General features: G+C 67.5%; 45 protein-coding genes and 3 pseudogenes (1 of these 48 running past the window's edge). 22 read left to right on the top strand and 26 right to left on the bottom strand.

Annotation, left to right across the window (positions count from 1 at the left end):
- Positions 1-223, bottom strand: a pseudogene (locus G528_RS0112800) (IS256 family transposase); the annotation flags it as partial.
- A gap of 98 nt (positions 224-321) precedes the next feature.
- Between G528_RS0112800 and G528_RS0112795 the strand changes: the two are divergent.
- The 3 genes and pseudogenes from G528_RS0112795 to G528_RS0112785 form a co-directional block, all read left to right on the top strand.
- Positions 322-1719 (top strand): annotated as a pseudogene (locus G528_RS0112795) (HsdM family class I SAM-dependent methyltransferase); the annotation flags it as partial.
- Between the two features lie 113 nt (positions 1720-1832).
- Entirely contained in the window at positions 1833-3008 is a 1176-nt protein-coding gene (locus G528_RS17470; protein WP_156890440.1) for a restriction endonuclease subunit S, read from the top strand.
- 2 nt (positions 3009-3010) lie between these two features.
- Positions 3011-6127: a type I restriction endonuclease subunit R gene (locus G528_RS0112785; protein ID WP_026919318.1), complete on the top strand. Its 3117-nt coding sequence runs from the start codon at positions 3011-3013 to the stop codon at positions 6125-6127.
- A gap of 226 nt (positions 6128-6353) precedes the next feature.
- Here the strand turns inward: G528_RS0112785 and G528_RS18475 are convergent, their stop codons facing one another.
- Together G528_RS18475 and G528_RS18910 are read right to left on the bottom strand one after the other, a co-directional pair.
- A complete protein-coding gene (locus G528_RS18475; RefSeq protein ID WP_156890439.1) occupies positions 6354-7346 on the bottom strand; it encodes a hypothetical protein in 993 nt (330 codons plus the stop codon).
- 382 nt (positions 7347-7728) lie between these two features.
- Positions 7729-8670 carry a macro domain-containing protein gene (locus G528_RS18910; protein WP_084638204.1) on the bottom strand — a complete coding sequence of 314 codons (942 nt, stop codon included), beginning with the start codon at positions 8668-8670 and terminating at the stop codon, positions 7729-7731.
- Between the two features lie 258 nt (positions 8671-8928).
- Between G528_RS18910 and G528_RS17460 the strand changes: the two genes are divergently transcribed.
- The 4 genes from G528_RS17460 to G528_RS0112760 all read left to right on the top strand — a co-directional run bounded on the left by G528_RS17460 (position 8929) and on the right by G528_RS0112760 (position 12412).
- On the top strand, positions 8929-9714 hold the full coding sequence (locus tag G528_RS17460) for an IclR family transcriptional regulator (protein ID WP_051198799.1): 786 nt from the start codon (positions 8929-8931) through the stop codon (positions 9712-9714).
- A 79-nt stretch (positions 9715-9793) separates the two neighbouring features.
- Positions 9794-10855: a cupin domain-containing protein gene (locus tag G528_RS0112770; RefSeq protein ID WP_026919317.1), complete on the top strand. Its 1062-nt coding sequence runs from the start codon at positions 9794-9796 to the stop codon at positions 10853-10855.
- A 1-nt stretch (position 10856) separates the two neighbouring features.
- Positions 10857-11675, top strand: a complete 819-nt coding sequence (locus G528_RS0112765) for a fumarylacetoacetate hydrolase family protein (RefSeq protein ID WP_026919316.1) — start codon at positions 10857-10859, stop codon at positions 11673-11675.
- Positions 11672-12412 (top strand): maleylpyruvate isomerase family mycothiol-dependent enzyme, encoded by a 741-nt coding sequence (locus tag G528_RS0112760; protein WP_026919315.1) that lies wholly within the window; start codon positions 11672-11674, stop codon positions 12410-12412. Before G528_RS0112765 ends, G528_RS0112760 begins: the two co-directional genes overlap by 4 nt.
- 6 nt (positions 12413-12418) lie before the next feature.
- On the opposite strand, the gene G528_RS0112755 is transcribed toward G528_RS0112760, so the two are convergent.
- The 8 genes from G528_RS0112755 to G528_RS0112715 all read right to left on the bottom strand — a co-directional run bounded on the left by G528_RS0112755 (position 12419) and on the right by G528_RS0112715 (position 20419).
- Positions 12419-13129, bottom strand: coding sequence for a Crp/Fnr family transcriptional regulator (locus G528_RS0112755; protein ID WP_026919314.1), 711 nt, complete (start codon positions 13127-13129; stop codon positions 12419-12421).
- Between the two features lie 81 nt (positions 13130-13210).
- On the bottom strand, positions 13211-14626 hold the full coding sequence (locus G528_RS0112750) for a M24 family metallopeptidase (RefSeq protein WP_026919313.1): 1416 nt from the start codon (positions 14624-14626) through the stop codon (positions 13211-13213).
- Between the two features lie 14 nt (positions 14627-14640).
- Positions 14641-15813, bottom strand: a complete 1173-nt coding sequence (locus G528_RS0112745; protein ID WP_026919312.1) for a 3-hydroxybenzoate 6-monooxygenase — start codon at positions 15811-15813, stop codon at positions 14641-14643.
- A 27-nt stretch (positions 15814-15840) separates the two neighbouring features.
- On the bottom strand, positions 15841-16542 hold the full coding sequence (locus G528_RS0112740) for a DUF6081 family protein (protein ID WP_169515273.1): 702 nt from the start codon (positions 16540-16542) through the stop codon (positions 15841-15843).
- A gap of 47 nt (positions 16543-16589) precedes the next feature.
- The gene (locus tag G528_RS0112735; protein ID WP_026919310.1) at positions 16590-17654 is read right to left on the bottom strand and encodes a hypothetical protein; all 1065 of its coding nucleotides are present in this window, start codon (positions 17652-17654) and stop codon (positions 16590-16592) included.
- A gap of 31 nt (positions 17655-17685) precedes the next feature.
- Positions 17686-18642, bottom strand: a complete 957-nt coding sequence (locus G528_RS0112730; protein WP_084638203.1) for an alpha/beta hydrolase — start codon at positions 18640-18642, stop codon at positions 17686-17688.
- Positions 18643-18655: 13 nt separating this feature from the next.
- Complete coding sequence (locus G528_RS0112725) at positions 18656-19282, bottom strand: FMN-dependent NADH-azoreductase (RefSeq protein WP_026919308.1); 627 nt, start codon at positions 19280-19282, stop codon at positions 18656-18658.
- A gap of 210 nt (positions 19283-19492) precedes the next feature.
- Positions 19493-20419 (bottom strand): helix-turn-helix transcriptional regulator, encoded by a 927-nt coding sequence (locus G528_RS0112715; protein WP_026919307.1) that lies wholly within the window; start codon positions 20417-20419, stop codon positions 19493-19495.
- A 155-nt stretch (positions 20420-20574) separates the two neighbouring features.
- Here G528_RS0112715 and G528_RS0112710 point away from each other — a divergent pair, with 155 nt between their 5' ends.
- From G528_RS0112710 to G528_RS0112700, 3 genes are all read left to right on the top strand, one after another.
- Complete coding sequence (locus G528_RS0112710) at positions 20575-21567, top strand: phosphotriesterase family protein (RefSeq protein ID WP_026919306.1); 993 nt, start codon at positions 20575-20577, stop codon at positions 21565-21567.
- A complete protein-coding gene (locus tag G528_RS0112705) occupies positions 21564-23099 on the top strand; it encodes a class I adenylate-forming enzyme family protein (protein ID WP_026919305.1) in 1536 nt (511 codons plus the stop codon). Before G528_RS0112710 ends, G528_RS0112705 begins: the two co-directional genes overlap by 4 nt.
- A gap of 134 nt (positions 23100-23233) precedes the next feature.
- On the top strand, positions 23234-24310 hold the full coding sequence (locus G528_RS0112700; RefSeq protein WP_026919304.1) for an SHOCT domain-containing protein: 1077 nt from the start codon (positions 23234-23236) through the stop codon (positions 24308-24310).
- Here the strand turns inward: G528_RS0112700 and G528_RS0112695 are convergent.
- Together G528_RS0112695 and lplAB are read right to left on the bottom strand one after the other, a co-directional pair.
- Positions 24294-25505, bottom strand: coding sequence for an RNase H family protein (locus G528_RS0112695; protein WP_169515271.1), 1212 nt, complete (start codon positions 25503-25505; stop codon positions 24294-24296). The two genes, G528_RS0112700 and G528_RS0112695, sit on opposite strands and share 17 nt — an antisense overlap.
- A 164-nt stretch (positions 25506-25669) precedes the next feature.
- Positions 25670-26719: a lipoate-protein ligase LplAB gene (gene lplAB, locus G528_RS0112690; RefSeq protein ID WP_026919302.1), complete on the bottom strand. Its 1050-nt coding sequence runs from the start codon at positions 26717-26719 to the stop codon at positions 25670-25672.
- A gap of 43 nt (positions 26720-26762) precedes the next feature.
- Here lplAB and G528_RS0112685 point away from each other — a divergent pair, with 43 nt between their 5' ends.
- From G528_RS0112685 to G528_RS0112675, 3 genes are all read left to right on the top strand, one after another.
- Positions 26763-27386: a TM7S3/TM198-like domain-containing protein gene (locus G528_RS0112685; protein WP_026919301.1), complete on the top strand. Its 624-nt coding sequence runs from the start codon at positions 26763-26765 to the stop codon at positions 27384-27386.
- A gap of 104 nt (positions 27387-27490) precedes the next feature.
- A complete protein-coding gene (gene poxB, locus G528_RS0112680; protein ID WP_026919300.1) occupies positions 27491-29224 on the top strand; it encodes a ubiquinone-dependent pyruvate dehydrogenase in 1734 nt (577 codons plus the stop codon).
- A 123-nt stretch (positions 29225-29347) separates the two neighbouring features.
- Entirely contained in the window at positions 29348-30064 is a 717-nt protein-coding gene (locus tag G528_RS0112675) for a DUF6319 family protein (protein ID WP_026919299.1), read from the top strand.
- Positions 30065-30154: 90 nt separating this feature from the next.
- Here G528_RS0112675 and G528_RS0112670 read toward each other — a convergent pair whose 3' ends face one another.
- Positions 30155-31768: a class I adenylate-forming enzyme family protein gene (locus tag G528_RS0112670; protein ID WP_245569762.1), complete on the bottom strand. Its 1614-nt coding sequence runs from the start codon at positions 31766-31768 to the stop codon at positions 30155-30157.
- A gap of 134 nt (positions 31769-31902) precedes the next feature.
- Here G528_RS0112670 and G528_RS0112665 point away from each other — a divergent pair, with 134 nt between their 5' ends.
- Complete coding sequence (locus G528_RS0112665) at positions 31903-35313, top strand: DEAD/DEAH box helicase (protein WP_026919297.1); 3411 nt, start codon at positions 31903-31905, stop codon at positions 35311-35313.
- Positions 35310-36467: an MFS transporter gene (locus G528_RS0112660; RefSeq protein ID WP_026919296.1), complete on the top strand. Its 1158-nt coding sequence runs from the start codon at positions 35310-35312 to the stop codon at positions 36465-36467. The genes G528_RS0112665 and G528_RS0112660 overlap by 4 nt, the downstream gene beginning before the upstream one ends.
- On the opposite strand, the pseudogene G528_RS18730 reads toward G528_RS0112660, so the two are convergent.
- The 3 genes and pseudogenes from G528_RS18730 to G528_RS0112640 all read right to left on the bottom strand — a co-directional run.
- Positions 36466-36585: pseudogene (locus tag G528_RS18730) on the bottom strand (transposase); the annotation flags it as partial. The gene G528_RS0112660 and the pseudogene G528_RS18730 overlap by 2 nt on opposite strands.
- Positions 36586-38061: 1476 nt before the next feature.
- Positions 38062-39351 carry a deoxyguanosinetriphosphate triphosphohydrolase gene (locus G528_RS0112645; RefSeq protein ID WP_026919293.1) on the bottom strand — a complete coding sequence of 430 codons (1290 nt, stop codon included), beginning with the start codon at positions 39349-39351 and terminating at the stop codon, positions 38062-38064.
- A 10-nt stretch (positions 39352-39361) separates the two neighbouring features.
- A complete protein-coding gene (locus G528_RS0112640) occupies positions 39362-39862 on the bottom strand; it encodes a cold-shock protein (RefSeq protein WP_026919292.1) in 501 nt (166 codons plus the stop codon).
- A 176-nt stretch (positions 39863-40038) separates the two neighbouring features.
- On the opposite strand from G528_RS0112640, the gene G528_RS18070 reads away from it, so the two are divergent.
- On the top strand, positions 40039-41685 hold the full coding sequence (locus G528_RS18070) for a vWA domain-containing protein (protein ID WP_051198796.1): 1647 nt from the start codon (positions 40039-40041) through the stop codon (positions 41683-41685).
- A 94-nt stretch (positions 41686-41779) separates the two neighbouring features.
- The gene (locus G528_RS18065; protein WP_051198794.1) at positions 41780-42172 is read left to right on the top strand and encodes a hypothetical protein; all 393 of its coding nucleotides are present in this window, start codon (positions 41780-41782) and stop codon (positions 42170-42172) included.
- A gap of 4 nt (positions 42173-42176) precedes the next feature.
- Here the strand turns inward: G528_RS18065 and G528_RS0112625 are convergent, their stop codons facing one another.
- The 4 genes from G528_RS0112625 to G528_RS0112610 all read right to left on the bottom strand — a co-directional run bounded on the left by G528_RS0112625 (position 42177) and on the right by G528_RS0112610 (position 44155).
- Positions 42177-42461 carry a hypothetical protein gene (locus G528_RS0112625; protein ID WP_026919291.1) on the bottom strand — a complete coding sequence of 95 codons (285 nt, stop codon included), beginning with the start codon at positions 42459-42461 and terminating at the stop codon, positions 42177-42179.
- A 109-nt stretch (positions 42462-42570) separates the two neighbouring features.
- Entirely contained in the window at positions 42571-42759 is a 189-nt protein-coding gene (locus G528_RS0112620) for a hypothetical protein (RefSeq protein ID WP_026919290.1), read from the bottom strand.
- A 150-nt stretch (positions 42760-42909) separates the two neighbouring features.
- Complete coding sequence (locus G528_RS0112615) at positions 42910-43713, bottom strand: hypothetical protein (RefSeq protein ID WP_245569761.1); 804 nt, start codon at positions 43711-43713, stop codon at positions 42910-42912.
- Positions 43714-43849: 136 nt separating this feature from the next.
- Positions 43850-44155, bottom strand: a complete 306-nt coding sequence (locus G528_RS0112610) for a GlsB/YeaQ/YmgE family stress response membrane protein (protein ID WP_026919288.1) — start codon at positions 44153-44155, stop codon at positions 43850-43852.
- A 190-nt stretch (positions 44156-44345) separates the two neighbouring features.
- Here G528_RS0112610 and G528_RS0112605 point away from each other — a divergent pair, with 190 nt between their 5' ends.
- Entirely contained in the window at positions 44346-45263 is a 918-nt protein-coding gene (locus tag G528_RS0112605; RefSeq protein WP_035719975.1) for an alpha/beta fold hydrolase, read from the top strand.
- Here G528_RS0112605 and G528_RS0112600 read toward each other — a convergent pair.
- Positions 45254-46675 carry a WS/DGAT/MGAT family O-acyltransferase gene (locus G528_RS0112600; RefSeq protein ID WP_026919286.1) on the bottom strand — a complete coding sequence of 474 codons (1422 nt, stop codon included), beginning with the start codon at positions 46673-46675 and terminating at the stop codon, positions 45254-45256. The two genes, G528_RS0112605 and G528_RS0112600, sit on opposite strands and share 10 nt — an antisense overlap.
- A 62-nt stretch (positions 46676-46737) precedes the next feature.
- Entirely contained in the window at positions 46738-46983 is a 246-nt protein-coding gene (locus G528_RS0112595) for a hypothetical protein (RefSeq protein WP_026919285.1), read from the bottom strand.
- Between the two features lie 16 nt (positions 46984-46999).
- On the opposite strand from G528_RS0112595, the gene G528_RS0112590 reads away from it, so the two are divergent.
- Positions 47000-47542: a CG0192-related protein gene (locus tag G528_RS0112590; RefSeq protein ID WP_026919284.1), complete on the top strand. Its 543-nt coding sequence runs from the start codon at positions 47000-47002 to the stop codon at positions 47540-47542.
- 23 nt (positions 47543-47565) lie between these two features.
- On the opposite strand, the gene G528_RS0112585 is transcribed toward G528_RS0112590, so the two are convergent.
- Positions 47566-48957: a glycine--tRNA ligase gene (locus G528_RS0112585; RefSeq protein ID WP_026919283.1), complete on the bottom strand. Its 1392-nt coding sequence runs from the start codon at positions 48955-48957 to the stop codon at positions 47566-47568.
- Positions 48958-49190: 233 nt separating this feature from the next.
- On the opposite strand from G528_RS0112585, the gene G528_RS0112580 reads away from it, so the two are divergent.
- Together G528_RS0112580 and G528_RS0112575 are read left to right on the top strand one after the other, a co-directional pair.
- Positions 49191-49529 (top strand): ArsR/SmtB family transcription factor, encoded by a 339-nt coding sequence (locus G528_RS0112580; RefSeq protein ID WP_026919282.1) that lies wholly within the window; start codon positions 49191-49193, stop codon positions 49527-49529.
- Positions 49529-49939, top strand: a complete 411-nt coding sequence (locus G528_RS0112575) for a Fur family transcriptional regulator (RefSeq protein WP_035719973.1) — start codon at positions 49529-49531, stop codon at positions 49937-49939. The genes G528_RS0112580 and G528_RS0112575 overlap by 1 nt, the downstream gene beginning before the upstream one ends.
- A 64-nt stretch (positions 49940-50003) precedes the next feature.
- Here the strand turns inward: G528_RS0112575 and G528_RS17450 are convergent, their stop codons facing one another.
- The gene (locus tag G528_RS17450) at positions 50004-50864 is read right to left on the bottom strand and encodes a hypothetical protein (protein WP_035719971.1); all 861 of its coding nucleotides are present in this window, start codon (positions 50862-50864) and stop codon (positions 50004-50006) included.
- Positions 50865-50926: 62 nt separating this feature from the next.
- Between G528_RS17450 and G528_RS0112565 the strand changes: the two genes are divergently transcribed.
- Complete coding sequence (locus G528_RS0112565; RefSeq protein ID WP_026919280.1) at positions 50927-51661, top strand: Clp protease N-terminal domain-containing protein; 735 nt, start codon at positions 50927-50929, stop codon at positions 51659-51661.
- Here G528_RS0112565 and G528_RS0112560 read toward each other — a convergent pair.
- Positions 51658-52055: the final stretch of an isoprenyl transferase gene (locus tag G528_RS0112560; protein WP_026919279.1), read on the bottom strand. The gene runs 400 nt beyond the window's last position; 398 of the gene's 798 nt are visible here — the last part of the coding sequence; the start codon falls outside the window, past its right edge; the stop codon is at positions 51658-51660. The genes G528_RS0112565 and G528_RS0112560 overlap by 4 nt on opposite strands.

The raw sequence follows: 52055 nt of genomic DNA, 5'->3' as shown, positions 1-52055 counted from the left end.
CGGTCATCACCTCCCGCTCGTTGTGGTAGCCGTTACGCACCACCAGCCGGCGACCGTGCTCATCGACCTGATCGGTGAACTGATCGACATAGGCAGCGACCTCGGCCTGCAGGGCTGCGGCGAGCATCTGCCGGGCCCCGTCGCGCACGATCTCATCGAGGATCGACCGGTGATCGTCGTTGGACTGGTTGGAACCATCAGGGGCGTTGACTACCGTGAGCACGAGGCGTGCCTTTCCGCCAGCGCTGCAACGCTGACTTGATCAAGTGACTACCGGGATCATTCTGCGGGAAGGCACGCCCTCCCAGATCCACAGGTCTTGATCATTCCTCCACCAAACCCGGGATCGTCCGCTCCATCTACGATCCGGCGGCCGGCACCGGCGGCATGCTGTCCGTGGCCTACGACCACCTGGTTGAGATGAACCCTCAGGCCAAGCCGGTCTTGTACGGGCAGGAGATCAACGCTCGCTCGTACGCCATGTGCAAGTCCGACATGGTCATCAAGGGCCAGGACGTCGACAACATCTACCTCGGCGACACTCTGGTCGACGACAACTTCACCGGAGAGCACTTCGATTTCTTGCTCTCCAACCCGCCCTTCGGCGTCGAATGGAAGACCCAGCAGAAGGCCGTGAACGACGAGCACCAGCAGCGTGGATTCGCCGGCCGATTCGGCCCCGGACTGCCCCGCGTGTCCGACGGATCGTTGCTGTTCCTGCTGCATCTGATCAAAAAGATGCGTCCGGTCCGCAAGCCCACCGATGAGGGCTCGCGATTGGCGATCGTGTTGAACGGGTCGCCCCTGTTCACCGGTGGCGCCGGCTCCGGTGAGTCGAACATCCGTCGCTGGATCATCGAGAACGACCTCCTCAATGCGATCATCGCCCTGCCGATCGACATGTTCTACAACACCGGCATCTCCACCTACATCTGGATTCTCGACAACGCCAAGGCGCCCGAGCGCAAGGGGAAGGTCCAGCTGATCAACGCGGTCGACATGTACGGCAAGATGCGGAAGTCGCTCGGCTCCAAGCGAAAGCAGCTCCGCGATGAAGACATCGCGACGATCTGCAAGCTCTACGACGAGTTCCGCAACGACCCCGGCGACGACGAGCCCGCCCTCTCGAAGGTCTTCGACAACGCCGACTTCGGCTACCAGACCATCACCGTCGAGCGGCCGCTCCAACTCACCTTTCACATTCATCCGGAGATGATCGAGCAGGTCCTCGCGGCGAAGGCTGTCGCGAAGCTGCCCGATGCAGATCAGTCGACCATCCGCGAGGCGCTGACGACTCTCGACGGCCGGACATGGTCCAACCGCGACAAGTTCGTCACTGATGTCAAGGCGGCGCTCAAGACCGCCGGCATTTCGAAGCCTGCAGCTCCGCTGATCAAGGCGATCTGGACGACCGTCGGCCAGCACGATCCTGACGCCGATATCGTCATGACCCGCGGCAAGACCGAGTCCGACTCGTCGCTGCGTGACACTGAGAACGTGCCGCTCTCCGAGGACATTGACGACTACTTCGCCCGCGAAGTTCTGCCGCACGTCCCCGATGCGTGGATCGACCACGACAAGACCAAGGTCGGCTACGAGATCCCGTTCACTCGGCACTTCTACCGGTACACGCCACCGCGGCCGCTGGAAGAGATCCAGGCAGATTTGCGTAAGCTCGTCGGCGAGATTCAGGTGCTTCTGTCGGAGGTGGGAGCGTGAGCTGGTCACGGCGCACGTCATTGAAAGACAGCGGCACTCAATGGCTGGGGGAGGTTCCAAGCCATTGGCTGATCCGGCCGATTGGGTCCCATTTCATTGAGCGTAAAACGACAGTGAGCGATCGAGACTACCCGCCGCTGTCCGTAACAAAAGACGGGATCTTACCTCAACTCGAGGCTGCTGCGAAGACCAATAGCCCAGACAGCAGAAAGCTCGTCCTCCGCGGCGACTTCGTGATAAACAGCAGATCAGACAGAAAGGGATCCTCCGGGGTGTCCCCGCAGGACGGGAGCGTATCAGCGATATCGACAGTCCTCGAACCGCACGGAATTGACCGATATTTCGCTCATTACCTCTTCCGAAGCGGAGCGTTTCAGGAAGAATATTACAGATTCGGAAGCGGGATAGTCGCAGATCTTTGGTCGACTAGATTTTCTGCAATGAAGCAAATATTGATGCCCGTACCGCCAGAAGAAGAGCAACTTGCAATTTCTTCCTTCCTCGACCGCGAGACCGCCAAGATCGATGCTCTGATCGCCAAGCAGGAGCAGCTCATCGCCACCCTGCGCGAAGACCGTGCCGCCACGATCACCCAGGCCGTCACGAAGGGACTCGACCCAAACGTCGAGATGATCGCGTCCCCCCTCAAATGGGCAGACAGTGTGCCGTCTACATGGGCTGTCCGAAAGCTCAGACAGGTCGCGACGATGAAAACCGGACACACGCCCAGCAGGTCACATCCCGAGTATTGGGTAGACACCACGATCCCATGGTTCACTCTCGCGGACGTGTGGCAGCTGCGAAGCGGCAGGCAGAAGTACCTGGGCGAAACTTCGAGCATGATCAGCGAGACCGGACTGAGAAACTCTGCGGCAGAGCTACTCCCAGCTGGCACCGTGATACTTTCTCGGACTGCGTCGGTTGGCTTCTCGGGCATCATGCAGCGAGAAACGGCGACAAGCCAAGATTTTTGGAACTGGGTATGCGGACCCGACCTTGAACCCGAGTACCTGCTCTATGTACTGCGTGCAATGAAACCATTCTTCGATTCGCTCATGATGGGATCAACCCATCAGACGATATACCAGGCTGACGCCGCTGCAATATCGATACCATTGCCCCCGATTACAGTTCAAACTGAGATTGTCGATCATCTGGACTCGCGAACAACGCAAATTGATATCCTCATCGACAAGTCCACCCAAATGATCACGACCCTCCGCGAGTACCGCTCAGCACTCATCACCGCTGCGGTCACGGGGAAGATCGACGTTCGAGAGGCGGTATAGCCGTGCCCCAGCACCACGAGGTAGTCCTCGAAGACGAGATCTGCGAGTATCTCGCAGCGTCCGGTTGGCTCTACTCGCCGGACGACACCGGCTACGACCGCGAACTCGCGCTCTTTCCCGAGGACGTGTTCGGGTGGCTCGCCGAGACACAGCCGGATGAGTGGAACAAGCGCGTGAAGCCCGACGTGTCAGCCGCCGCGCAAGAGAAAGCAAAGAGTGCGATTCTGCAGCGACTGGCCAGGTCGTTGTCGACCGATCTGAAGGTCGACGGCGGCACCCTCGCGGTCCTTCGTCGCGGATTCAGCGACTTCAATGCCAAGTTCTCGATGTGCCAGTTCAAGCCGAACTCGGGGCTGAACGCGACCACCGCCGCAAAGTACGGCGCCGTGCGGCTCCGGGTGATGCGCCAAGTTCACTATTCGGTGGTGAATCCGAGGAACGCCATCGATCTGGTGTTCTTCGTCAACGGCATCCCCGTCGCGACCGCCGAGCTGAAGACCGACTTCACCCAGTCGGTGCAGCACGCGATCGAACAGTACAAGAAGGACCGACTCCCCAAGGGCGAACCGCTGCTGGGGTTTGCGATCCGCGCGCTCGTTCACTTCGCAGTTTCGAACAACGAGGTCCACATGACAACGCGCCTCGCCGGCGCCAAGACACGCTTCCTTCCGTTCAACCGCGGCAACAACCACCACGCAGGCAATCCACCAAACCCAGACGGTTCGCCGTCGTCGTACCTCTGGGAGACGATCCTGCAGCGCGACACGTTCCTGGACATCCTCGATCGATTCATGCACCTCGAGGTCACCGAGACACGAGATCCCGACACCGGGAAGAAGTCGCGCCGCGAGACCCTTCTGTTCCCGCGCTATCACCAGTGGGAGGCGGTGACGCGTCTCGTCGACGCGGCCCGCACCGAGGGCCCCGGCCACAAGTATCTGATCCAGCATTCCGCCGGGTCGGGAAAAACGAACTCGATCTCGTGGCTGGCCCAGCGGCTGTCGAGCCTCTACGACGCCGCCGACCAGAAGATGTTCTCTTCGGTCATCGTGGTCACCGACCGCACGGTGCTCGACGCGCAGCTGCAGGAGGCGATCCATCAGATCAACCGTACGACCGGCGTCGTCGCTCACATCGATGGTCTGTCGGGGTCGAAGTCGTCTGAACTCGCCGACGCGCTCGAATCCGGCACACACATCATCATCGTCACCATCCAGACGTTCCCCTACGCGCTGGACGCGATCGCCGACCGGTCGAGCCTTCAGGGGAAGAGTTTCGCGATCATCGCTGACGAGGCGCACTCCTCACAGACAGGTGGTGCGTCGAACAAACTCAAGCAGGTCCTCTCTCAGAGTGAATTCGCAGACATCAGCGAAGGCGGGCAGGTCGCGGCCGAGGACATCCTTACCGCCGAGACCAAGGCGCGCGCCGACGCCGGCAATATCTCGTTCTTCGCGTTCACCGCTACTCCGAAGGCCACCACACTGGAACTATTCGGCCGGCCCGGTGACGACGGAACGCCGCGTCCGTTCCACCTCTACTCGATGCAGCAGGCCATCGACGAGGGCTTCATCCTCGACGTCCTGCGCAACTACACCCCGTACAAGACTGCATTTCGGCTCTCACACAACGGCACCACCTACGCCACCAGCGACACGACGGAAGGGACCGTCGCCGTCGGCGAGCATCGCGGTGCTGGATCCGACGAGCTGGTAGATCGTGCCGCCGCCGTGAAGTCGGTGATGAACTGGGTGAAGCTGCACCCGACGAACATCGAGCAGAAGGTGCAGATCATCATCGAGCACTTCCGCGCGAACGTCGCATGGCGCCTCGACGGCCAGGCCAAGGCCATGGTCGTCACCAATTCTCGTAAGGCCGCTGTCCGTTACAAGCTGGCATTCGACAAGTATGTCCGCGAACACGGATACACCGATGTTGCTGCGCTGGTCGCGTTCTCCGGCGAAGTGAAAGATCCCGAATCGGGATCCGATGAAGCGTTCACCGAGACAAGCATGAACCCAGGGCTCAAGGGCCGTGACCTGCGCGATGCGTTTGCCACCGACGAGTTTCAGGTCATGCTGGTGGCCAACAAGCTCCAAACCGGTTTCGACCAGCCCAAACTCGTCGCGATGTACGTCGACAAGAAGCTCGGCGGTGTCCAAGCCGTCCAGACCCTGTCCCGATTGAACCGGACGTACGCGCCGTTGAAAGACCAGACGTTCGTCCTCGATTTCGCGAACGAGCCCGCCGACATCGTCGACGCGTTCTCGCCCTACTACCAGGCGACGACACTCTCCGACGTCAGCGATCCGAACATCGTGCACGACACCGAACGCAAACTCTCCGTGATGGGCATCTACGAGGCATCCGAGGTCAACGGACTCGTCGACGACTACCTGGCGAACAAGGGCAACAGCGCTCTCACCAAGTGGATTTCGCCGGCCGCCGACCGATTCGCCGTGCGGATGCGTGAAGCCGTCGATTCGTCCCAAACCAGCGCAGTCGAAGAACTCGAACTCTTCCGCAAGGACGTCGGCACCTACATTCGCCAGTACGAGTTCCTCTCGCAGCTGTTCGACTACGAGAACCCGTGGCTCGAGAAGCTCGCCATCTACTTGAAGTTGCTGGCTCCCCAACTCGCCGGCGGCGAGAAGCAGGAGCCGATCGACCTGTCGGCAGTCACCATCGACTACCTAGGCCACCACAAGCAGGCCGAGCAGACAACGACCCTCGACGGCGGGGTCCCCCTCGATCCCGCGAACGATCGAGGCACCGGAACCGTCAACGACCCCGACATGGTCGAGTTCAACGAGGTCATCGCCAAGATCAACGACCGGTTCTCCGGGGACCATCCTGACTCGTCTATACGCGCCGTCGTCTCCCACATCGAGAAGCGTCTCCTCGAATCCGAGCTGCTGCAGCAGCAGGCTCGGAACAACTCGCTCGAGCAATTTTCTGCCAGCCCGGATATCGACATGACCTTCATCAGCGCAGTGATCGGTGCGATGTCGTCGTCGGAGGACCTCTCGAAGCAAATCATCAACAAGCAGGACTTGAAGGAGGAGCTGCTATCGGCGATCTTGCCGCGCGTTTATAGGCGGCTACTGGACGCCGCGTGAAGGCCAGGGTTCGACGCCAACGAGTCCTCAGCCAGCGCGAGCGTCAAGCAGCGGACGCTATCGCAACCACGCTCTCGGCGTAGGTAACGAGAGGCCTGTGTGGGGGCGTCCGCTTGAGTACTTCTCATTGTCGGTGGATTCCCGCTGGCCGATGCCATCGACGCCGCGCGGGCAGAGAAGTTCACTGCCGCGCATCCAGGGTGTAGGATCAGTGCGGCCGCAACGACTATCTGCGTCTGCGCTTACTCTCACCACGGGCCCGTGCGATCAGAGTCCGCGTTCGTCGCCGCACTGGGTATCTGGCAGCGATCCGGCCACTTTGTCGCACCCCGCACCACGCAGCGATTAACGCTAGCGTGGGGACTCCTGCCAGCACCAAACCGGCACGAAAAATCCGGTCTCCCACGTTGTTTCCGATAAGACATTCGTAAACGATGACGAACCACCACTCGACCAAGACCACACAGGCGAGGAGAGTGATCTTATTGTCACCGAGCGGTGATCGATGGCGATCAGCGAGACGGCGAATCGACTGCTGAACCCCTGCTGACGTGAACCAACGTTGGAAGCTTCCCTCCTCGTGGCTTGCCCACACCTCGGCGGCATCTCTCACCGCCCCAGCAATAAAGAAGACCAAGCCGAACGTGCCTAACGCAATCATTCCCGTTGCCATATGCTGAGTACCGATGTCAACGCTCAATTGCTCGCGATCGGCTGTCGGGGATGGCATGTCTGCGTTCCCTGCGGCGGGCCATAACGCGACGCCAACAGTGGTAGCTATTTGTGCGACCCAGAAGATGCCGTTGGTGGTCCGCGCTTTGACCGCCTGCTTCCATGTCCCGAACGCTTGTAGCGTGAGTACGGACCACACCGCCGCTATTGCGAGGATCGAATAAAACGGTATTATCGCCCACGTCAGGTGTCGTCCCGGGGCCTGGAAGGCCCACCATAGGCCGACAGGGGTACCAGCGACCATCAAAAGCGTCGGGAGCGCACGGATCGCCAGATAACACGAGCCCCTATTGGCGATCAAGAACGCGAGTGCTCCCATGACGAGAAACGCACCGAAACCAATCTGCTGAAGGCCGGGGACTACGAGTCCGAACACAGCAAGTGTGAGAGTTATAGCCTGCGTAATCACAACTACCAGCGCACCGACCATGAATACCCGAGCCACGCGCGGAATCCCCAGCCAGGCATTTTTGCCGTTCTGTAGCATCGCCGTCAGTTTTGAACGATCGGTCCACCTCTGTCGCAAGACGCCTCCGATGCGCGCGCCGCGGACCGTGCTCCTATCCTCACCCCTCATCACGTCAGTCTTCCCTCAATAGCCCTCTCCATAAAACTGATCTGATTCAGATATTGCTTGCAACAAACCGCTCCTAGAATCGTCGTGACAACTTGTCTACCATGAGAACTTCGTACTCCGCACTCCTGCATTGTTTGCCCCGAATCTCGGGAACCCATCCCGACTGGCGCTACTCAGACCGTGACGCGGACTGCAGAATACCAACAGGTCAACACACTCTGAGATCCGAAGAGCCGTGAAAGTCGTCGATGCCACAAGTGCGTTCGCACATGACCGAGTTCCAACTGTTCGCTCACGCCGGCGGAGCCGACACCGTCCCACCATCAGTAAGCCGCCACTCGTCCTCCGCCCAAAGTTCGTCGCCGAATGCCATCGGCAGAGCGCGCCGCTCAACGCATGTCGCCTCGAGTTCAGCGAGCCACCGCTCGTAGTCAGGGGATCCGTCGCGTCGCGCGGCCTGCGGCAACTGCGACAGGATGAGGTCGGCGACCTCGCGGATGGGCGTCGCGCCGGTCACGACACCGCCGGCGAACGCAGAACCGGCGGCACTGCTGTGGCGGACCGTCGCGGCGGCGTCACCGACCCGCGGCTGCGACCCGGTATCGCGCACGTTGTCCGCCGTCGAGATCTCGATCCGCCACGTGCCCAGCGCATACCGGTGCGGCACAAAGCGCACGTCCCCATAGCCGAGACGATGCACTTCCCGAACCCCCTGAATGATGCGCAACGGGGTGGCGACCAACTGATGACTCCGCATCGTCTCCGCCAACGCCTCGGTGAAGGCCACCAGGGTCACTTCCTCGACCGCAGTCGACGCCGCGCTGATCGTGTCGATGGCGACCGCGACGGCATCGTCGATCGGCCATCCATACACCCCGGCGCTGATCAGCGGAAAGGCCACGGTCCGCGCGCCGAGCTCGTCCGCCACCCGCAGGCTTCGCCGATAGCAGGATTCGAGCAAACTCCGATCCCGTTGGCCAGCCGCATAGTTCGGCCCTACCGTGTGGATCAGGTGGCGCGCGGGCAGGTCGCCCGCCGTCGTCCATCCGGCATCTCCGACGGCCAGTCCGTTCGGGAACCGCGCAATGCAATCGTCGAGAACGGCCGGGCCGCCGCCACGATGGATCGCGCCGTCGACGCCACCGCCACCCCGCATCCGCGTGTTCGCGGCATTCACGATCGCGTCCGCGCCGACGCGCGCGATGTCGCCGGTAATGATCCGCAAGGTCGGCATAACCCCATTGTGGCCTTCATCGGCGCCCGCTCCAACGGTGCAGACCAAGCCGAGACATACGACGAAGTACACCGCTGAGCCAACGCCGCGGACATGGAACACTCGCCTCATGGCGATCATCCCGTCCGAACGTCTGGCAGCGCATCTGAACGGTCAACGCCCCGACAGCGCTTTCAGCACGCACTTCACCACCGAGACCGACGGGTTCTCCCTCTCGGTGATTGCCTTCGGACGCCGTCGTCGGCATACGCTCCAACTGTGCAGAAGAAGCCCGGGAAGATGATCCGGCGTCCCGACTACACCCCGACGTCGGTCGACAATGCTCTGCGCCTGCTGCAGATTCTGCGCGATACCGGGACTCTGCGCCTGACGGACGCGGCCGCCGAGATCGGGGTCGCGCCGTCGACGGCCCACCGGTTGCTGTCGGCGTTGGTGTACCGCGGATTCGCGGTCCAGGACGCCGATCGTCAGTATCGGCCCGGGCCGGCCATCGGGGCGCCGGCGGTCGACTCCGGCCAGGACCGGGACTTCGTCTCCCTCTGCCGCCCGTTCCTCGAGCACCTGTGCGCCGAGGCCGGGGAGACGGTCAATCTGATGGTCCTCGTGGAGAAGCAGGCACGCTTCCTTTGGACCGTGGAGGCGCCCGCACTCCTACGAGTCGGCGACCGTCGCGGCCAGGTGCTGCCCGCAGAACAGACAGCCGGCGGCCTCGCACTCCTGGCAGAGTTATCAGCCGACGACGTCGACCGGCGCTTCCCCCTCGATGCCGAACCACGGGAGGCCCTCCACGACGAGTTGCGCGCGGTTCGGCGCGTCGGCTTCGCCGTGAACGTCGAGCGCACCGAACGCGGCGTGTCAGCGGCAGCCATGGCTGTTCATGACCGCGACGGCACCGCAGTCGCAGCGGTCGCCGTCGCCATGCCGTCGACGCGATACCCGGAGAGGGTCCGCGACGACCTCGTCACGCACATCCGCCACACCGTCCGCGATATCGAGGCGAAACTCCAGTCCACCGACCTCTCCCACCACCCATTTTCTATATAGCAGAAAATCATGTCGGCTGGTCGCGCGGCGCTCTTAGGCTCGGAATCATCCGCAGTCCCGCGCCGTAAGGAGTGGCCCGATGACCTCCGACACCGAACCCGCGCTCGACCGCCTCTATGCCGACTTCACCGCCGAGAACCTCCGTCCGCTGTGGCTCGAGATCGGTGATCTCATGCCCGAGAGCCCACGCTCCCGAGCGGTCCCCCACGTATGGGAATGGTCCACGCTGAGCATGCTCGCCCGCCGCGCCGGCGACCTGGTCCCCGTCGGCCGGGGCGGCGAACGGCGCGCCATCGCCCTCGCCAACCCCGCACTCGACGGACGTCCGTTCGCCACACCGACCCTCTGGGCCGCAATCCAATACCTGAACGCACGGGAAGACGCGCCCGTCCACCGCCACACGCAGAACGCCTTCCGCTTCGTCATCGAGGGCAGCGGCGTCTGGACCGTGGTCGGTGAGGACCCCGTCGCCATGAACCGGGGCGACTTCCTCCCGCAACCCGGCTGGAACTGGCACTCGCACATCAACGTCAGCGACCAGCCGATGGCATGGATCGACGGCCTCGACATCCCCTACCAGTACGCCGTCGACGCCACCTTCTTCGAATTCGGCCCCGCATCCGCGGGCGTCACCGCAACCCCCGACCGATCGCAGTCCGAGCGACTGTGGGCACACCCGGGACTGGCGCCGGTCGCACAGCTCGGGCCCACCCCCAAAACCCCGCTCCTCGCCTACCGCTTCGAGCACACCGACGCCGCACTGCGCGAACAGCTCACCCTCGAAGACGCGGGCCGCGCCGCCACCCTGGAGCCCGGCCACGCGGCCGTCCGCTATGTGAACCCCACCACCGGCGGTGACGTGATGCCGACCATCCGCGCCGAATTCCACCGACTCCGCCGCGGCGCCGCGACCACCGCGCGCCGCACCGTCGGATCGTCGGTGTACCAGGTCTTCGACGGCGCAGGCGAAGTCGTCCTCGACGGCACACCCGCCCGCCTCGACATCGGCGACCTGATCGTCGTCCCCTCCTGGGTCTCGTGCGCCTTCCGCACCGACGTCGGACTCGACCTGTTCCAGTACTCCGATGCGCCGATCATCGAACGCCTACACCTGGGCGTTCCCCTCTCCGAAGGAGCCTGACATGCGCCTGGCAACCCTGCGCCTCGACCACACCACCGTCGCCGCTCGCGTCGACGACGACGCCGCCGTCACCATCGACGGCTTCACCGACCTCTCGGCGCTGCTCGCCGACCCCGACTGGTCGACGATCGCCGCCGACGCCGACGGCACCCGGATCGCACTGGCCGACGCCGACTACGCCCCCGTCGTCCCCCACCCCGGCAAGATCGTGTGCGTCGGCCTCAACTACGCGACCCACATCACCGAGATGGGCCGCGACCTCCCGACCCACCCCACACTGTTCGCCAAATTCGCCGACGCCCTCACCGGCGCCTACGACGACGTCATCGTGCCCGCCTACGCGGCCGAGCAACTCGACTGGGAGGCCGAACTCGCCGTCATCATCGGCCGCGACGGTTACCAGGTGCCCCAGGCCGACGCCGCCCGCCACATCGCCGGTTACTCGGTCATCAACGACTACACGATGCGCGACTACCAGTACCGAACGCTCCAATGGGATCAGGGCAAGACCTTCGAGAAGTCGAGCGGCTTCGGCCCCGTCCTCGACACCGACTACGTCCTCGGCACCCCGATCCAGACAGTGCTCGACGGCGAGGTCATGCAGTCCTCCAACACCGGCGACCTGGTGTTCGGCCCCGAATTCCTCGTCGAGTACATCTCCCACATCGTGACCCTGCGCGCCGGTGACGTCATCATCACCGGCACCACCGGCGGCGTCGGCCACGCCCGCACCCCGGCGCGCTACATCCAGGACGGGGAGACCGTCGAAGTGTCCATCGGCGACCTCGGCACCGTCCGCAACACCACCCGCATCCGATGACCGCGCCGACCAGTGGCGGCGAACGGTTCGCCGACCTCTCGCGCACCGAGCGGCAGACCATCGTCGCCGCCGGCACCGACCGATTCCTGCGGGCCGTCGACGACATCGCCGACACCGAATTCACCGGACCCACACTCCTGTCGGGATGGACCCGCAGTCACCTCATCGGGCACGTCGGCCACAACGCGACGGCCCTGACCCGACTGCTCGACTGGGCCGAGACCGGTGTGCGGACACCGATGTACGCCTCCCCCGACGACCGCAACCGGGAGATCGACGACAGTGCACGATGGGAACCCGCCCGTCTGCGGGATCTGGTGTCGCACTCCGCCACCCGGCTCGCCGCACGGTGGGACGCACTCGACGTCGCCGCCTGGCACGCCCAGGTGACCACCGCGCAGGGGCGCACCGTCCACGCCGAGGAGACTCTCTGGATGCGGACCCGCGAGGTCTGGATCCATCTCGTGGACCTCGACATCGGCGTCGACTTCACCGCCTTGCCCCGCGTGGTGCTCGCCTCGGTCCTGGCCGACATCACCGCGAAATGGCGGGCGGCGGGCACCGCTGACGGTCTCGCCCTCCACGTCGACGGCGGCGAACCGATCGCCTTCCCCACCGGCGACGGTGCCGTCTCCCACGTCGAGGGCCCGCTGCCCGGCGTCGTCCAATGGGCGTCCGGCCGCGGCTCGGCACTACTGCGCCGCGGGCACGACGTCCGCGCCCCGCACTGGCTGTAAGCGCACTCAGTCCGGGTCGGCCACCGCGATCCGGTGCAGCGCCGCCGCATCGGTCAGGACCAGCGCACCGTGGTCCCGGCTGAGCAGACCGCGCTCCCGGAAGTCGCGGAGAGTTCGCGCCACCACCTCCCGCACCGAGCCGATCGAATCGGCGATCTCCTGCTGCTCGTGCATCACGATCAGCTCACCGTCACGGCGCACCGCAAGATCCAACAGATGCCGTGCGACCCGTTCACGCACCGTGCCGAACACCGTCGCCGACATCATGTCGATGACGTCCGTCGTGACCGCACCGACGAAAGTCGCCAACTGCCAGCCGATCTCGGCTTCACTGCGGGCCAGTCGGCGCAATCGGTCGACGTTGATGAACAACACCTCGGCCTCGGTGACCGCCTCCACCATCACCCGCTGCGAAGACGTGACCACCGACAGTGCCCCGATGCAGTCCGCCGACCGCGCGTAACGGATCGTCGCCCGCCGCCCCTCGGCCGACGTCGTGACCACGCGGACCAGACCGGACACGATCAGCACCAACCGCGGATGATCGTCGCGGCGATAGATGACGTGCCCCGTCGGCACCTTCATCGGCAAGGCCGTCTCGGCCAACTCGTCCTGCGCGTGAGCCGGGAGGCCGCCGAGGAAACTGCCCTCCCACGCCTGTTCGCGAGCCGCCAACTCCGCCAGACGCTGGAGAGCGCGCGGCTGCTCGTCGGTCATCGCGATCTCGCCCTTTCGGCCCGTGGCCCGCTCCCCGACACACCCTCCCGACGCCAGATTAGTGCGTCGCGGCCACGCCCGTCAGCGTCCACCGAGTCCGATCTCGCGGGGTGTGCCGACCAACAGTTCGGCACCGCCCTCGCGGACCACCATGAAATCCGACAGCATGCAGCCGACGTCGGGCTTCCACGACGGATCGTGCAGGTCGACGTTGTTGCCGAAAGTCATCCCCTCCTCGAGGACGAGGTCGCCGATTCCGTGGCCGTTCAACGCCGGCGCACCGTACCCCGGGCGGTAGATCACCGACGGGAACTCCGGAGACGCCAAACCCATCGCATGGAACCCCAGCTCGACGAAGTCCAGGCCGGCGCGTTCGGCGGGCCGCCGGGTCGCCTCCCAGGCTTCACGGAGCGTGACGCCCGGCCGGAACGACTCGCGTGTCGCGTCCAAGCACTCCAGGGACACCTCCCAGATGTCCTGCAACCGCTGCGGCACCTTGTCGCCGACGTACACGGTGTACTCGGTGTGCACCAGATAACCGCCGTACTTGGTGTGCCATTCGGTGACGATGAGATCGCCGTCGGCCAGCGGCCGCATCGTCGGCACCATCGGCTGATCGGTGCCGTGCAGCAGATGCCACAATTCGTCACGCGGATGCTCGACGGGCCCGGACGCGAACAGGTTGAAGATGTTCGGTTCGGCACCGTTGGCGATCTGCGTGCGGACCATGTCCGCATACACCTCGGCCTCCGTCACCCCCGGACGCGCCGCGGCCACCAGCACGTCGAGAACCGTGCGACTGATCTGCGCGCCGCGGCGCATCATCGCGATCTCCTCCTCGCTCTTGACCATCCGCATGTGCTGGAGCACATCGCTGAAGTCGACGAGGTCGGCATCCGGCAGTGCTGCGCGCAGGCTCGAGATCTCACCCTCGAACAGCGTCGGCGTCGTCTGAATCGTGGAACTGAACGCGACCACCCCGATCCGCTTCGTCGCCAGCCCGCGGTCGCGCAGTTCGGCGGCCAACTCGGGAACACCGTGCGAGATCCGGATGTCGCTCACCCAGTCCTGCAGCGCCTCCTGCATGTGGAACGGGCGACTCATGTGCGGGACGGCGTTGTAGAGCACCGGATCTTCGTCGAGGAAGAACAGCGCCTGGGTGCCCATCTTCGCGGCGATGCCCGTCACGTAGCGGACGTTGGCATTCCCCATGTCCCAGTAGACGTCGTTGCCCAGCAGCACCAGGGCGTCGACGCCGCGCATCAGCATCCGCTTGCGGAGTTCATCCCACCGACGATCGCGTTCCGCGAGCGGCAGTCGCGGAAAGTGGTCGTCGGCGAATCGGTGCGGGCGGGCGCCGCGCGGCACACGGAACGGCGGGTACGGAGGCAGGAGCTCCAGGCCGCGGACAGCCGGGCCGGCGTGCTCGCTGATCCCGGTGATCTCGTCGTATTCCTCGACGGAGGTGTCGTCAGTGGCGGCGGTGTCGGCAGTCATGACTGTTCTTCCCTTCAGATTCCGTTGTAGATCCAGGCGAAGCTCGCGCGCGCGGCCTCGGGCGTCCACCCGTCGAGCATCTGTGCGCGGACGGCGCGCGCCACACCCTTCGCGTGGTAGACCTCGCCGTACAGGCGGGAGAACAGGGTCACCCGGGCGGTCCGCACGATGCGTCGCTCCTCGTACTCCCGCAACGCCGTCGGGACGTCGGCGGTGGCCTGGAGCCGGTCAGCGATGGTCCAGGCGTCTTCGATCGCCATCCCCGCCCCCTGCGCCAGATACTGGAGAGTCGCGTGCGCCGAATCGCCGAGCAGGGTGACGCGCCCGTCACTCCACCGCTCCACCGGCTCCCGGTCGCGTTGCACCCACATCCGCCACTCGTCGATCTTTCCCAGCAGGGTCTGGACCTCGGCGCCGACGCCGTCGAAATGCTGGTGCATCTCCTCCGGGTCGCCGAAGACGTCGGCCCCCTCGAGGAAACGCTGACTGTGGAAGATCGCCCCCATGTTGAACAGTTCGCCGTTGCGCATCGGATAGTGCGCGAGATGCAGGTTCGGGCCGCCCCACAAGACCACCGAATTCGACTGCAGATGCTCGGGCACCTCGTCCATCGGCAGGACGGCCCGGTAGGCGACGTGACCGGTGATCCGAGGCTCCCCGTCATCGAGGAGCTGGGTCCGGACCGTCGACCACACGCCGTCGGCGCCGATCAGCGCCGAACCCACGACCTCGCGGCCGTCCTCGGTGAACACCCGCGCCGACTGCGCGTCCTGATCGAATCCGACGATCTTGCAGTCCGTCTCCAGGGTCACCAGATCGTGGTCGCGGCAGGCGTCGGTGAGCACCGCGTGCATGTCCGCGCGGTGGATCGTGGCGTACGGGTAGCCGAACTGCTCCTCGAACGCCCCGTCGAGCGGCACCCGCGTGATCTCCGACGAGTCGAGCGCATCGCGGAGGATCAGATTCTCCGGGCGGAAGGCGATCTCGTCGATGCGGTCGAGGACCCCGAGCCTGTCGAAGATGCGCATCACGTTCGGCCCCACCTGCAGCCCCGCGCCGACTTCGCCGAACTCGGCGACCTTGTCCATCAGGTGCACGCGCCTGCCGGTCCGAGCCAGCGCCAGAGCGGTCGCCATGCCCCCGATGCCGCCACCGACGACCAGCACCGGTGTGTCTGTTGTGGTCATATCGTTCTCCGTACGGTCAGGATGGATTCAAGCGGCGGTCGCCGACGTGACGGCGAGGTTCGCCCAGGTGGCGCGCAGCCCTTGACCGCGGGTCGACGCACCCGCGACACCGCCGGTCGGAACGAGCGTGAAGACGCCCATCCCGACGACGAAGCGGTCGGGGACGGCGATCCGGTGGGCGTCATGCAGTTCGATTCCGTCGACCTCCCACCGCGCCGATCCGGCACCCCGGTCGAGCGTGATCGCACAGTGGTGGACTGCGCCGAGCCCGGTCTCGACCCCGGCGAGCGGCGCGTCGACCACGCGCGTGAACGCGCCGTCCGGCCCCATCGGCAGACGCTCGTGTATCGCCATGACCTGGGCGCCGGTGGCGGCGATGTCGAAGACCAGACCGCCGACCGGATCGAGGACCACCAGCGCGGCGAACCCGTCGCGGTAGTCGTCGGCCGGCCCGACCTGTGTCGCCGACAGTTCGCCGGTGACGGTGATCGTCCCGGCGGCGGGAACCTCGAACTCCCGTCGACTGAGCGCGACGAACTTGCAGTTGTCGATCGGCTGGACCGGGTGGGTGAGTTCGAAACGGGTCATCTCCACGGTGCACGCCCCGTCGGCGACGCTGACCGTCGCCGACGGCTCCCGGCACACCCACGCCGGGTCGTCGCCCATCGGGTACTCCAGGAAATGCCAGTCGGCATCGTCGAGGTCGGGACCGACAAGGGAATCGGACAAGCGGGTGTCGGACAAGCGGGTGTCGGACGTGTCCGCGTCCGCGGCGCTCACCGCTCCCCCTCGGTCGCCGCACTGATCCCGAACTCGCCGGTCTCCATCAGGTTCGCTGCGGCCGCTCCCGCCTCGGTGAGCCGGAACGTGCCGACGCTCTCCAACAGCCAGGCGAGGTAGCCGTCCGGCACGTCCTCCTCGGGACCCCAGTGGCCGATCGACTTCGGCACCCAGGCGAGCTGCCCCGGCGTATCGAACTCGCCGTAGGCGCCCGGACCGCGGAAGTAGAAGATGAGCTCGTCGAAGTCGGCGTTGTAATGCATCGGCGGCCGAGCACCGGTTCGCGAACTCAAGGTGTAGAACAGCAGATCGCGGTCACCTGTTTCGGCGAACGAGTCCGGCGGCCCGCCGTGCGGCTCGTATGTCAACGGTTGGATCGCAGCCAGGTTGACCTTCCACACCGGCGGCTGCCCGCCGAGGACCATCATGAACCGCATCGGATCCCGCGGCAGCGTGAATCGGGTCAACCCGTCGAAGGCCTTGACGACGAGTGACACGGGACCGTCGAGGTCCGACTGCCGATCGCCGTCCGGCCGGGCGACATCGCGCGCCAGATTGATCATCCCGAAGGGCGCCGGCGGTTTGAGCAGGAGCTGCCCCGCCGTCGACACGACGATCCGCAGACCGCCGTCGCCGACGGGAACCACCCGGTGGGTCACCGCGCGTGGCAATGCGACGAAGTCTCCGGGTCCGGCGCGCAGTGTCCCGAAATCGGTGACGTAATCGTATTCGCCTTCCTGGACGAAGTGCATCTCGTCCTGTTCGGCGTTCCTGCGCAGGTGGGGCATCGGCGCCGCGAGTCGCGACACCGCCAATTCGGCGCCCGAGGTACTGCGCCCCACCACGGTCGGCTCCGCGGCGGGATCGGCCGCGTCGGCCGCAGCCACCGCGGTGAGGTCGATCCGGTGCGGTGCGTGGGGGCCGGTCACCGCCGTGTATTCGACGATGGGGTACGGGCGGCCGGTGACACAGATGTCGCCGTTGAATCCGTCACGGCTCCACAGGTGCGGGGTGAAGGGCGGCGGCCCTCCGGCGTCATGCGCGTTGTTCGCATCAGACATGATGCACTCCTTTTGTCAGCGTGAGGTTGTGTCAGCGTGAGGTCGTGTCAGCACCGGTGACGGGGTCGGCATCGAGGACGATCGGCGCGAAGAAGTCGACGGCGAGCTGCGCCGCCTCGTCCGATCCGGGAGGCTCGCAGATGTCGTAGTGACCGATCGGCAGACTCACCAGTTCCTTCGGTTCTCCCGCGAGGGCGAACAGCGATTCGCTCTCACTGAACGGAATCACCCCGTCCACAGCGGAACCGATGATGAGGATCGGCCGCGGTGCGATCTCTGCGATCACCGCTTCGGGGCGGTATTCCATGATTCGTTCGACGGATTCCACGGTGAACGTCAATTCGGGTCGTTCCCCGACGTCGGCCGCCGACCGGGCCTTCGCCGCGCGGGACTCGTCGTTGTCGAGCATCAGATCCGGCGAGATGTGTGCCGACCGACCGGTGTGCACACGCTGACGCCGATCGGTGGCGACGGCGTCGACCACCGTCTGCATGGCCGCCGGAGAGAGGGTCGATCGCAGCACCCTGCCCCAGTCTCCGAACGCGACCTGGGTCGCCACCGCTTTCACGCGAGTGTCCACGGCCGCCGCGCAGATCGCATTGGCGCCACCGAAGCTGGTGCCCCACAAAACGATTCGGTTCGGATCCACATCGGGCCGACTTTCCAGGAAGGTCACGGCGTTCCGCACGTCCTCCACCTGCCCCTGGGGCAGGACGCTGCCGGGCTCGCCGCCCGACTCCCCGAGCCCCCGATGGTCGAAGACGACGGCGGTGTACCCGGCCGCAGCGAAGTACTCGCCGAACCGGGGAACGATCCACTCCTTGATCCCGCGCATCCCGTTGCACACGACCACTCCCGGTCGGGTCGTCTCGGCGTTCGCACGCGGCGTGTAGACGACGGCGGCGATCCGGTGTGGCCCGCTGAAGAACTCGGCGCGTTCGGCCACCACATCGTCGCGGACGACCGTCACCCCGTCTGTGTTCGACATTCGGCGTCCCCTCTCATAGGCGGGCAGCGAGTTCACGGACTCGCTGACGCGCACTCTCTCTGGTTGCTTCGGCTTCCGGATCGATGACCTGGCCGAAGACCTTCACCGACTCGAACTCGTCGATGCCGACGAATCGCAGCCAGTCCTCGAAGTACGGCGTCAGGAAATCGGTTCCGAAGGTCGGCGGGAGGCCGTCCCCGTACACACCGCACGCGTAGACGACCACTGCGCTCTTGTTCTGCAGGAGACCCGTGTACCCGGACTCCGGGTCGAATCCGAAGGCCCAGCCGGGCTGCGTGATCAGGTCGATCCACTGCTTGAGCAGATAAGGCGTCCCGTGATTCCACATCGGGATGTTGAACAGGTAGGCGTCGGCCGCCGCGAAACGATCGAAGACCGTCCGCGCCTGATCCCACGCCGCCTTCTGCTCCGGCGTCTGCTCTTGACCGAAGAAGGTCGCCATCTTCGCGCCCGCCGCATGGACCCCGAAATCGGGCAGGCCGGCGTCGAACAGGTCCCAGGTGTCCACTTCGAGGTCCGGCTCATGCCGACGGAGCTCGTCGAGGTACTCCTTGGCGACCGACAACGATTTGCTGTGGTCGGCGAGGGGTGAAGCGTTGATGTGCAGGAGTCGAACCACGACCGAACCCTCCTCGGTTCCAGCGATGAACCGGTCGTGACGTGTCTTGCCACCATCACCGGCACCACCGCGATCAATGATGTGACCTACGTTACGAACCGGGCACGGGCGCCGCAGTGACCACGATCAGCAGTCGAGTGACTGAAGTCACATCCGGCGGTGTCGGCGGGACGCCGCCGAGACGCCGCCCACGGACCGCCGAACGGACCTTCAGCGCACATCCCGCGGGCTGCACCCGTATCGCGCGCGGAATGCGCTGCTGAATGCACTCGGTGAGGTGATTCCGACCCGCGCGGCGATGGCCGAGATCGTGAGGGAGCGTTTCGCGGGGTCGACGAGCATGGCGCGGGCACGATCGAGGCGTTCGATGCGGATCAGCTCGGTGACGGTGGTGCCGTTGCGCTTCAGGGCCGCCTGAATGTACCGGCGCGACCAGCCGACGCCGTGGGCCACCGCCGCCACGCCCAGGTCGGGGTCGGCGAGGTGCTCGCGGACGAACCGCGCCACCGCGTCGAACACGGCGTCGGCGGCCGCTTGCGGCTCCGGCTCATCGCCGGCGGCGGCGAGCGTCAGCAGCTCGGTCGCCCGGTCGCAGGTGGTCTCGAACTGCGTTTCGGTCAGGTGCTCTCGCGCCGCGTGCAGCCCGACCAGGAGATGATGGACCACCCTCGCCATACCGACGCCGTCGACGACCCGCGGCCGCGGCGACATCATCAACGACAGGTGTCGGATCCGCGTCGTCGGCAGCAACAGCGCGATGGCCTGCGCCCAGTCGCCGTGCGCGACGGTGAACGGCTGGTCGGGCGGCACCACCACGAACTCTCCCGGCCGCAGCGACCGATCCACGCCGCCGGCACCGACATCAACGACACCCTTGACCGGCAGCAGCACCTTGACGTGATCGCGCGGATCGCGTCGAATGCTCGACCGGCGTCGGTCGACGCGCTCCGCCGTACTCGTCCACCCGACGAGTTCGAACGACGCCGCCCGCTGCCTCGTGACCGTCCCCCGGAAGCCCGCGTCGCCGTAATCGACGCCGAGTTCGCCGTGCACGCTGTTGCACCAGTCGTGCCAACGCTCCCCCGCATCGTCGGCCCGCACAGAGGTGACGTCGAGACCGTCGAGCACGTAGCCCATCCCGCCTCCTTCAACTCGAAGCGTGCGCGTCCGCGACAGAGGTGTGCGCCCACACGACAGCCGACATCCGCTATGACGCGTATCACTAGGGTAGCCAACTTCACCGAGCCGTCACCCGACGTCGTCGGGCGACGGGTGAGCGTTCAGGAGTTCCGATGAGCAGTGACACCGTCGCCACCGTCCGCGGGCCGATCCCGGTCGACCAGATGGGGCCCACCCTGATGCACGAACACGTCTTCGTGCTGACCCCCGACATCATGGCGAACTACGGGGAGCAGTGGTGGGACGAGGAGCTGCGCGTCAGCGACGCCGTCGAGAAGCTCACCGCGCTCAAAGCGGCGGGCATCGACACGATCGTCGACCCGACGGTCGTCGGGCTGGGCCGGTACGTCCCGCGAATCCAGGAGGTCAACGAGCAGGCCGACATCAACATCATTCCCGCGACGGGTCTCTACACGTTCGACGAGATCCCCCACTTCTTCCACTACCGCGGGCCGGGCGCCCTGTTCGACGGTCCCGAACCGATGACCGCGATGTTCGTCAAAGACATCACCGACGGCATCGGTGAGACCGGCGTGAAGGCCGCCTTCCTCAAGGGCGTCGTCGAAGAGCGCGGCATCACCCCCGACCAGCACCGTGTGCAAGCCGCGATCTGCGAAGCCCACGTCCAGACCGGTGTGCCGATCACCGTGCACACCAACGGCGCCGCGCAGACCGGAAGGCTGGTCGTCGACTTCTACCGTGAACGCGGCGTCGACCTCACCAAGGTCGTCATCGGCCACGCAGGAGACAGCAACGACCTCGACTACCTCCGCTTCCTGATGGACGCCGGCACGACGATCGGCTGTGACCGCTTCGGGCTCGACGTCTACAACCCCACCGACGCCCGCATCGCCACGATCGTCGCATTGTGCGCCGAGGGATACGCCGAGCAGATCGTGCTGGCACACGACGCCTCGTGCTACATGGATTTCTTCTCCGACGAACAGTCGCAGGCCCTGCTGCAGGAGGCGGTTCCGAACTGGAACTACCAGCACATCCCGCGGGACGTGCTGCCCGCCCTCCGCGACGCGGGAGTCAGCGAGCAGCAGATCACGACGATGATGGTCGACAATCCGCGCCGCTACTTCTCGGGAGTCGGCCGATGAGCGACGTCGTGGAGGTCCCCCGCGACCGCAACCCGTTCACCCGCGACGGCGTACTGCGCGATGCCGTCGGCGCCCCATACTACACCGATCTGCCGGACACGTTGCTCGCCCAGCTGCGGGCGTGGGTCGACGCGACCCCGGACGCCGAGGCGCTCGTCGAACTCGGCGGCCCGCGGTTCACCTACGCGCAGCTGTGGGACCGTGCGACTCGGGTCGCGGGCGGTCTGCGGGAGGCCGGCGTCACCGACGGCGACCGTGTGGCGAATCGCCATCCGGCCGGCGCGAACTGGGTCCTCGCGTTCTGGGGCGCCGTCATGGCCGGCGGGATCGTGGTGGCAGTCAACACGCGGTCGTCACCATCGGAGGTGGAGTTCGTTCTGTCGGACGCGGGCGTCCGGGTCGACCTCGCCGCCGACACTCCCCTTCCCGACGGTTCGCCGTACGTCACCGATCGGCCGACCCCGCACAGCGTCGCCGCGTTCTTCTACACGTCCGGCACCACGGGCAGCCCCAAGGGCGTGCCGACCAGCCATCGCGCATTCCTCACCAACGCGGAGAACATGGTGCGCACGACCGGGATCGACCACGATGCGCGGTCGGCGATGCGGACGCTCATCTCGGTGCCGCTCTTCCACGTCACCGGGTGCAACTCCCAGCTCCTGGTCGCACTGCGGGTCGGCGGGACGGCGGTCATCATGCCGACACTCGACCTTCCCGGCCTGATCGACGCCCTCGCGGTCGAACGGATCAGCCTCATGGTGACCGTTCCCGCCGTCTACAACCTGCTGTTGCGGCGCCCGGAGTTCCGGGCTGCCGACGTCAGCAGCGTCCAACGGGTCGGGTACGGCGGCGCCCCCATCGCCCCGACACTGGTCACCGCCCTGCAGGAGGCCTTCCCCGGGGCGACGGTGTTCAACGGGTACGGGCTCACCGAGTCCGCGTCCCTGCTGACCGTGCTGCCCGATCAGGACGCGGTGGAGCACGCCGACTCGGTCGGATACGCGGTGCCGTCCGTCGATCTCGGAGTGGTCCCGCGCGACCCCGCTGATCCGTCGACCGGTGAACTGGTCGCCCGCGGCGCCAACCTCACCCGCGAATACTGGAATCGGCCGGACGCGACGGCCGCCGCCATCGACGCCGACGGATGGTTGCACACCGGTGACGTCGTCACCGTCGACGACGCCGGCCGGGTCGTGATCGTCGACCGCATCAAAGACATCATCAACCGCGGCGGTGAGAACGTCTCGTCGATCGAGGTGGAATCCGCTCTCGTCGGCGCACCGGGCGTCGTCGACGCCGCCGTCATCGCCGTCCCCGACGACGTGATGGGAGAGAAGGTCGGAGCGATCGTCTACGGCGAGTCCGCCCCCGATCTGGACGCCGTCCTCGCGCACTGCCGCGCCGTCCTCGCCGACTTCAAAGTGCCGCAGTACGTCATCGTCGCCACCGAGCCGCTGCCCCGCAATCCGGGCGGCAAACTGCTCAAGGCCCGCCTGCGCGACACCGTGACCTGGGGGGACCCCGTGCGGTGACTGCGGGCCGCCCCGCTGTTCGCGCCGATCCGGCGGCCCGAATGGTGCGTCGACTGTAACGAACGACGCAAAGTCCGCGACCGTCCTATAACGAGGGCGCACACGCGCGTTCCCCAGCGAGAACGGTCGACGACATGGTCCAATTCAGCCCCAAGGTTAAAGAGAAGAACGCCGAGAAGTGGTGTCGGGCGCTCGCCCCGGATCTCCTGGACGGTGAAGTGATCTGGGCCCTGGTCTCGGCGAGTCGGATCAAGCCGGTCACCAGCGGCGTTGCGATCACGAACGGGAGAATCATCGGCTTCTGGCACAGCGCACCCACGACTGACAAGAGGATCCTCCTGGAGGTCTGGGCCGACCAGATCCGCGATATCGGTTTCCCGATCAAGGCCGGCAGCACAAGTCTTCGGGTCATGACCGAGAACGGTGAGGTGAATTTCGGAACGCTCCATAAAGATGAGGTCGACTTCACCAGACATTTTGTCGATCACCTGCGGCGGAGCGGCCTCGACCCGGCCATATCAGCGGCGCTCGCCCAGCAGTCCGCTCTCGTGGCACAAGAACAATCCGCCGACCGATGCCGCCGACATGAGCGGGACGGTGTCCCCGTGTTCGGTGGCGCCATGAAAGAGAAATGGTGGGCCGATGTCAGTCGGCACGCCCACGCCGACGAACTACCCTGGTTCGTCATCAACGCCGGGACCGCCGGACGACTCGTCGCGTTCGATGACCGTCTTCTGATCCTTAAAACCGGGGGAATGACCGGCTTCATGGCCGGTTCGCTCGGAGGTGGACGTGAGACGACCTTCCCCTACTCAGACATCACCAACATCGAATACAACAGCGGGATGGTGAACGGGGTCTTGGAGGTCTTGACCCCCAGCTACCAGGGCAGCGGCAACCACGACTACTGGCGCTCATCCAACAAGTCGCGCAACCGGGCCGCCGACGATCCGTGGACGTTGTCGAACTGTCTGCCGTTGGCGAAGCCGACCTACCGCGAAGCACAACCCATGCTCAATGAGCTGCAGCGAAAGATCGCCGACACCAAACGCACTCCCCTGGTGATCCAACACACTCCCGCCCCGGCACCATCGGCGGGAACCGGTTTGGCAGACGAACTCTCCAAGCTGGCCGACATGCATCACAGGGGACTCCTCACCGACGATGAGTTCACGGCGGCTAAACAGGCGGCGATCACGAGACTGTCGTAGCGCCGAGAGGCACGCGCAGACTCCGGTCCCCGAGTGTCCACGACATCGGCCGGTTCACTTCCGGCGACAGCATCCGGTACGGGACGAGGACGTCCTCGTCCGACAGGTTCTCAACGTACCGACCGACGGCTTCGACACGCGCCGTGAACTCCCGCTCGACCTGCTCACGCGAGAAGCTCATCGCGTTTCGGCCGAGGTGTGCGAGTTCGTCGGCGGCTTCGTTGAGCGGGTGTCCCGCATGCCCTTTCACGTGAAGGATCCGCACGGCACAGTCGACGTCGCTCCACGCGGCGACGAAACGATCGAGCGATTCGTCCCGGATCCCGCGGTACCCCTCGTCGGGCACTCGATCCTCGATCAATGCGTCGGCGACGGTGACGGCGTCGCGCGAGTCGCTGATGATCGTGAACTCCGTGCCGACCCGCGATGCGAACCTCTCGATCGACAGCGAGATCGCGTCGAGTTCGCTGTCGCTCACGTTCAGTGCGGTATCCGATGTCTCGATCGCATAGCCGCCGCCCGCCGCGACGGCGGCGACAGCGGCGATGTTGCGTGTGACAGACGCATCGGTCGCGACGATCAGCCGATCGACGGGATCGAGCGTCGCCTCCGCGGCCACGGGAAGCCACTCGGGAACGACAGCTTCCCGCCGAGGGCGCGGGTCGCCTTCGTCGGACGCGTCGAGGGCACCGGGGCTCAGCGACGCCGCGACACCGTTCGAGGGTCCGTGACCGGCCGCTCGGTCGATCTCTCTCGCGCGCGCCACCTGGATCACCTCGAGGGCGCGGGCCATCGCACGATTGTCGTCGGCGGCGCCGCGGGTCACCGGGACCCCCGCCTCGTACAAGACCCTGGCCGTCGCGAACATGCGGCCCGGCACGGCGACCCACACCGGGCCCGAAACCCCGGCGATCACATCGGTCACAGCGTGACGGATGCGTTCCCAGCCGCTGCCGTCGCTGCGTTCCAACTGGCCGCACACGACCTCGGGGTCACGCGCACCGGTGCGCCGGTCGGCGACGACGACAACCCACCGGAGCCGCCGCGGCCACTCCGGATCACCGGTCGCGACCCGCCACGAGATGAAGGCGACGTGCACCGGTGCAGAAACCTGCTCCGCCGTCGGTTCCACCGGGGCACAGCTCCAGCGCCGACGCTCCAACAGCGTGCCGTCGATGGCATGTTCGTCGTACATGACCACACCATGACCGACCCCTACGACAGTTCCCCCGACATCGAGTCCCCCCGACATCGAGTCCCCCCGACATCGAGTCCCCCCGACATCGAGTCCCTCCGACATCGGGGTCCTGCCGCACCGTGAACCGTGCAACGAGTCCGGCCGCGTCCTCCGATCCCCGGCTACGGCACCCGGTACGTCCACTCCGGACTGCTGAACTTGGTGTCGACGAGCCGGCGAGCGGCGTCGATCTCGGCGTCGGTGTAGTCGGCGTCGCGCGTGGCGTATCGACGGCGGACGTGCTCGGCGAAGGCGTCGATGATGTCGCCGCGCGCCATGCCGGTCTGGGTGCGCATGGGGTCGACGCGTTTGCCGGAGCTGGTGATCCCCTTGTCGGAGATCTTCTCGCGCCCGATCCGCAGCACCTGCGTCATCTTGTCGGCGTCGATGTCGTACGCCATCGTCACGTGGTGGAGGACGGCGCCGCCGACGATGCGTTTCTGGGCGGCGCCGGCGATCTTTCCCTGATCGGACACGATGTCGTTGATCGGCACATACCGGGCGTTGATGCCGAGGTCGGCGAGAGCGTCCATCACCCACTGGTCGAGGAATGCGTACGACTGCTCGAAGCTGAGACCGTCGACCAGCGAGGCGGGGACGACGAGCGAATAGGTGATGCAGTTGCCGGGCTCCATGAACATCGCACCGCCGCCGGAGATGCGACGGACGATGCCGAAACCGTGCTGTGCGGCAGCGTCCTCGTCGACCTCGTTGCGCACCGACTGGAACGACCCCAACACCACCAGCGGCGAATCCCAGTCCCAGAACCGCAGCGTCGGCCCGCGCTCACCGGCGGCGACCTCCCGCAACAACACCTCGTCGAGGGCGACGTGCATCGCCGGCGCCAACACCTGCGGGCCGATCACGTCGAGGACGTGGTCGTGCCAGCTGGTGGCCCGCCCGAGCGCCCGGCGGATCGCGATGCCCACCGACTCGGGGGTGAAGCCGATCATCGAGACGTCCTCGGGCAAGGCGTCGGACACCCGCTGCGCCAACTGCGCCGCCGTCGCACCGGACGGCGCACCGACCAGCGCCGCCGTGATCGTCTCCAACGCCTCATCGGGTTCGAGGAAGAAGTCCCCGGACACCGTGACGTCGGTCAGGACGCCGCCGTCGACCTCGACGTCGACGACGACGAGCTTGCCTCCGGGAACCTTGTACTCGCCATGCACACAACCAGCCTATCGATCCCGCGTCGGCGTTACCCTGACCGTCATGTCGTCCATCGTGATCGGGGTCATCGCCGCACTCGTCGGCCTGTTCTTCTGCTTCCGCGGCATCACCGCCATGCGGATCGTCATCGCCCTGTGGGGTGCGTTCGTCGGTTTCGTCGTCGGCGCGGGCATCACCGCCGCCGTCACCGACACCGGCTACCTCGAGCGCCCCGCGGGCTGGATCGTCGGCGTGCTCGCGGCCATCGTGTGCGGCACCCTCGCGTACCTCTTCTACGTGATCGCCGTCGTCCTGGCGATGGGGTCGATCGGCTACACCCTCGGTGCGGCGGTGATGCTGGCGTTCGGGGTCTCGGCGAACTGGGCGGTGATCGCCGTCGGCGCCGTCGCCGGCGTCCTCCTGGCGATCGTCACGATCACCCTCGACCTCCCGGCGATCCTGCTCATCGTCGTCAGCGCGTTCGGCGGCGCCACCGCCGCCGTCGGCGGCGTGATGCTCCTCGTCGGCACCCTGCACCTCGACGACTTCAGCCAGCCGGCCGTCACCTCCGCGATCCGAGACGACTGGTGGTGGAGCGCCGCCTACCTCGTCCTGGCGATCGCCGGGCTCGTCGTGCAGTCGCGCCTGGTGACGCCCGAACGCGACGGCGCCCGCAACGCCTGGTGACGCCCGGCCGGCCGGCGCTGCGGGACGCTCGGACGCCCACGCGACGGTCACGGCGGCGATACGCTGACACTGTCAGCCGACCTCGACCCGCCAGGGGGTAGAAAATGAGCTACACCGTCGCCGACCTCATCGTCGACACCATCGCGGCCTCCGGCGTCGAACGCGTCTACGGCATCCCGGGCGACTCCCTCAACGGGTTCACCGACTCCCTGCGCACCTCATCGAGCATCGCGTGGACTCACGTGCGGCACGAGGAGGGCGCGGCGTTCGCGGCGGCCGGCGAAGCCGCCGTCACCGACCGCCTCGCCGTCTGCGCCGGCAGCTGCGGCCCCGGCAACCTCCACCTGGTCAACGGGCTCTACGACGCCCACCGTTCACGCGTCCCCGTCCTCGCGATCGCCGCCCACATCCCCGCCTCCGAGATCGGGACCGGATACTTCCAGGAGACGCACCCGGAGAAGATCTTCGACGAGTGCAGCAGCTTCTGCGAGATGGTCTCGACCGTCGACCAGCTCCCCCGCCTCCTGGACATCGCGATCCGCACCGCCGTCGAAGACCGCGCCGTCTCCGTCCTGGTGATCCCGGGCGAACTGTTCCTCACCGCCGTCGACCGGCCCGAGCGGATCCCCGGCATCCGAGCCACCGCCACGGTCACCCACCCGGCCGAGGAGGAACTGCACCTGGCGGCGATGAAGCTCAACGAGAGCCGACGCGTCACCATCCTCGCCGGCGCCGGCGTGGCCGGCGCCCACCGCGAACTCCTCGACCTCGCCGACCGCCTGCAGGCACCCATCGTGCACGCACTGCGCGGCAAGGAGTTCGTCGAATACGACAACCCGTACGACGTCGGGATGACCGGCCTGCTCGGCTTCTCCTCCGGCTACCGGGCCATCGAGCACTGCGACACCCTCCTGATGCTCGGCACCGACTTCCCGTACGCCCAGTTCCTGCCGTCGTCGGCGTACACCATCCAGCTCGACATCCGCGGCAGCCAGATCGGCCGCCGCTGTCGCGTCGACCTGCCGATGGTCGGCGCCGTGGCCGACACCCTGCCGCTGCTGACCGCCGCCATCGACGACGGCCGCGACAGCGACCACCTGACCACGGCCCGCAGGCATTACGCCCGCACCCGCGAGCACCTCGACGACCTCGCGACCCCGTCCGCCGACGGCGACCCCATCCATCCGCAGTACCTCACCGCCCTGCTGTCGCAGGCGGCCGACGACGACGCCGTCTTCGTCCCCGACGTCGGCTCACCTGTCGTGTGGGCGGCCCGCCACCTGCGGATGAACGGTCGCCGTCGGCTCATCGGCTCGTTCATTCACGGGTCGATGGCCGGCGCGTTGTCGCAGAGCGTCGGTGTGGCGGCCGCCCAACCCGGTCGGCAGGTGATCGCGCTCGCCGGCGACGGCGGCCTGGCCATGCTGCTCGGTGAACTGCTGACGCTGGTGCAGAACCGCCTGCCGGTGAAGGTGGTCGTGTTCAACAACTCGTCCCTGAACTTCGTGGAGTTGGAGATGAAGGCCGCCGGGTTCGTCACGTTCGGCACCGACCTCGACAACCCCGACTTCGCCGCGCTCGCCGAGGCGGTCGGGATCCGCGGCGTCCGGGTCACCGACGCGTCGGCCCTGCCCGCGGCCGTCGACGATCTCCTCGCCCACGACGGTCCCGCCGTCCTCGATGTGACGACGGCCCGCCAGGAGCTGTCGATCCCGCCGGCCATCTCCGCGGCGCAGGCCAAGGGGTTCACACTGTGGGCGTTGCGCACCGTCATGTCGGGTCGGGGCGACGAGCTGGTCGATCTCGCCGAGACCAATCTCCTCAAGCGACTGTTCTGACGCGCACCGCCGCCGGACACGGTACGCTGCGGCGAACACCCGTTCGATGCATCGTCGGCAGGGTGTGAGGTCGGCGGGGTGTGAGAAAGTGGGGACAGACCACGACCCCCGAGGAGGTCACCCATGCCGCCGCGTCGCCGAGCAGCCGAATCCCTGACGTCCGACGATCTCGCCACGCTGGCCGCGGCCGTCGCCGACGGCAGGCGGGCCACCGTCTATCTGCGGGAGGGCACACCGAGCCTGGGATTGGCGCCCGGAGCCTCGGCCCGCGTGCTGTCGATCTCGGGGACCACGCTGCTGCTGAAACCCAGCGGGGTCAACGACGAGCTGCCGTACGAGGCCGACGAACTGCGGATGACCAGGCAGCCACCGCCGCCACCGGAGAGGCCCGCGCGGCCGCGGAAGGCCGCGCCCCAGAAGGCTGCTGCACAGAAACCGGCCCAGAAACCGACGGCACAGCAGCCAGCGACCCAGAAACCGGCGACCCAGAAGCCGGCGGCACAGAAACCCGCGGCTCAGAAGCCGGCTTCGTCGGGACGCTCCGCAGCGCGTCGCACCGCACGTCCCCCGACGGCGGTGACGGTGACGCTGTACGGGTCGTCGGCCAACGAGTGGTCGGTGGCCGTCGCACGCGGCGGCCGGAAGCCGCCGCGTGCGCGCAGCGTGGCGCCGGACGCAGTCGAGGAGGCGCTGACCCGGCTCGGGGACGACGCGGCCCTCGACGCCGCCTCGTCGATCCTCGACGCCGCCCGACAGGAGGCGCAGCGGCGGGTGGAGGAGCTCAGCCGTGAACTCGAGGCCGCCCGCCAGGCGCTCGCCGCCCTCGACGGCGACCACTGACCCGGCGGCGCCCAGACCGGCGTAAACACAGACCGGCGTGAACACAGACCGGCATCAACGCAGAACGGTGTGAACGCAGACCTGCCTGGCTCAGATCTGCCCGCGCATCACGTTCTTCTGAATCTTGCCGGTGGCCGTCTTCGGCAACGCCTCGACGAGCACCACCTGCTTGGGCGCCTTGAATCCGGCGAGGCGTCCGCGCGCCCACTCACGCAGGTCGGCCGCGCTCACGTCGGTGCCCGAGGTGACGACGAACGCGGTGACCGCCTCACCCCAGTGCTCGTCGGGCACGCCGACGACGGCCACCTCGGCGACCGCGTCGTGCCCCAACAGCACCCGCTCCACCTCCACCGAGGAGACGTTCTCCCCGCCGGATTTGATGATGTCCTTGGCCCGGTCGGTGAACCAGACGACGGCCTCGTCGTCGAGGTAGCCGATGTCGCCGCCGTGGAACCAGCCGTGCGCGAACGCCTCGGTGTTGGCGGCGGCGTTGTTCCAGTATCCCTCCATGAGCTGCGGCGACCGATAGACGATCTCGCCTTCCCGCCCGGGCGGCAGGAGCGTGCCGTCGCCGTCCATGATCGCGATGTCGGTGCTCACCGTCGCGGGCCCCCACGAGTCGTCCTTGACTCCCCGATGGCCGGCCCACTGCACCTCGGAGGCCGGCGTGGTCTCGGTCTGTCCGGAGCCGAGGATGATGTCGGCGTTCGGGAAGGCGGCCCGCAGCGACGCCAGCAGTTCGGTCGGCATCGGCGCCATCGCGTACAGGCCCGTCTCCAGCGCCGCCGTGTCGACCTCGGCGAGCCGCGGCTGCGCGAGCAGGGCGCCCCACATCATCGGCAGCATCGTCAGGTGGGTGACGCGGCGCCGGGCGAAGACGTCCACGAGCGCGTCCGGGTCGAAGCCGCGCAGCAGGACCACCGTGGCGCCGACGGCGATCGACGGGAGCAGCAGCGCGTCGAGCGCGGTGACGTGAAACAGCGGAAGCACGATCGGCTGCACCGATGCCTTCGTGTCGGGACGCAGACCGAGGCCCAGTGCCGAGCTGAGCAGCGAGATCTGCACCGCGACGTGCGAGGTGACGACCCCTTTGGGGCGCGACGTGGTACCCGAGGTGTAGAGGCAGTGCACGATGTCGCGGTCCTCGACGATCGTCTCCACCGGAGAGGTGTCGGCCTCGGCCACGTCGCTGTACGCGACGGCGGGCACACCGGCGACCGACTCGGGCGGGTCCCCGACCACGATCACCTCGCCGACGGCGCTGTGCTCTCCCGCCTCGGAGACGGCCGGTCCGAGGACGCCGAGGAAGACGTCCTCGGTCACCACGGCCCGCACCCCGCTGTCGGCGAGCTGATAGGCGACGTCGGACGCCGACAGCAGCAGGTTGATCGGCATCGCGGTGACGCCGATCCTGGCCAACGCGAAGAACGTCGCCACGAACTGCCAACTGTTCTGCAGCTGCATCCCGACGGCGTCGCCGCGGACGTATCCGCGCGCCAGCAGGCCGCGTGCGAGGGCGTTGGCGCGGGCCTCGAGGTCGACGTACGAGATCTCCTCGGTCCCGTCGACGAGCGCGATGCGGTCGCCGTAGTGGTTGGCGCTGCGGGTGAGCACATCGCCGACGCACACGCGGTGCGTGAGGTTGACGGTCAGCGGGTCCACTCCGGACAGGTCTGGTCGCATTCCGGGCAGGTCTGGGCGCATTCCGGGCATCTCCTCATCGGGGGCGGGACTCTCGGGAGTGGTCCGACCGTAACGCACAAAACATTCACCAGTGATTGTTTTGTTGAAAGAACCGTCGCCCCGGTCACTCGCACCGCGCACGTACTCTGGATCCGATGACCGCACCCGACTGGACCGCCGCGCAGATCGACGCCGTGCTGGCCACCTTCACCTCCCGCACGCGCCAACGCGCGCGGGAGTACGCGGACACCGGAATGATCCTCGACTGGGACTTCGCCGACGGCATCCTGCGCGGCACGTCGCGCGGATCGGGCGCCGAACGCTACACCTGCCGCATCCGCGCCTCCTGGGACGACGAGCCGCCCCTCATCTCGGCGAGTTGCACGTGCCCGGTGGCGATCCGCTGCAAGCACTGCGCCGCCCTGGTCATGGTCGCCACCGAGGACGACGACATCGCGACGGCCACCCCCGCCCCGACCTTCCGACGCAGCACATCCACCGCACCGCTGCCCTTCTCCCGCTGGCGCACACTCGTCGACGAGGTGACCCGATCGGGCACCGACCACGGTGCCCCCGACGGACCGGAACGCCCACTGGCGCTGTCGTTCTCGATCGTCCGCGACGCCACCCGCACCCCCGTCCTCACCGTCGGCCCCATGGTCCGCGGCGAGCGCGGCCAGTGGGTCCGCGGACGCCTCACCTGGCGGCGCCTCCTCGCGGGCACCCCCGCCGACCGGCATCCGCCGGCCGCACTCGACGCCCTCGAACGCCTCGCCCGCGAACTGTCCTCGGTCGCCGAGCACCCGCTGCCCGACGACGCGCCCCTCATGCGGGCGCCGGCGAGCATCTGGCGAATCCTCGACGACGCCCGCGACGCCGACGTGGCCCTCCTGTCGGGAGCGACGGGCGCCGACATCGCCTACCGCGCACCCCTCGCGGTGCGCCTGCACATCTCGGCGGTCGCCCACGGCATCCGCGTCGTCACCGAACTCACGCACGACGGGACCCCCCTCACCGACGACCGCCGCCTGCCCCTGGGACGCCCGCGCGTGCACGGGGTGGCCGACGACCACGACGGCACCCTGCTCCTCGGCCCCCTGCCCGCCCTGACCGCCACCGAGTCGATGCTCCTCATCAGCGGCGAACCCCTCCTCGTCGCCGACGACGAGCTCGACGAGTTCCGCAACGCACTGCCGTCCCTGCAGTCGGTGCGCGACGTGGTCGTCGACGCCGACGCCTTCCCCACCCTCGATGTGACCGGCCCCGAACCGGTCCTGCGGATCCGCACCGGCGACACCCCCGACCCGGCCGACGGCGTCCGGACGCCGCGCGCGACGACCGCGGAGGCCGCGTGGTCGGTCGCCTACCGCGTCGACGGCGAACTGCGCGAGTTCCCCGCCGACGATCCGGTGACCGACCGGTTCCGGTCGGCCGACGCCGAACGCGCCCTGTGGGAGTCGGTGCGCCCCGAACTCGAGCTCGTGGCCCGCGCGCACCCCGGGTGGGTGCAGGAGGCCGCCGACCGGCTGGAACGCCGGCTTCCCCAGCTGAGAGCCGACTTCCGGCACTACAACCGCATGTACGCCGTCCTGCGGCAGCTCCGCGGCGGCGCCACGGTGACGGCGGCCTTCGACTCGGCACCCGACTACCGGACCATCACGGTCCCGCTGCGCCCCATCGAGGTGGCCGTACTGTGCGCCGAGACCGTTCCGACGATCACCGACCTCGGACGGGTCCGCGTCGAGATCGACGGCGACCCGCCCCGATACCGCCCCGCATCGTCGCCCGGTGTCCTCACCTTCTCCGGCGACACCGTCGGCGACTGGTTCGACCTGCAGGTGTCGCTCGACGTCGACGGGCACCGCATTCCGATCGGCGAGATCATCTCCGCGCTCGCCTCCGGCGACACGCACATGATCCTCGACGACGGCACCTACTTCGCCCTCGACGTCCCCGAACTCACCGCCCTCCACGAGCGCCTCGAGGAGGCGCGGGCCCTCGGCGAACTCGACGGCACCCGCGTCCCGCGCCACACCCTCAACGCCGGACTGTGGGACGAGCTGCTCGGTCTCGGCGTGGTGGACGAACAGCTCCGCGAGTGGCGCGACCGGATGGCGGCCCTCGCGACGGCACGCCCGCCCGAACCCGTCGCCCCGTCCCCCGGCCTCGACGCCGACCTGCGCCCCTACCAGCGCGAGGGCCTCGACTGGCTGGCCTTCCTGTGGGACAACCGCATCGGCGGCATCCTCGCCGACGACATGGGCCTCGGGAAGACGCTGCAGACCCTCGCGCTGTTCCACCGCATCGTCGACGAGCGGCCCGACGCCCGGTTCCTCGTGGTGGCGCCCACCAGCGTGATCGCCAACTGGGCCTCGGAGGTGCGGCGCTTCGCGCCGAACCTGTCGGTGCTCACCGTGACGTCCACCGAGAAGCGCGCGCAGTCGCCGTTGGCCGAGCGCATCGCCGACGCCCACATCGTGGTGACCTCGTACACCCTGATGCGGATCGACGCCGCCGCCTTCGCACACGTCGACTGGACCGCCGCGGTCTTCGACGAGGCGCAGTTCCTCAAGAACCACAACGCCAAGACGCACCAGGCCGCGCGACGCCTCTCCGCCGAGGTGAAGTTCGCGATCACCGGCACCCCGATGGAGAACCGGGTGATGGAACTGTGGTCGCTGGTCTCGGTGGTCGCCCCCGGCCTGTACTCGTCGCCGCAGCCCTTCAAGGAGCACTTCGCGGGCCCCATCGAGAGCGGCGAGGCACCCGAACGCCTCGACGTCCTCCGCCGCCGGTTGAAGCCGATCATGCTGCGCCGCACCAAATCACAGGTGCTCACCGACCTCCCCGAGAAGCAGGAGCAGATCCTGCACCTCGAGCTGGAGCCACCGCACCGGAAGGTCTACGACACCTATCTCGCGCGGGACCGCCAGCAGCTCCTCGGCCTCATCGACGACTTCGACAACAACCGGATCCAGATCCTGCGCGCCCTCACCCGGCTGCGCCAGCTCAGCCTGCACCCGGCGCTCGTCGACCCCGCGCACGAGGCGGTGGCGTCCGCCAAGATCACCTACCTGTCCGAGCAGCTACCCACGCTCATCGACGAGGGCCACAGCGCACTGATCTTCAGCAGCTTCACCGGCTTCCTGCGGCTCGTCGCCGCCCAGCTCGACGCCGACGGCATCGCCTACAGCTACCTCGACGGCTCCACCCCGATCACCCAGCGCGGGAAGGCCATCGAGCGCTTCACCGAGGGCGGCACCCGCGTCTTCCTCATCAGCCTCAAAGCCGGCGGCTTCGGGCTCAACCTCACCGCCGCCGACTACTGCTTCATGACCGACCCGTGGTGGAACCCGGCCGCCGAGAACCAGGCCGTCGACCGCGCCCACCGCATCGGCCAGCACCGGGCCGTGAGCGTGTACCGCCTGGTGTCGACGGGCACCGTCGAGGAGAAGGTGATCGACCTGCAGACCCGCAAACGGGAACTGTTCGACGCCCTCATCGACGACGGCGCGGCCTTCTCCGGGGCGATCACCGCCGACGACGTCCGCGGGCTGCTCAGTTGAGCGCGGCGAACCGCCGGCTGTGGACCGTCCTGGCCCTGCTGTTCACGACGGGATGGGCGACGAACCACTTCGTGGCCATGATGCCGGTCCTCCACGACCGCAGCGGGATCAGCGACGCCGCCCTGGAGGGCGCCTTCGGGATCTACGCCGTCGGGCTCCTGCCCGGACTGCTCACCGGCGGCGGCCTCTCCGACCGCGTGGGGCGGCGCCCCGTCGTCCTCACCGGCGCCACCGGCGCCGCCCTCGGCAACCTGCTGATGCTGCTGTGGCACACCGAACCGGGCGTCTACGTCGGCCGCTTCGCCGTCGGCCTCGGCGTGGGGCTGGCCGTCAGCGCGGGCACCGCCTGGACCGCCGACATCGGCGGGCAGCGCGGCACCGTGTTCGCCGGACTCACGCTCACCGCCGGCTTCGCCGTCGGCCCGCTCGTCTCGGGTCTCATCGCCCAGTTCACCGCCGACGCCGCCCTCGTGGCCCCCTTCGTCCTCACCGTCGCCGCCTCGCTGGCCTCCGTGATCGCCGGATTCCGACTCCCCGACACGCACCGCGGGCCGCCCGGCTCCGCAGCCGACACGGCGACGACGACACCCCACCGGAGTCTGTCGCGCGCCCTGTGGACGAGCCTGCCGATGAGCCTGTGGGTGTTCTCGTCGGTGACGATCTCCGTCGTCACGATGGCCGCCCGCGTCTCGAGTTTCGAGGGCCCCTGGGTGCCGGGCGTCGCCGCCGTCCTGGCGCTCGGGTCGGGCGTCGTCAGCCAGACCGCGGCACGCCGCGGCACGTGGGGTCCGCGCGCCGGGATCGCCGGCGCCGTCCTCGTCGCCGCCGGATTCACCGTGGTGGCCGCCGGCGGATCGAGTCCGCGCCCCGAGGCGTTCATCCTCGCGTCGGTCCTCCTCGGCGCCGGCTACGGTCTCTGCCTCCGCGAGGGACTGCTCGACGTCGAGACCTTCGCACCCGCCGCCGGCCTCGGCCTGGCGACCGGCGTGTTCTACGTCGGCACCTACCTCGGCTTCGGTCTGCCGGTGCTGCTGCGGGCGGTGGAACCGTCCGTCGGGATCACCGCACCCATCGTCGTCCTCGCCGCCGCGGCCGCCGGATCGGCCCTCCTGCGGGCCGGACAACTCCGGATGGGACTGCTCTCTCGGCGCTGACGCGCGTCTGAACGGCCGCCAGCGGCCGGGTCGCCTCCACGGCCTCGGCAAACCCGGTCAGGCCGTCGCAGCACGCGATCAGGAGGTCCTCGACCCCACGTTTGCGCAGTTCCGCGCACGGCGGGCCTCGGGGTCGCGAGTCTGCCATTTGGCGACCTCGTCGGCGACCTCGTCCGATGATGCCCTGACCAACCCTCACGAACTCGGCCATCCACCGATCACCCAGTGCAGGCCGCTAGTCAGTTCTGGGCGCGGTCAGGCGTTCAGCTGCCAGACTGCCATTTCGCATCCGCCCGGCTCTCAGAAGTGGAAGCGCCGACCGCCTGGGTGGTTCATGCGGCTGCCGCAGTTCCAGGAGTAAGAACTCATCCAGCACGTCCGTAAGGTCTTGACTCCTAGTCCGTAGCGTGTTCAATCAACGTCCCTGGTCGTCCCTGATCAGTACAGCTCGTTACAGATGGGTTGGATTCTTTCGCAATCCACTTAACGTGCACTTCTCGATAGCTCATCAGCGGACAGCGGGGTCAACGCGTCCAGACGATCGTTTTCCCTCTCGGGAGGTAGGTCAGGTTTACCCGATTCTTGTCGATTGAAATCACGGCGTAATCCATAGTTGTCCTGGAGTCGGCCGACGCGTGAGCTTTAGCATCGTCAGCATCGACGTAGGTGGCGTCCGAGAGAGCTAGAACGACGCCTGAGTAGGCGGGGTTGGAGCGCGATTTGGCCTGTTCCCCAGCGTATACCTCCCAGACCCCCCCCCCCCCGCCACTAGGGTTCTTGACCACGAACGTCTTGTCCTTGAAGAACGTCTCCCCGGCTGTGCTGGTGCCCCACAGGCCAAGGATCCTGGTCTCGACCTCCTGCTTCGTCGGATACGTTCTGTCGACGCGCAAGGCATCGGTGGTGGACGCTAGAAGCGTTGTTCCGGTATCCGACGAGCCCGCACTACTGGCCGGGCCCGAGGTCCCCGAACACCCAGCGATAGCAGTCGCGACGAGGATGAACAGACCGCAACAGGCTACTCTCATACGAGGGATCACGATAGCACCTGCATTCCCTTTTGATAGTAACCGTTACGGGCAACCCAGGCATTCGGAAGTCCGCCGCCAGCGTCGCCGTTCACACGGACCGACAAGAGCCTGAAGTCATTCTTGTCGGCCAAGGAGGTCAAGTCTCGATTATTCCAGTACCACGTTGATACCTTGAAAGCGTACTCCTCAAAGGTCTGGAATCTGTCGGATTCGACGGCCAGAGTAGCGATGAAAGCAGCCTGCCGCGACGGAGTGTTGATATCCCCCAAGCATTGCCTCGTTCAACGGGCCGACGTACTTCGCCGCCTGACCATCACTCATTTCAGGAACGATCTCTTTCAGCTCTTCCCTGGTCACCGGATCGTCCGGCCCCTGCCGGACAAGGCCCACGATAGGAACGAAAGCCAGGCCGATTCAATCATCTTGGTGCCCAGCGACGGATAGCGGTGCTGGTCGAACACACTCAGGCCGCGAGAGTGTCACCCACGACAAGGGCAGGATAGTGGTTCACAGTCGAATCCACACCTACTCAATTACAGACAAGATGCGCTGACGCGCAGGGATCAGCCGAGGGTGGCCTGCACGTCCGCGCTCGACTTGTCGAGCCGCTCCAACCGCCCCTCGGTCATCGATGCGATCTGGTCGACCACCACGCGCATGCGCTCGTCGTCGTCGCCCGCGGCGGCCCAGCGCGTCGCGAAGATCGGGTCGAGTCCGCCGGGCGCCGTCACCAGCAGCATCTCGGCGACCCGGTGGATCCGCTCGCGCTGCCGATCCTGTTTCGCCCGGTGACTCGGGTCGGAGAAGATGAACCGCAGCGCCACGGTCTTGAGGACCGCGACCTCCGCGGCCACATCCGCAGGCACCGACAGGTCGGCGTCGTACCGACACAGCGGCACAGCGCCCTGCACCGCCCGCGTCGCGGTGATGGCCGACGACGCGAACCGCCCGATCAGCTCACTCGTCATCCGCTTGAGCCGCACGAACGAGTCGAGCGACCCGTCGAACGTCCCGAGCGACGCGAAGATCTCCATCTCGGACAGTCGCTGCGCGGCGTCGACGAGCGGAGCGGAGTCCAGACCGTCGAAGTACCGCATGCCCAGTTCGGCCAACACCCGCTGATCGTCGGGGGAACCGAGCTGCCGCAGGTCGATGCGCCCGCCGATCACGCCGTCCTCGAGATCGTGCACCGAGTACGCGACGTCGTCCGACCAGTCCATCACCTGGGCCTCCAGACACCGGCGCCCCTCCGGGGCACCCGCGCGGACCCACTCCAACGCCGGCTCGTCCTCCACGTACGCGCCGTACTTGGTCCCCGGCGCCGACCTCGACCACGGATACTTCAGCGTCGCGTCGAGAGCGGCCCGAGTGAGGTTCAACCCCGCACTCGCCCCGTCCGGGTCGACGATCTTCGGTTCCAGCGAGGTGAGGATCCGCAGGTTCTGCGCATTGCCCTCGAAGCCGCCGCGGTCGCGCGCCACCTCCTCCAGGGCCCGCTCACCGTTGTGCCCGTACGGCGGATGCCCGATGTCGTGAGCGAGGCCGGCGAGCTCCACCAGATCGGGATCGCAGCCGAGCCCGACCGCGATGCCGCGGCCGATCTGCCCCACCTCGAGGGAATGGGTGAGCCGGGTCCGCGGGTTGTCGCCGTCCCGAGGGCCGACCACCTGGGTCTTGTCCGCGAGTCGCCGCAACGCCGCACTGTGCAGGACCCGGGCGCGGTCACGGGCGAAGTCACTGCGGTGGTCGGAGGCCGGGTTCTGCCCCGCGGCGATCTTCGGCGACTCGGCGACCCGGCGTTCCAGATCGTGGGCGGCGTAGATCGCCGAGGGCGGGTCGGCTCCCCGATCCACAGCAGGCGAGTTAATCGTTCGACCAGCCACGCTGCGACGACAGGTCGAGCAGCCGCGACCGGATCGACGTGATCTGGCGGGCGGTCAGATCGGGCGCCGAGTCGAGGAGCAGCTCGGTGAACTCCGTGAACAGGCTGCCGCCGCGCGGGGTGAACCGGCGCGAGCCGCGATCGTCGCGCCCGCGACGGTCGCCACGGTCGTGGCGATCACCGCGGTCATGGCGGTCGTTGCGGTCGCCGAAGCGTCCGCGGGTCTCCTCGCGCCGCGCGGCGCGCTCGGCGGCCGGCGACTCGCCCTCCGGGGCCTCCTTGGTGACCTTGACGTTCAACGCCTTCGACCCGCGCTCGGTGTCTTCGACGTCGAACTCGACCTCGGCGCCCGGACGCAACTGCGTCTCATCGATGTTCACGTCGTTGATGTGCAGGAACACATCGTCCCCACCATCGGTCGGCGCCAGGAATCCGAACCCACGATTCGTGTCGAAATGCACGACCTTGCCGTTGACAGCCACCACACACTCTCTCTCTTTCGAAGAACGCCCACACCGCGGACCCCTTGCCCGCCCGACGAACTCTCCCTGATCACTATGCCCTACCCGGCACGATGAACCCACCGGATGTGCGTCCAGACAGATGAATCGCAACCGGAAGTCCGTCGCGACGCCGCCGAGGTTCCTACGGTTGTCCCGTGCGCCACCTCTCTCGCCCGTCCGGTCCGCTCGCCACCGTCGCCACCGTCGCCGTCGCGCTGCTGTGCGCCCTTGCCCTGGGGGCCTGCAGCGTCACCGGGACCGCGGTGCGCACGGCGCCCGCCACGCAACCGCCGACCACGCTGATCGCGCCGACCGCGCTGATCATCGACGCGTCCGACTCCATGCGGGCCGACGACGCCCCCGGACCGCGGATCGACGCCGCGAAGAGCGCGGCGACCGGCCTCATCGACGCCGTCCCCGCCGGATCGCGGTTGGCCGTGCTCACCTACGGCACCGGCACCGGGAATGCACCGACCGAGCGCGCCGCGGGCTGCCGCGACGTGACCGACCTCGTCCCCCTCGGCCCGCTGGAGAAGGGCTCGGCCAAGGCCGCCGTCGACGGTGTGACGCCGCGCGGCTTCACGCCGATCGCCGAATCACTGCGTCGCGCGGCCGCCGCCCTCCCCGATTCGGGGGCGGCGTCGATCGTGCTGATCTCCGACGGCGAGGACACCTGCGGCACCCCGCCGTGCGACGTCGCCCGCGAGCTGTGGGCCGCCCACCCCGAGCTGTCGATCTCGACCGTCGGATTCAAGACCACCGGCGAGGCCAGCGATCAACTGCGGTGCATCGCCGACGCCGCCGACGGACTGTTCGTCGGCGCCGCCAACGGCGACCAGCTCGCCCGCCGACTGCTCGCCACCCAGGATCGTTCGGCGAGCACCAAGCTCAACGGCGGCGCCTACGCCGGCATCGCCCTCGGCGACTCCCTCGACGACATCCGTCGCGAACACGCCGACTTCCCCGACAGCTCACGCGCCGACGGCGATCTGACGATCATCCACTGGCACGACTGCGACTGGGCGTTCCGCGACGGTCGGCTCGTCGAGATCCGCCCCGAGAGCAGCATGACCATCGACGGTGTCGGCGCCGGCAGCACCGTCGACCAGGCTCGAGACGTGTACGGCGAGCCGATCTCCGACTCCACGACCAACGGCCGCCGCACCGTGCTCTTCGACGCCGGGAGCGGCGACTCGGCCGGCTACCGGATGACGGTCGACGGCACCGGCGGCAGCGCGACGATCTCCCGCATCATCGTCTGCGGCTGCGCCGGGCCGCAGGCCACCGCACCCACCTCGACGGTGCTGCCCGACACCCCGCCGAGCACCCGCTGCACCGGCAAGATCCTCGGCAAGACCGACTACCGCCATCCCTCGCTGGGCACCGTCCGCGTCTTCCTGCGGCTCGAGACACCGGTCGACCGGACGCAGCAGGGCTGCATCATCCCGGTGACGGCCGACGGCACCGTCCTGCCGATCGCCACCGTCGGCGTCTACGGCACCGACCTCGAGTTTCCGTCGCCGCCCACCGACGCGACCGGCAACCTGTTCGTCCGCTACAACCCCGGCCGCTACAACGGGGTCGTCGTCCTCACGCCCACGAAGACCGGATTCGTCGACCCCGGCGTCGATCACACCGGCTACACCGGGAAGCGACTGTTCTACTACGCCGACCTCAAGGGGCCGGGAGCCGACGGCCGGTACGTGATCGTTCAATCGGCCAACGACTGCGAACCCTCGTGCGCCGGCGGGACGATCACCACCGAGGACCTCCACTGGAACGGTCGCGACTACGTGAAGTGACTCGCGCGGGCACCGAAACGCGGTGCCGCCACTCGACGATGAACTCTGTGTCGGCCGAGACACGACCGTCGCATCATGACGAAGGAGTTCGACCATGTCACGAACACGAACCATCGCGGCGACAGTACTGACCGGGGCCGCCGTCGCGACTGCGGTCGGCGCGGGGACGGCCCAGGCGTCGACCCACTACCTGCCGCCGACGACACGATTCAACGTCCTCCTCGGAGATCAGCCCACCCTCACCGAGGTGCTCGCGGTGACCCCCGACGGGCACGGTCGCCTGGCGATGCGAGCCACGCGCTCATCGAGCGGGACCTTCCACTATCCGATCCAGGTGTTCCGGATCAACTTCGCGACCGGGCAGAGCGGCTACGTGTCGGCACCGTACGAGTCCGACGCCGTCGTCACGACCGGTCGGGGCACCGTCGGCATCGGGAACTTCGTTGGTTTCCCCGCCTCGCCGAGCCTCGGCGCCGTGACGTCCTGACCGGTCAGCCGCACGCCTCGTGACGCCGCGACCCGGGGTGGACCAGCGTGTCGACCAGGCGACCGATCACCGCCCCCACCCCGGCGACCGCCACCATGAGGACGAGTCCGGCGGCGACGGCGGCGAAGGTCCAGCCCAGAGAGCCGGCCGAACCGCGGTCGCTGTCGAAGATCAGATTGGTTCCGTCGCCGCCGAAGGCGTAGAAGCAGAAACCGACGAAGTAAGCGATGCCGAACACCGCGGCGCCGATGCGTGCGGCACGTGTGCGCGTGGTGGACCCCCGGGTCACGACTCCCCCTCGACTTCCCCCGTGCGACAGCCCCCTCGGCTGCGCGTGTCATCGAGTCACTCTACGCGGCGGCGGCGGGCGCGTCCCGCATCCGTGGCCGATCGGCCCGTCAGAGGTGCTGGCGTCCGCGGAAGTAGGCGCCGGTGATCGTGAAGAAGCCGATCGACGCCATGCTGATGACGAAGACCACGAAGACGCGGCCGGCGTCGGCTCCGTCGGTGGTCGCCGCCAACATCGCGACGACGGCGCTCAGCGCGATGGTGGCGGCGAGCGCCCGCAGTTCGCGTGCGAATGGCATGGGCTCCTCCGTTCCGTCTCGCCGGCGGGTTCGGCAACGACCCGAATCCGACATACTTGAATGTCACACCAATGGTAACTATTGCAAGCACTCGTGTCGATGACGCAGCGGTGGGATCGCCCACACCTCGCATCCCCCGCGGGGCATGCGCTACTTCACAGTTGCGATGCCCAACGACGGGAAGAAGAAGCAGGTCGCATCGCCCTTGCGCACCGTGCCGTAGATCGCCGACAGGACCGTGCCCTCGCCGGTCTGCACCAGACCACCGCGCACCCCGTTCGACGGGAGGAAGCTGAGCGCGCTCTTCAACGCCGCTCGAATTCCGCCCGGAACGACGGTCCCCAGCGGAGCGCGCTGCACCGCGACGTCGATGATGGTCTCGGCCAGACCGTCCATCGGCTCACCCAGGCCGCCCGTGAAGGTGTTGACGTTGAACCAGGCGACCTGCATCCCCTTCTTGTCGCCCGAGTCCGCGTAGACCCCGACCGGCACGAAGCCGTAGAGAACCTCACCGCTCTTGACCAGGTTGACGTCGAGGTACTTGCCGATACTGAGATCGCCGACCAACGGCGTGTTGGGGCCGGGCATGGCGCCGCCGAGCGCCGGAGCGAGGGTGAAGTCGGTGCAGGCGCCGACCGTCGGCGTGAACGGGGTGATGCCGAGCTTCTTGAGGATCGCATTGGCGGCCTCGATGCCGCTGACCACATCGGCGGCATCCGTGGGCCGCGGGGCGATGCCGTCGAGCGCGGCCTTGGCCGCCGCCGCATCGGCGGCCTCGGCCGCAGCCGCGTCAGCGGCGGGTGCCGCCTGCGCGGCGGGCGTCGTCACCGATCCGGCCAGGAGGGCGGCCGAGGCCGCCACGGCGGCGAGACCGAATCGGAGGCGGCGCCGTCCGCGGCGGCCGGCACGATCGATGCCGACACGGTCGATGATGGAATACCTGGTGGGAGCCATGATGACCTCCGGGGAGAGGAGTGAACGGGGCCCATCCAGTCTGGGCCCCGTTCACCTCGTCTCCGCCCCGAAGCAGCCGAGTCGAGACCCCGAGGTCACATTCGGGTCATCGAGCTCACTTCCGGGCCGCCCCGCGTCAGCCCGCCTTGTTCTTCTGCACGAGGCCGACGAGCCACAGCAGGATCACCGAACCGAGGATCGCGGTGAAGAAGGTGAACCACCATCCCCCGCCGGCGGTGTCGAACGCGAAGCTGAGCAGGAATCCGCCCAGAAGGGCGCCGACCACGCCGATGACCGTGTTCATCAGGACACCGGCCCCGCCGCCCTTGACGATCTTTCCCGCGATCCAGCCGGCCAGCGCGCCGATGATGATGTATCCGACCAGGCTCACACTGGTGGTCGTCGACGACCGAGCCAGGATGTCGACTGCAGCGAGTTCCATTGTCGCGTCCTTCCGTAGGGAATCGGTCCTTCGAACATATGTCATAGCCGAGTGCGATGTGCGGAACGTGAACGAACCGAGACCCCGGCGGATGTCGAGTCACGCCCACGACCGAGCGCTCGGCATGGCATAGTCGGCTGATGAAACATGTTCTAGTTTCTGTCGCGAGCAGAGACGAAGGGTTTGATCGATGAAGCCAGCCACACGCGACCTCGGCACCAGACTGCCCCAGCGCGTCAACGTCCCCCGCGTCGAGATCCCCCGAGGCCGGGTGATCGACCTCCCCGGCCGCGGAAGCACGTTCGTCACCGACTCCCCCGGGCCCACCCCCGACGCGCCGCCGCTGCTCCTGCTGCACGCACTGTCGACGACGGGACTGCTCACCTGGTTCCCGAGCATCCCCGAACTCACCAAACGCTTCCGGGTGATCACCCTCGACCAGCGACTGCACGGACAGGGAATCGTCCCCGAGGAGTTCACCCTCCGCGACTGCGCCGACGACGCCGTCGCCCTCCTGGACGTCCTCGGCATCGACAAGGCCATGGTGGCCGGATACTCGATGGGCTCGCTGATCGCCCAACGCGTGTGGCGCCAGCACCCCGACCGGGTGGGCGGGCTGGTCCTGGCGGCCAGCACCGACGCATTCCAGTCGACCATCACCGAACGCCTCTTCCACCAGGGAGTCGGCGCCTCCCTCGGCGCCCTGCGCAACCTCAAACGCCGCCGCGCCGACGGCGACACGACCACCGACCAGGAGCCCGTCGACCCGACCGTCGACATCCACCGCTGGGCGCTCGCCGAATTCCGCTCCACACGACCGTGGGCCGTCGGACAGGCCGTCGTGGCCATCGGACGCCACCACTCCCGACCGTGGATCCGGGAGATCGACGTGCCGACTGCCGTGATCGTGCCGAAGAAGGACAGGGCGATCCCGCCCGAGCGGCAGATCGCGATGGCCCACCGCATCCCCGGCGCCACCCTGCATCAGGTCGACGCCGGACACTCGTGCTGCGTCATGGACGCCGAGCTGTTCGTCCCCGTGATGGTCGAGGCGTGCGCCACCGTCCTGGCGCGCTGGAACGAGAAGGAGGCGGCCGCTCAGTCCTGAGCGGCCGCGGCGCCGCCCACCTCGGCGGTCAGCCGCGTCAGCTCCCGCGGGAAGTGCGCCACCATCTTCTCCGGCTGACGCACGCTCTCCTCCGACGCGATGATGCCGACATGCACCACGCCGTTGTTCGACAACACCGTGATGTTGAGTCCCGCGCCGTGGAAGACCGGGCCCAGCGGATACATGCCGTCGATGCGCGCCCCCATGAAGTACAGCGGGATCGGCGGACCCGGAACGTTCGAGATCACCAGGTTGTGAACCACCGGATGCCGTTCGGCCAACCGCAGACCGGCGTAGGCGCGGACCGCGAGGCCGAAGGTCCGCGGGGCCGCGAACTCCGCCCAGTCCTGCAGGGTGTCGGCGGGCACCGCCTTGTGATGCTCCTTGGCCTGGCGGTTGGCGTCGGTCATCTGACGCAACCGCTCCAACGGATCGTCGATGTCGGTGCCGAGACGCGCGAACAGCGCCGAGACCTTGTTCGACCCGCCGTCGCGCTGCGATTCGCTGCGCACCGAGACCGGGACCGATGCGAGCAGCGGCGTCTCCGGAAGTTCGCCGCGCTCATCGAGGTACGCGCGCAGAGCGCCGCCGGCGATGCTCAACACGATGTCGTTGACCGTCGCCCCCGTCGCCGCACGAACCGCCTTGATGTCGTCGAGCTTCATATCGGCGACCGCGATCGTCCGGTCGCCGCTGATGGTGCCGTTGAACGAGGTGCGGGGCGCCGTGAACGGCGGGGCCATCGCGGTGCCGTGCCGTGCGCGACCGATCGTGTCGGTGATGAGGCTCAGCGACGGCGAGAGCAGCTTCGGAATCGCCAGCGGACGGGAGAGCGTGCTCAGCACGCCGCGCCCCAGCAGCTCGATCGGACCCGGCGAGTCCTCGTCCATCGTCAGCTCGTCGGTGGCCAACGGCGGGGCGTCCGGTTCGAGGCTGCACAGGTACGAGATGAGGTTGGCCCCGGAGGCGCCGTCGACCGTCGCGTGGTGCATCTTGGTGAAGATCACCAGCTTCTCGGAGCCGTCGGCACCGTGATAGCCCTCGATGACGTTCATCTCCCACAGCGGACGGCCGCGGTCCATCGGCAGACCCGCCAGATGCCCGCACATCTCCATCAGCTCGGCGTGACCCGCCGGTGCCGGCAGCGCCATGCGGTGCAGGTGGTGGTCGACCGAGAAGTGATCGTCCTTGACCCAGATCGGGTGCCCGAGGTCGAGCGGGACGCGCCGCACCTTGCGGGTGAACTGCGGGACCTTGCTGACGCGGGACTCCAACGTGGCCCGCAGTGTGGCGAACGAATATCCCCCGGGCATGGTCGTCGGATCGAGCACCATGACCGCACAGACGTGCATCAGCTGCTCGGGCGTCTCCAGATACAGGAAACTCGCGTCAAGACCGCTCAATCGCTCCATGACGCTCACAATAGACCGACCAAGTAGAACAAGTTCTACTTTTCCGGAGGATTTGTGCTAGATCACCGTGATCGACAGCGCGTGTAGAGCGCGCGGGCACCGGCTGCGAGGAAGGCGACGCCGACCAGACTGAGCACAACGGTACTCGCCCACCGGGGCACCTCGACGAAGAACAGCGCGATCGTCGCGATCAACATCACCGCCGCATACGCGGTGATGAGCTGATCGATCCTCGCGGGCGGACCATCCGGTGTCGCAGCCATCTCCTCGTCGACCTCCTCGTCGGATGACGACCGTACCGGAGTCACCCGTTAGCCTCGACGCATGGCCCTTCTTCACGATGCGACCCTGTCGCCGACGAAACCCGAGATCGTCACCGCACACCTGGACTCCGTGCCCTGGGGAGGCAGCGGACCCGTCGAGATGCTCGGCGCCTACCGTTTCGACGACCCCGACGGCGAGGTCGGCGTCGAGGCGCACATCGTCGCCCGCGGCGGCCACGTGCTGCACATCCCCCTCACCTACCGGGGCGCGCCGATCCCGGGCGCCGACGAACACCTGGTCGCGACCATGAAGCATTCGGTCCTCGGCGAACGCTGGGTGTACGACGCCGCCGCCGACCCGGTGGCCGTCGGATGCTTCGTCCGCGCACTGCGCGGCGAGCAGGCGCAGGCCGACCTCGAGGTCGCACAGGCCGACGGCTCCACCGTCCCCCGGGAGAACACCGTCCGCCTCCACCTCGACGGCGCCGCCGGCGAATCGGAGATCCTCACGTTCAGCACCGACCTCGCGGCACCGGCGACCGGGCACGCGCTCCTCGTGGCGCAATGGGACGGCGGCGACGGCGTCGTCGCAGCCCTGGGCTGACCCCGCGGGGCCGACCGGTCGAGTCAGGCCCCGATCAGCTTCCCGCCGAGATATTCGACCACCTTGTCGAGCGCCACGCGCTCCTGGCTCATGGTGTCACGCTCACGGATCGTGACCGCCTGGTCGTCGAGGGTGTCGAAGTCGACCGTCACGCAGAAGGGCGTGCCGATCTCGTCCTGGCGGCGGTACCGCTTGCCGATCCCCTGCGCGTCGTCGAACTCCACATTCCAGTGCTTCCGGAGTTCGGCCGCCAGATCCTTGGCCTTCGGCGACAGCTTCTCGTTGCGCGAGAGCGGCAGCACCGCGGCCTTGACCGGCGCCAGACGGCGATCGAGCTTCAGCACCGTCCGGGTGTCGGTGCCGCCCTTGGCGTTCGGCACCTCCTCCTCGGTGTACGCATCGCACAGGAAGGCCATCAGCGACCGTCCCAGCCCGGCGGCAGGCTCGATGACGTACGGCACGTACCGCTCACCGGTCGCCTGGTCGAAGTACGACAGGTCCTCACCGGAGACCTTGCTGTGCGTCGACAGGTCGTAGTCGGTGCGGTTGGCCACGCCCTCCAGCTCACCCCACGGATTGCCGGCGAAACCGAACTTGTACTCGACGTCGACCGTGCTCTTGGAGTAGTGCGACAGCTTCTCGGCCGGATGCTCGTAGCGGCGCAGGTTCTCCGGATCGATGCCGAGGTCGACATACCAGTCGAAACGGGCGTCGAGCCAGTACTCGTGCCACTGCTCGTCCTCGCCGGGCTTGACGAAGAACTCCATCTCCATCTGCTCGAACTCGCGGGTGCGGAAGATGAAGTTGCCGGGCGTGATCTCGTTGCGGAAGCTCTTGCCGATCTGCGCGATGCCGAACGGCGGCTTGCGGCGCGCCGTGGTCATCACGTTCTTGAAGTTCACGAAGATGCCCTGTGCCGTCTCGGGACGCAGGTAGTGCAGCCCCTCCTGGTCGTCGACCGGGCCGAGGAAGGTCTTGAGCAGACCGGAGAACGCCTTCGGCTCGGTCCACTGACCGCGGGTGCCGCACTCCGGGCACACGACCTCGGTCATCGGCACCGAGTCGGGGTCGTCGATGTCCTTCTTGAGCGCGTACGCCTCCTGGAGGTGATCCTGACGCTGACGCTTGTGGCAGTTGGTGCACTCCACCAGCGGATCGGTGAACACCTCGACGTGCCCCGAGGCCTCCCACACGCGCCGCGGCAGGATCACCGACGAGTCCAGACCGACCACGTCGTCGCGCGAGGTCACCATCGTCCGCCACCACTGACGCTTGATGTTCTCCTTCAACTCCACACCGAGCGGACCGTAGTCCCAGGCGGACCGGGTTCCGCCGTAGATCTCACCGCACGGGTACACCAGGCCCCGCCGCTTGGCGAGGTTGACGACGGCATCGACATTGGACTGGACAGCCACGGTTGACAGATCTCCACGACGTAGGGGGTTGGGACGGTGCACGGTGCGCGAGGATGGTCGCGCACGTCGTCTCACACGATAGTCGGTTCCCGACCGGGGGTGTGCGGCGCATCGCCCCACCACCGCGCCGATGCGACCGCGGCCGGTCCCGCTCTCACCGTTCCGCGGCCGTCGCCGCCAGAGGCAAATGACAATCACTTCACATAGGATGGGCACAGACAGTGAGGAGCCCCATGTCCGAGCCGGTGATCCCGCCGACGCCCCTGCCGCTCCCCGGCCGCGAAGCCCACGGCGCCGCCAGCGAGCTGCTGCGCGCGCTCGCCTCCCCGGCCCGGGTCTCGATCGTCATGGCGCTGCGCGACCGACCGATGTGCGTCCACGAGCTGGTCGACGACCTCGGCCTCAACCAGCCGCAGGTGAGCCAGCATCTCCGGGTCCTCAAACGCTCCGGCGTCGTCGTCGGCAGCCGCCGCGGGCGCGAAGTGGAATACGCCCTCGCCGACGACCACGTCTCGCACATCGTGGTCGACGCCGTGGTGCACGCGACCGAGCACACCTCGGAGCCCGCCTGATGCCGGCGCCGAAGCCCGTCACGGGTCAGCGCTCGACCCGGCAGCGCGCCGCGATCGCCGAGGTCCTGTCGACGACCGACGACTTCCTGTCCGCGCAGGAGTTGCACGACAAACTGCGCGAACGCGGTGAGTCGATCGGTTTGACGACCGTGTACCGCAATCTGCAGGCCCTCACCGAGGCCGATCGAATCGATGCGATCTGGGACGGCTCGGGGGAGACCCGGTACCGCCACTGCTCCACCGGCCACCATCATCACCTGGTCTGCCGTCACTGCGGGACCACCGTCGAGATCCAGGCGGAACTGGTGGAGGACTGGGCCGACTCGGTGGCCGTCCAGAACGGGTTCACCGACATCAGCCACACCGTCGAGATCTTCGGGGCCTGCGCGGACTGCTCACGGGCGAGATGACCCGACTACGTAGATGATCGTCCCCGTGACACCGACTGACGGACATATCGTCGGGCAGGTCGCCTCACGGGGACGATCGTCTCGCCATCCCGTCGCCTGAGCGTTCGAAGGCATCGCGCGACCGTCGATCCCGGACGCGATGCCTCCCGGCGCGGGTGAACGCACGGACGTCCTCGACGAACTCGTCCCACTCCCGCGCGTGCATCACCTGGCGATAGGCGACGCGCATCGTCGCCCAGCCGTCGACCGACGACTTCCGGTCACGGATGTGGTCGTTCGCCCGATCCCTCGGCCGGGAGTGGAAGCGCTCGCCGTCGCACTCGATCAGGAGCTTGCCGATGCGCAGATCGGCGTGACCCCGGTAGATCCCGTAGTCGACCGCCGGTTGCGTCACCACGTGGAAGCCGAGAGCACGGAGACGAACGCGGGCGATGCTCTCGGTCCCCGACTGGGACCGACCGTCGACCTTCTCGAGCAGGGCGTCCACCGTCGCGCCGCCGTACGGGGCGATGTCGGCCCGCAGACGGTCGACGTCGTTCACGGCGAGGTAGGAGTCGCAGGCCGCAACCCAGTCCTCGGCGGTCATGCACCTCGCCGCGCACGCGAGCGCGTACACGACCGGGTCGACGGCGGTCGTCGTCGGCAACGGCCGCCCCCGGTACGGGCGGCACCCGATGATCCGCCCGCGCAGCGCCTTGCTCCGTCGGATGTGGACCTGCGCATACCCCGGCGCCACCCACAGGCCGTGCAGCCTCAGCGCCGAGACACAGGCCAGGACCCCGCCGGCGCGGACGGCCGTCGCCACATCGGGGTGATGCAGACGCTCGGCGTACCAGTTGATCCGGAGGCGGTCGAGGTCGCCCGCGGCCGGCGCCCGCACGACGGCCGTCTCGTCGAGGCCCCGCTCGGTGAGTTCCCGCGACACACGCCACGAGACCCGTCAACCGAACGTTGACGAACCGGCCATCGACAACCTACGGTTGACGCATGGCCGACACCACCCCCATCGTTCCCACCGTCCGACTCGACGACCTCATCACCGCGATCAAGCGAACGCGAGACGACCCCCTCGACCAGCTGTCGGACGCGGTCCTCGCGGCAGGCCACTTGGGTGAGGTCGCCGACCACCTGATCGGCCACTTCGTCGACCAGGCTCGCCGCACCGGCGCCTCATGGACCCAGATCGGGTCGAGCATGGGGGTCAGCAAACAGGCGGTCGCGAAGCGATTCACCCCGAAGGATCCGGGCACCGGCGGTTCCCTCGACCCCTCGAAGGGTTTCGCCGACTTCACGCCGCGCGCTCGCAACGTCGCCGCGGCGGCTCACAATCATGCGAAGGCGACGGGCGGTGTCGAGGTGACGCCGGCACACCTGCTCCTGGGACTGCTCGACGACCGCGACTCACTCGGCGTCACCCTGCTGGGCAGGCTCGGAGCCGACATCGACGCACTGGTCGCCGACGTGACGGACTCCCTGCCCCCGGCCGTCGAGACCCCGGAGCTGATCCCGTACGACCACGCCGCACGCAAGGCTCTGGAGCTGACCTTCCGACACGGACTGCGACTGGAGCACAACTACATCGGCACCGAGCACATCGTGTTGGCGCTCCTCGAGATCGAACAGGGCACCGGACCACTGAGCGCGGCAGGAATCACATCCGACGCCTTCGAAGGACAGCTCGTCGACATCCTTGCATCGTTCCAGACCGTCAAGTCGGACTAGGCGCTGCCGAACCGCCGATCACGTTTGGCGTATTCGAGGCACGCGGCCCACAGGTCGCGGCGATCGAAGTCGGGGAACAGCTTCTCCTGGTACACCATCTCGGCGTACGCGCTCTGCCACAGCAGGAAGTTGGAGATCCGCTGTTCGCCCGACGGCCGCAGGAACAGGTCGACGTCGGGCATGTCCGGCTCGTCGAGGTACTTGGCGAAGCTCGCCTCGGTGATCCGCTCCGGATCGATCTCGCCCCGCGCCGCGCGCCGCGCGATCTCCCGCGCCGCGTCGGCGATCTCCGCGCGGCCACCGTAGTTGACGCACATCGTGAGCGTCATGACGGAGTTGCCGCGGGTGAGCTCCTCGGCGACCTCCAGCTCCTTGATGACGCTGCGCCACAGCT

The sequence above is a fragment of the Gordonia shandongensis DSM 45094 genome (assembly GCF_000423025.1).
Taxonomy (GTDB): Bacteria; Actinomycetota; Actinomycetes; order Mycobacteriales; family Mycobacteriaceae; genus Gordonia; species Gordonia shandongensis.
Note: the sequence above shows the minus strand (reverse complement) of the source record. Positions and strands in the feature narration are given on the sequence as shown.

Excerpts from the sequence above, each read along its gene's own strand:
- G528_RS0112695 (WP_169515271.1), bottom strand. The coding sequence starts at position 25,505 with ATGTACGACGAACATGCCATCGACGGCACGCTGTTGGAGCGTCGGCGC.
- G528_RS0112600 (WP_026919286.1), bottom strand. The coding sequence starts at position 46,675 with ATGGAGCGATTGAGCGGTCTTGACGCGAGTTTCCTGTATCTGGAGACG.
- G528_RS0112750 (WP_026919313.1), bottom strand. The coding sequence starts at position 14,626 with ATGACTGCCGACACCGCCGCCACTGACGACACCTCCGTCGAGGAATAC.
- G528_RS0112605 (WP_035719975.1), top strand. The coding sequence starts at position 44,346 with ATGAAGCCAGCCACACGCGACCTCGGCACCAGACTGCCCCAGCGCGTC.
- G528_RS0112670 (WP_245569762.1), bottom strand. The coding sequence starts at position 31,768 with ATGCGCCCAGACCTGCCCGGAATGCGACCAGACCTGTCCGGAGTGGAC.
- G528_RS0112615 (WP_245569761.1), bottom strand. The coding sequence starts at position 43,713 with ATGGCTCCCACCAGGTATTCCATCATCGACCGTGTCGGCATCGATCGT.
- G528_RS0112705 (WP_026919305.1), top strand. The coding sequence starts at position 21,564 with ATGAGCGACGTCGTGGAGGTCCCCCGCGACCGCAACCCGTTCACCCGC.
- G528_RS0112575 (WP_035719973.1), top strand. The coding sequence starts at position 49,529 with ATGCCGGCGCCGAAGCCCGTCACGGGTCAGCGCTCGACCCGGCAGCGC.
- G528_RS18065 (WP_051198794.1), top strand. The coding sequence starts at position 41,780 with ATGTCACGAACACGAACCATCGCGGCGACAGTACTGACCGGGGCCGCC.
- G528_RS0112755 (WP_026919314.1), bottom strand. The coding sequence starts at position 13,129 with ATGACCGACGAGCAGCCGCGCGCTCTCCAGCGTCTGGCGGAGTTGGCG.
- G528_RS0112745 (WP_026919312.1), bottom strand. The coding sequence starts at position 15,813 with ATGACCACAACAGACACACCGGTGCTGGTCGTCGGTGGCGGCATCGGG.
- G528_RS0112620 (WP_026919290.1), bottom strand. The coding sequence starts at position 42,759 with ATGCCATTCGCACGCGAACTGCGGGCGCTCGCCGCCACCATCGCGCTG.
- G528_RS0112675 (WP_026919299.1), top strand. The coding sequence starts at position 29,348 with ATGCCGCCGCGTCGCCGAGCAGCCGAATCCCTGACGTCCGACGATCTC.
- G528_RS0112590 (WP_026919284.1), top strand. The coding sequence starts at position 47,000 with ATGGCCCTTCTTCACGATGCGACCCTGTCGCCGACGAAACCCGAGATC.
- G528_RS0112700 (WP_026919304.1), top strand. The coding sequence starts at position 23,234 with ATGGTCCAATTCAGCCCCAAGGTTAAAGAGAAGAACGCCGAGAAGTGG.
- G528_RS18910 (WP_084638204.1), bottom strand. The coding sequence starts at position 8,670 with ATGCCGACCTTGCGGATCATTACCGGCGACATCGCGCGCGTCGGCGCG.
- G528_RS0112715 (WP_026919307.1), bottom strand. The coding sequence starts at position 20,419 with ATGGGCTACGTGCTCGACGGTCTCGACGTCACCTCTGTGCGGGCCGAC.
- G528_RS0112765 (WP_026919316.1), top strand. The coding sequence starts at position 10,857 with ATGCGCCTGGCAACCCTGCGCCTCGACCACACCACCGTCGCCGCTCGC.
- G528_RS0112760 (WP_026919315.1), top strand. The coding sequence starts at position 11,672 with ATGACCGCGCCGACCAGTGGCGGCGAACGGTTCGCCGACCTCTCGCGC.
- G528_RS0112565 (WP_026919280.1), top strand. The coding sequence starts at position 50,927 with ATGGCCGACACCACCCCCATCGTTCCCACCGTCCGACTCGACGACCTC.
- G528_RS0112685 (WP_026919301.1), top strand. The coding sequence starts at position 26,763 with ATGTCGTCCATCGTGATCGGGGTCATCGCCGCACTCGTCGGCCTGTTC.
- G528_RS18475 (WP_156890439.1), bottom strand. The coding sequence starts at position 7,346 with ATGCTACAGAACGGCAAAAATGCCTGGCTGGGGATTCCGCGCGTGGCT.
- G528_RS0112580 (WP_026919282.1), top strand. The coding sequence starts at position 49,191 with ATGTCCGAGCCGGTGATCCCGCCGACGCCCCTGCCGCTCCCCGGCCGC.
- G528_RS0112735 (WP_026919310.1), bottom strand. The coding sequence starts at position 17,654 with ATGTCTGATGCGAACAACGCGCATGACGCCGGAGGGCCGCCGCCCTTC.
- G528_RS0112770 (WP_026919317.1), top strand. The coding sequence starts at position 9,794 with ATGACCTCCGACACCGAACCCGCGCTCGACCGCCTCTATGCCGACTTC.
- G528_RS0112730 (WP_084638203.1), bottom strand. The coding sequence starts at position 18,642 with ATGTCGAACACAGACGGGGTGACGGTCGTCCGCGACGATGTGGTGGCC.
- G528_RS0112610 (WP_026919288.1), bottom strand. The coding sequence starts at position 44,155 with ATGGAACTCGCTGCAGTCGACATCCTGGCTCGGTCGTCGACGACCACC.
- G528_RS0112710 (WP_026919306.1), top strand. The coding sequence starts at position 20,575 with ATGAGCAGTGACACCGTCGCCACCGTCCGCGGGCCGATCCCGGTCGAC.
- poxB (WP_026919300.1), top strand. The coding sequence starts at position 27,491 with ATGAGCTACACCGTCGCCGACCTCATCGTCGACACCATCGCGGCCTCC.
- G528_RS0112665 (WP_026919297.1), top strand. The coding sequence starts at position 31,903 with ATGACCGCACCCGACTGGACCGCCGCGCAGATCGACGCCGTGCTGGCC.